This is a genomic window from Sphingomonas sp. P4_G3 (assembly GCF_056401105.1).
Window position 1 is genome coordinate 225,236 of sequence record NZ_JBFUJZ010000004.1, and the last position, 55,887, is coordinate 281,122.

The window sequence follows — 55,887 nt, forward strand, 5'->3', positions numbered from 1 at the left end:
AAGGCATGGGCAAGCTGCATGCCGTTGTCGAAGAATGCCTGCGCGCGCGTATTGGCGGTAGAAATCGGGAAACCGCCCTTGCCGTACCCGGGATAGAGTTGAGGGGTCGCGCCGACCGGCAACTCGTCTCCACAAATCGGGATGCTGGCGAGCAAGTCGGCGGCGCTCGGCCGCATCGTCGCTTCGCCAACGGATGCCGGGATCAGCGCGAGCAGCGGTAAGGCCAGGAGCGAGAGGCGCATCGTCCATTTCCCCAATCGGAACGCTTGCGCATGATATCGCTGTTCGCATCCGCGCACCATCGGCTTGAGTAGCGCTCGCCTGTCCCCTAAGTCGCGGCCATGACCTCGACCAACGACATCCGCCGCAGCTTTCTCGATTACTTCGCCGCCAACGGCCATACCGCCGTGCAATCGGCGCCGTTGGTACCACAGAACGACCCGACGCTGATGTTCGTCAATGCGGGCATGGTGCCGTTCAAGAATGTCTTCACCGGCCTCGAATCGCGGCCTTATTCGACCGCGACGTCGAGCCAGAAATGCGTCCGCGCCGGCGGCAAGCACAACGATCTCGACAATGTCGGCTACACCGCGCGCCACCACACCTTTTTCGAGATGCTCGGCAATTTCTCGTTCGGCGATTATTTCAAGGAGCGCGCGATCACGCTCGCCTGGGGGCTGCTGACCAAGGAATGGGGGATCGACCCCAACCGGCTGACCGTCACCGTCTATCATACCGACGATGAGGCGTTCGATCTGTGGAAGAAGATCGCCGGCCTGCCCGACGAACGAATCATCCGTATCGCGACCAAGGACAATTTCTGGGCGATGGGCGACAATGGCCCGTGCGGCCCGTGCTCGGAAATCTTCTTCGACCATGGCGACCATATTCCCGGCGGCCCGCCGGGATCGCCGGACGAGGATGGCGACCGCTTCGTCGAGATCTGGAATTTGGTGTTCATGCAGTTCGAGCAGGAAGCCAATGAGATCGTCGGCAACCTGCCCAAGCCGTCGATCGACACCGGCATGGGGCTCGAGCGCGTCGCCGCGGTGCTACAGGGCGTGCATGACAATTACGACACCGACACGTTCAAGGCACTAATCGCCGCGTCCGAGGCGCTGACCCACACCAAGGCGGTCGGTGAGCAGCAGGCGAGCCATCGCGTGATCGCAGATCATTTGCGCTCGTCGGGTTTCCTCGTCGCCGACGGCGTGCTGCCGGCCAATGAAGGCCGCGGCTATGTGCTCCGGCGCATCATGCGGCGCGCGATGCGGCATGCGCATCTGCTGGGAGCCAAGGATCCGCTGATGCACAGGCTGGTGCCGGCGCTCGTCGCCGAAATGGGCGCCGCTTACCCCGAACTGATCCGCGCGCAGCCGCTGATCGAGGCGACATTGCAGCAGGAAGAGAAGCAGTTCCGCCGCACGCTCGACAAGGGGCTCAAACTGCTTGACGAGGCCACCGCGGGCATGGCGCAGGGCTCGACCCTGGCCGGCGAGACCGCGTTCAAGCTCTACGACACGTTCGGCTTTCCCTATGACCTGACCGAGGATGCGTTGCGCGCCCAGGGCCTGCAGGTCGACCGCGAAGGCTTCGACGCCGCGATGGCCGAGCAGAAGCGCGCGGCGCGCGCCGCCTGGAAGGGATCGGGCGAGAAGGCGTCGGACGAGCTTTGGTACGATCTGGTCGAGGAAAAGGGCGGCACCGAATTCATCGGCTACACGTCGGAGGAAGGCGAGGGCGAAGTCGTCGCCTTGATCAAGGACGGCGCGCGCGTCGACAAGGCGGCTGCCGGCGACGAGGTCGACATTGTGCTTAACCAGACGCCGTTCTACGCCGAGAGTGGCGGGCAGGTGGGCGACGCCGGGCTCGCGACCAACGACAAGGGACTGAAGGGCCGCGTATTCGACACACAGAAGCACCTTGGCCGGCTCTGGGCGCATCGCACCAAGATTGAGGCGGGCGAAATCGCGATCGGCGATGCCATCCACCTTGTGGTCGACGGCGAGCGCCGCAACGCGATCCGCGCCAACCATTCGGCGACCCATTTGCTTCACGCGGCGTTGCGCGAGCGGCTCGGCACGCATGTCGCGCAAAAGGGATCGCTGGTCGCGCCCGAACGCCTGCGCTTCGATTTCTCGCAACCGACCGCGATCGATCCGGCGCGGCTGGCCGAGGTCGAGGCCGATGTGAATGCCTATATCCGCCAGAACGACGCCGTCTCGACGCGCTTGATGACTCCTGAAGAGGCGATCGAGGAGGGCGCGATGGCGCTGTTCGGTGAGAAATATGGCGACGAGGTCCGCGTCGTGTCGATGGGCCGCGACGGGCAGAAGATCTACAGCCTCGAATTGTGCGGCGGCACGCATGTCAATGCGACCGGCGATATCGGGCTGTTCAAGCTGGTGAGCGAGGGCGCGGTGTCGTCGGGCGTTCGCCGCGTCGAGGCGCTGACCGGCGAAGCGGCGCGCGCCTATCTCGCCAGCCGCGACGAAAAGCTGCGTGAGACGGCCGCCGTGCTCAAGGCCACACCCGATGAAGTGCCGGCACGTGTCGCGGCATTGGTCGAGGACCGCCGCCGGCTGGAGCGCGAACTGGCCGAAGCGAAGAAGGCGCTGGCGCTGGGCGGCGGAGGCGGTGCTGCCCCGGCTGGGCCCGAACAGGTCAACGGCATCAACTTCGTCGGCCAGGTGGTCGAAGGACTGGAGGCCAAGGGTCTGCGCGGTGCGGTCGACGAGACCAAGGCGCGGATCGGGTCGGGTGTCGCGGTGCTGGTCGCGGTCAATGACGGCCGCGCCTCGATCGCGGTCGGCGTGACCGACGATCTGACCGGCCGCTTCAACGCGGTCGATCTGCTGCGCAAGGCAGTCGAGGTGCTGGGCGGCCAGGGCGGCGGCGGCCGTCCCGACATGGCGCAAGGCGGTGGTCCCGATGGCAGCAAGGGTGATGAGGCTGTCGCGGCGATCCGGGCGGCGCTGGCTGGCTGATGCTGCGGATCGAGCCCGTTTCGGCGGAGACGCTGGCGGGCTGGGTTCCGTTGCGCGTCGCTTTATGGCCTGATGAGGAGGCCCTCGACAAGCAGGCAGCCGAATGGCTGGCGGCCGCCGATCCGGAGCAGTTCAACATCGTCGCGCGTAGCGATGACGGTGCTGTGATCGGGTTCGCCGAAGCGACGCTGCGCCATGATTATGTCAACGGCACCTCAACCTCGCCAGTGGTGTTCCTCGAAGGCATTTTCGTCGCGCCGGATCACCGCAAGCGGGGCGTCGCCGCGGCCCTGGTTGAGGCAGTGGCCGATTGGGGCCGCGCCAAAGGCTGCACCGAATTCGCCTCGGATGCGCTGATCGACAATCTCGACAGCCACGCCTTCCACCGCGCGATCGGTTTTGCCGAGCAGGAGCGGGTGGTGTGCTTCAGCAAGCCGTTATGAGGGGTCGGGCCTCCTGACGCGCCGCAGCCGCGGCTCGCGATCGAGCCCAGCTTCTTCCTTGATCGACTTGCGCAATTCGTCGCGCTTTTCGTGGATCGAGGCGATCACGGGGCCCATTGCGACGCCCAGTTCGACCAGCACCGCCTCTGACAATTGCAACGAGCTCTCGAGCGTTTCGGGCACGGCGTCGGTGACGCCCGCCCGATACAGCTCCGCGGCATGGGACGCATCGCGAGCGCGGGCGACGATCGTCAGGCTGGGAACCCATCCGCGCACGCGCTTGGTCAATCGCGCCGTCAGCACCGGATCGTCCATCGTCAGCACCAGCGCCTTGGCACGGCCGAGATTGAGGCGATCGACCAGCTCGCCGCGCGATACGTCGCCGAACAGCACGGTATAGCCTTCGTGCCGGGCCGCATTGACCGCATCGATGTCGGCCTCGACCGCGATATAGGGTTGGTTATGCTCGCGCAGCATGTCGGCGACCATCCGGCCGACGCGCCCGAAGCCGATCACCACCGTGCCTGGTCCTTCTTCGGCCAGCTGGAGGTCGGGCGCGAGGCGCTCGCGCGCTTCCAGACGGCGTGATACCAGGCGGCCGATCTCGGCAAGCGCCGGCGTGATCGTCAGCCCGAGCGCGGTAACCGTCTGCCAGAAGGCCGCATCCTGTGGTGCGATGAGCCCGGCACCGGCGGCCGTGCCGAGCACGATCAACGTCGTCTCGGATGGGCTCGACATCAGGAGGCTGGTTTCGGCGGCGACGCCGTTGCGCGCCTTGGACAGTTTGAGCAAAGCGAAGGTGACGATCGACTTGGCCGCGACCACGCCGAGCAAGGCCAGCACGAAATCGCCCCAATGATCGATCAGCGTGTCGAGGCTCAGGCTCATCCCGACAGTGATCAGGAACACGCCGAGGGCAAGCCCCTTGAACGGCGCGGTAATGACCTCGACTTCGTTATGATATTCGGTTTCGGCGATCAGCACGCCCGCCAGCAGCGCCCCGACGATCGGCGACAGGCCGGCGGCGGTGGTGGCGAGGCTCGCGACGATCACGACCAAGAGCGAGATCGCCAGGAAGAGCTCGGGGCTCTTGGTCCGTGCGGCCTGGGCGAACAGCCGCGGCAGCACGAACCGGCCAAACAGGAAAATCGCGGCGATCGCCACAGCACCCCAGGCCAGGACGCTGACAATGTCTCCGCCGCGCCCGCCCATCGCGCCCAGGCCGAAGATGATCGGCACCAGCGCCAGATCCTCGAACAACAACATCGCGAAGGCGATTCGACCCACCGGACTGGTCGTCCCTGCGATCGGCAGCACCAGCGCCGTCGACGACAGCGCCAACGCCAGGCCAAGGCCCAGACCCGCTCCCCAGGGATTTCCGGTGACCAGCAACGCCACGCCGATCACCGCGGCACAGCCCAGCAATTCGGCGGCGCCAATCCCGAACACCGCACCGCGCATCGCCCAGAGCCTTTTCAGCGAGAGCTCGAGCCCGATCGAGAACAGCAGCAACGTGATGCCGAACTCCGCGAACGGCTCGATGGCATGCGGGTCGGAGATGGTGATGTGGTAGAGCCACGGCTGCTGTCCGACCAACGCGCCCAGGCCAGCGGGACCGACCAGCATGCCGACCAGGATGAACCCGATCACCGGACTGACCTTGAACCGCGCGAACGCCGGGATCACGATGCCTGCGGCACCGAGAATCACCAGCGCATCGCTGAACCCTTTATTGTCGAGACCAATCGCCATGCCGGCATCAAAGCAGGCCGAAGGGAGTTTGTCAGGTCATGACTGAAACGGATATCTGCATCATCGGCGGCGGGCCGGCGGGAATGGTGGCCGGGTTGCTGTTCGCGCGCGCCGGGCTGAAGACGATCGTGCTCGAAAAGCACAAGGACTTCCTGCGCGATTTTCGCGGCGACACGGTCCATCCATCGACCCTGCGCATCTTCAGCGAACTCGGCCTGCTCGACGAGTTGCTCCAGCGCCCGCATCAGAAGATCGAGCGGCTGAGCGCACGGATCGCCGGTCGCGACATGCAGATCGTCGACCTGACGCATCTCCACGTCCCGGCACCCTATGTCGCGCTGATGCCGCAATGGGATTTCCTCGATTTCGTCGCCGATGCGGCACGGCGGTATCCAGCGTTCGACCTGCGGCAGAGCTGCGAAGGCGTCGACTTGATCGAGGAAGACGGGCGCGTCCGCGGGGTCAGGACAGGCGAAGGCGAAGAAATCCGCGCACGATTGACGATCGCTGCGGACGGCCGCGATTCGCGGCACCGCGACGGCTTGCCCACGACCGTGATCGGCGCGCCGATGGACGTCTTCTGGTTTCGCATCCCCAAGATCGCCAATCCCGACAACGACACGATGGGCGTGTTCGACACCGGCACCCTGTTCGTCCTGATCGACCGCGGCGATTATTATCAATGCGCCTTCGTCTTCCCCAAAGGTGGCGCCGAGAAGATCAGGGGCGAGGGTCTCGACGCCTTCCGCGCCCGTGTCCGTGCGATCGGACCGGAAACCGCGACGGTCGATCAAAGCGTGACGAGCTGGGACGACGTCAAGCTGCTCACCGTGACGGTCGACCGTCTGGACAAATGGGACCGCCCGGGCTTGCTCGTGATCGGCGATGCTGCGCACGCTATGTCGCCGATCGGCGGCGTCGGGATCAACCTGGCGGTGCAGGATGCGGTCGCCACCGCGAATGTCCTCGCGGCGCCGATGGCGGCGGGAGAGGACCCCGATCCCTTGCTGCACAAGGTCCACGACCGCCGCATCCGCGCGGTCAAGCTGACCCAGGGGATGCAGAAGATGGTCCAGGACACGATCATCGCGCCACTGCTCGCCAGCACAGAGCCGATGGACGCCCCGCCATTGGCAGCGAAGCTGCTCGATCGCATCCCGCTGTTGCGGCGCATTCCCGCGCAGATCATCGGCATGGGCTTCCGCCCCGAGCACGTTCGGTCGCCCGAGGCAAAGTAGCAGGGGACAACTCGCCCCGCCGGTCGCCCGCCTCAAAACAGCTGCGACGAATCCAGCACGTACTGCTCCTTGATCGCATTGGCGGAGCGCTTGCGGCCGCTTTCAGACATCGCGATCAGGCCATGTTTGGCGAGCGGGCCGTTGGGGTCCCACATCGACGCGTACGTGTCGAGGAAGGCCTGGAGCTCTGGTTTTGGCTTCAGATGCTTCTTCTTGACGTAGAGGTACAGTGTCCGGACGCCGGGATATTTGCCGCTGGAGATAGCGTCATAGTTGGGGGCGACGCCATCGATCGGCACGCCATGCAACCGGCTCGCATTCTGTTCGAGGTAGGAATAGCCGAACAGGCCAAGCGCGTTCGGATTGCTTTCCAGGCCCTTGACGATGAGACTGTCGTTCTCGCCTTGCACCACGTACGGGCCGTCGCCGCGGATCTGGCGGCACATGCGATCGAAGTCGGCCGGGTCGCCCGAGGTCTGCATCGCCTTAGCGGTCGGCACTGCCTCGAAACAGCCCGGTTGGAGAAGCAGTTCGACGAACGCGTCGCGCGTGCCGCTGGTCGTGGGTGGGCCCAGCACCTGGATCGGGATCGCCGGGAGCTTCGGATCGACGTCCTTCCAGGTCTTGGCGGTGTTCGGCTTGCCCATCGGATTTGCCGCCAGCGCGAGATAGATTTGTTTGCGGCTCAGCTGGATCTTGGGTCCCTGGTTCGATTCGGCGAGCGCCAGGCCATCGAGGCCGATCGCGACCTCGATGATGTCTCCCACGCCGTTCTTCTGGCAGCGCTCGAATTCGACGCGCTTCATCCGGCGCGAGGCGTCGGCGATATCGAAGGAAACGGGTCCCGCGCTTTCGCAGAAACGCATGATCCCGGCCTGGGTCCCGGTCGATTCAACGACGGGCGCCTTCCGTCCGCTCTTCGCCTGAACAAAGGCGTCCGACACGGCCTTGGTGAAGGGATAGACCGTCGAGGATCCCGCTGACCGGATTGGATCGGACTCGCTGCCGCAGGACGCCAGGCCGAGGGCTGGAAAGGCCGCGAAGGCCAATACACCAAGTCGACCACGCATCGTCATTCCCCCATCCAGCTACCTGTATGACAGGTAACGCGATCCCGTTGCCCGCGTTCTGCGCCTTGGGCGTGACCGCTGTGTGACAGGCTTTGTGGGGTGTGCGTCGCCAGGGGAGCCTCCCGGCGAGCGAAATAGTCGGGATATAAACCCTCTCCACCTTACGGGCGCATCAGGTCGGTCATGCCCCGGCATGACCTAAACAGCGCGGGGCGCTGTTTACCTGATGCGGGAGGGGCCCGCTCGGCGGAGCCGAGTGGGAGGATAAGGGGGCGAGCCAAAGGCTCGCGCGGCGCTGAAGCGCCGCTCCCCTCATCCAAGCTGCGCTAGGCGGCACGCCGCCAAGCTTCGCAATCCTTCTCCCACAAGGGGAGAAGGATTGGGCGTCACCTCACGCCCAGGTCGCCATCCGCGTTTCGAGGTTCTCGCGGACCGCTTCGAAGAACTGTTCGGTGGTCATCCACGCCTGATCGGGGCCGATCAGCAGCGCCAGGTCCTTGGTCATCTTGCCGCTCTCGACGGTCTCGATGCAGACCTTTTCCAGTTCCTCGGCGAAGCGCGTGACGTCCGGCGTGCCGTCGAACTTGCCACGATATTTCAGACCGCCGGTCCAGGCGAAGATCGACGCGATCGGGTTGGTCGAGGTCGCCTTACCCTGCTGGTGCTGGCGATAGTGGCGCGTGACGGTGCCGTGCGCCGCTTCGGCCTCCACCGTCTTGCCGTCGGGCGAGAGCAGGACCGAGGTCATCAAGCCGAGCGAGCCGAAGCCCTGCGCGACCTGGTCCGACTGGACGTCGCCGTCGTAATTCTTGCAGGCCCAGACGAACTCGCCCGACCATTTGAGCGCGCTGGCGACCATGTCGTCGATCAGGCGATGCTCGTAAGTGATGTTCGCTTCCTTGAACTTGTCGGCGAACTCGGCCTCGAACACTTCCTGGAACAGATCCTTGAAGCGGCCGTCATAGGCCTTGAGGATGGTGTTCTTGGTCGACAGATACACCGGCCATTTCAGGTTGAGGCCGTAATGCATCGAGGCGCGGGCGAAATCGCGGATCGAATCGTCGAGATTGTACATCCCCATCGCGACGCCCGACGAGGGGAATTGGAACACTTCCTCTTCGATCTTGTCGCCATTGTCGCCGACCCAGGTCATGGTCAGCTTGCCGGGGCCGGGAACGCGGAAGTCGGTCGCGCGATACTGGTCGCCGAAGGCGTGGCGGCCAACCACGATCGGCTTGGTCCAGCCGGGGATCAGGCGCGGAACGTTTGAGATCACAATCGGCTCGCGGAACACGACGCCGCCCAGGATGTTGCGGATCGTGCCGTTGGGCGACTTCCACATCTTCTTGAGGCTGAATTCCTCGACGCGCTGCTCGTCGGGAGTGATCGTCGCGCATTTCACGCCGACGCCGTATTTCTGGATCGCCTTGGCGCTGTCGACGGTGACCTTGTCGTCGGTCGCGTCGCGATGCTCGATGCCGAGATCGTAATAATCGAGGTCGATGTCGAGATAGGGCTTGATCAGGCGCTCGCGGATCCATTCCCAGATGATCCGCGTCATTTCGTCGCCGTCGATCTCCACGACGGGCGTCTTCACCTTGATCTTCGCCATATCCGCTTTCCTGATGGGGTTTGGTCGGGCCTCTAGGGTGAAGCGGGGAGGAGGGTCAAGCGCCGTACCCTTGTGCCGCCCAGGGAGCCTGACCTGCTTCCCGCGCATTGTACCGCACAAGCAACACGGTTAGACGGCGCGCATGCCTTCACTCGATCCGCCGGAAATCGGCACGACCACCGTCAAGTGGCGCTTTCCGGCAATGCACCCGGAAGGGCGCCGCTATGTCATCATCGCCGCCGTCGCGACATTGCTGTCGTTGGTCATCTGGAAAGTCCTGTTCTGGCCGCTGGCGTTCCTGACGCTGGGTGTCGCCGCCTTCTTCCGCGATCCGATCCGGGTCACGCCGCGCGACGACAGTCTGGTGATCGCGCCCGCCGACGGCCTGGTGACGATGATCCAGCCTGTGGTGCCGCCGGCGGAGCTCGACATCCTCGGCACGACGCCGCTGATCCGCGTCTCGATCTTCATGAGCGTGTTCGACGTCCATGTGAATCGCACGCCGATCCAGGGGATCATCCGCCGCGTCGTCTATATCTCGGGCAAGTTCCTCAATGCCGACCTCGACAAGGCGAGCGAAGAGAATGAGCGCCAGCACCTCGTCGTCGAGGGCAAGGACGGCCGGCTGATCGGCTTCACCCAGATCGCCGGCCTCGTCGCGCGCCGGATCGTCGCCTTCGTCAAGGAAGGCGATATGGTCGCGCCTGGCCAGCGCATCGGACTGATCCGTTTCGGCAGCCGGGTCGATGTGTTTCTGCCCGCCGACACTGCCTGCCAGGTGATCCTCGGTCAGCGCACCATCGCGGGCGAGACGATCATCGGCCGGATCGGTGGCGAGACGATGAGCGGCGTGACCCAGTGAAACCGCCGCGCCCGCGACGGCTGAGACGGCCGGCCACGGGCCTGCCGCTCAGGACGATCACGCCCAACGCGCTGACCGCGTTGGCGCTAAGTTCGGGGCTGACGGGCGTGCGCTTCGCGATTGCCGGCGACTGGCAGATGGCGGTGGTGATGATCCTCGCCGCCAGCGTGCTCGACGGTGTCGACGGGCAGGTCGCACGGATGCTGCGCGGGACGAGCCGGTTCGGCGCCGAGCTTGATTCGCTCAGCGACGCCATCTCGTTCGGGGTAGCGCCGGCGCTGATCCTCTATCTCTGGTCGCTAACCGACGCGCCGCGCTTCGGCTGGATCTGCGCCTTGCTGTTCGCGGTGTTCTGCGCGTTGCGGCTGGCGCGGTTCAACGCCCAGATCGATGCCACCGAACAGCCGCGCAAGGCTGCCGGCTATCTGACCGGTATTCCCGCGCCCGCGGGAGCGATCGGCGCGATGCTGCCGCTCTATTTGTGGTTCATCACTGGCGAGCAGTGGCTGCGCTCACCTTGGCTGGTGGCGCCGTGGATGGCCTTTATCGCGTTCCTGATGATCTCAAGCATCGCGACTTATGGCTGGTCTTCGCTCAGGCTGAGGCGCAACATCCGCTTTGAGGCGTTGGCCGTGATCGTCGCGATCGGGGCGGCGTTGATTTCTGCCCCATGGCCGACATTGGTTGGGCTCTGCCTGGTCTATCTCGGGCTGATCCCGTTTAGCGCGCGCAATTATGCCCGAATCAGGCGGCAGCGCGCCAATATCTCGGCTGCGCCGAAACCGAGCGCACCGTCACCCTGATCGTCGTCGCGGCATGACGCGGCGGCAGTGGCGGAACGATCGACCCGCGCCCCTTGCCAGCAAGCGCGGCCTGGATGCTGGGCAATGCCGGGACGACGGTCGAATAAATGGTCGCGCCCGCCGCGACCAGCGCACCGGCGAACATCAGGACAGCAACGAGCGTGAACATTGCGACTTCCCCTTTGGACGGAGCGCGATCCAGGTTGAACCAACCGTCCGGCGATTCAGATGTTCCGCGTCCTGTGGATGACCGCTGTATGTTCTGTTGATGTTCCGGTCGTCAAGCGAAAAATCGGAACATAGCGTGAATACAGCTGTGCGGGCCGACCCAAGTCCGGCGAGCGTGCGCCTGAGCCGCTTGCCTTTGTCCGGACTTTGGACTAGGGGCCGCGCCTCAAACCCGCATGGGAAGCATCATAACCCGGTGCCGGACCTGCCTCCGCCATGATTGGCGAGGGGACTTACAGGATTTTCGGTCCCCGCTTCCCAGAGGAACAACCGGAAGGAGTTATCCCTATGGCGGCACCTGTCGTCACCATGCAGCAATTGCTCGAAACGGGCGCACATTTCGGCCACCAGACCCACCGCTGGAACCCGAAGATGAAGCCGTATCTGTTCGGCGACCGCAACGGCGTTCACATCATCGATCTGTCGCAGACCGTGCCGCTGTTCGCGCGTGCGCTCGAATTCGTCAGCTCGTCGGTCGCGTCGGGCGGCAAGGTCCTGTTCGTCGGCACCAAGCGCCAGGCGCAAGAGCCGATCGCCGACGCCGCGCGCCGCGCCGGTCAGCATTTCGTCAACCACCGCTGGCTGGGCGGCATGCTCACCAACTGGAAGACGATTTCCAACTCGATCAAGCGCCTCAAGAGCCTCGAAGAGCAGCTTTCGGGCGACACGCACGGCCTGACCAAGAAGGAAGTGCTCCAGCTCACCCGCGAGAAGGACAAGCTCGAGCTCTCGCTCGGCGGCATCCGCGACATGGGCGGCGTTCCCGACGTGATGTTCGTGATCGACGCCAACAAGGAAGAGCTGGCGATCAAGGAAGCCAACACGCTGGGTATCCCGGTCGTGGCGATCCTCGATTCGAACGTTTCGCCCGACGGCATCGCGTTCCCGGTTCCGGCGAACGATGACGCCGCTCGCGCGATCCGCCTCTATTGCGAGGCGATCGCCATCGCCGCGACTCGTGGCGGCCAGCAGCGCCAGGCCAATGCCGGTGTCGATCTGGGTGCCCAGGTCGAAGCGCCGGTCGAGGAAGCGCTGACCGGCGAACCGGCCCCGGCCGAGGAAGCCCTCAACGCCGAGCCGGTCGTCGCCGACGCGGCGCAGCAAGCCGACTTGGCCGCCGAGGGCGAGCGTCAGATCGACGCCTGAGCCGTCGCCTAACCGTCATGCGGGCGGGGTAGGGCGACAACGCCCCGCCTCGCCCGCAACTACATTCTGACTAGAAGGATCGAAGACATGGCCGACATCACGGCAGCAATGGTCAAGGACCTGCGCGAGAAGAGCGGCGCGGGCATGATGGACTGCAAGAAGGCGCTTGGCGAAGCCGGCGGCGACATGGACGCCGCGCTGGACTGGCTGCGCACCAAAGGCCTCGCGGCCGCCGCCAAGAAATCGAGCCGCACCGCGGCCGAAGGTCTGGTCGGTGTCGAGGTTTCGGGCACCAAGGGTGCTGCGGTCGAAGTCAATTCGGAAACCGACTTCGTCGCCAAGAACGATCAGTTCCAGACCTTCGTCCGCGACGTGACCTCGGTCGCGCTCGAACTGGGCGATGACATCGCGACGATCAAGGCGGCATCTTTGGGCGGCAAGACCGTCGAGGAAGTGCTGACCAACAATATCGCGACGATCGGCGAGAATCAGACGCTGCGCCGCGCAAAGAAGCTCGAAGTGTCGAAGGGCGCGGTCGTGCCTTATGTCCACAACGCGCAGGCGCCGGGCCTGGGCAAGATCGGCGTGCTCGTCGCGCTCGAGAGCGAGGCTCCGGCCGACAAGCTCGAAGCGCTCGGCAAGCAGCTGGCGATGCACATCGCGGCGGCGTTCCCGCTGGCGCTCAACGAGGAAGACCTCGACCCGGCAGTGATCGAGCGCGAGCGCGCGATCGCCCAGGAAAAGGCGTCGGAAAGCGGCAAGCCCGCCGAGATCGTCGCCAAGATGGTCGACGGCGCGATCGCCAAGTATCGCAAGGAGAATGCCCTGGTCAGCCAGCTGTTCGTGATGGACGGCAAGACCAAGATCTCCGACGTGGTCGCCGCGGCCGCCAAGGAAGCCGGTTCGCCGATCGCGCTGAAGGACTATGTCCGTTTCCAGCTCGGCGAAGGCATCGAGAAGGAAGAATCGGACTTCGCGGCGGAAGTCGCGGCGGCGTCGGGCGTGCCCCAGCCGGCCTGATTCGACGTCTCGAAGGAAGAAGGGGCCGCGTCGTGAGGCGCGGCCCTTTTTCGTATCCGCTAACCGCTTGGCTTCGGAGCGCAGCGCTCCTAAGGTCCGCGCCACTTCACGACCCCGAAGGTGTAGATGTCCAGCCCCGCCTATAAACGCATCCTCCTGAAACTCTCGGGCGAGGTCCTGATGGGTGAGGGGGGCCTGGCGATCGATCCAGAGGTGACCGCGCGCGTCGCCGGCGAGATCAAGGACGCCAAGGACGCGGGGCACGAATTGTGTGTCGTGGTCGGCGGGGGCAATATCTTCCGCGGCCTGTCGGCCGCAGCGAAGGGCATCGAGCGGGCGACCGCCGATTATATGGGCATGCTGGCGACGGTGATGAACGCGCTGGCGGTGCAGAACGCGCTCGAGCAGGTCGGCGTCGATACGCGGGTGCAGTCGGCGATCCCGATGCAGTCGGTGTGCGAGCCGTTCATTCGACGCCGTGCGATGCGCCACCTGGAAAAGGGACGAGTGGTGATCTTCGCCGCCGGCGTCGGCTCGCCATTCTTCACGACCGACAGCGGTGCTGCGTTGCGCGCCGCCGAAATGAATTGCGACGCGCTGTTCAAGGGCACGTCGGTCGACGGCGTCTACAATGCCGATCCCAAGAAGGATCCGGCGGCAAAGCGTTACGAAACCGTGAGTTACGACACGGTGCTCGCGGACAATCTCAAAGTCATGGACGCAAGCGCGATCGCCTTGTGCCGCGACAACAACATTCCGATCGTGGTGTTCAACATCCGCGAGCCGGGCAATCTCGCCTCGGTGTTGCGCGGAGAGGGCGTCTCGACGGTGGTACAGAAGGAAGGATGACACATGGCCGCCTATGACAAGGCCGATATCGAACGCCGCATGGCGGGTGCGGTCGAAGCGCTGAAGCACGATCTCGGCGGGTTGCGCACCGGCCGGGCGTCGACCGCGTTGCTCGATCCGGTGACGGTCGAGGTGTACGGATCGAATATGCCGCTCAACCAGGTCGCAACCGTCTCGGCGCCCGAGCCGCGGATGCTGTCGGTCCAGGTGTGGGACAAATCGAACATCGGTCCGGTCGAAAAAGCGATCCGGTCGGCTGGTCTGGGGCTGAACCCGATCAACGACGGCAATACGCTGCGCCTGCCGATCCCCGATCTGACCGAGGAGCGCCGCAAGGAACTCGCCAAGCTGGCCGGTCAATATGCCGAAAAGGCGCGGATTGCGGCGCGCAACGTTCGTCGCGACGGAATGGATTCGCTCAAGACCGATGAGAAGAAGGGCGTCTATTCGGAAGACGAGCGCAAGCGGCATGAGAACGACGTGCAGAAGGTGACCGACAGCACGATCGCCGACATCGACGCGGTGGCCACGGCCAAGGAAAAGGAAATCCTGAGCCAGTGACGCCGGTGGCCGTCACCGATATGGCGCCGGCCGCTTCCAGCGCGGTGCTGCCGCGCCATGTCGCCATCATCATGGACGGCAATGGGCGCTGGGCGAAGAAGCGCCATTTGCCGCGTATCGCGGGGCATCGCCAGGGCGTCGAGGCGGTCCGCAAGGTCACCCGCGCCGCTCGCGCGATGGGGATCGAGGCGATGACGCTCTATGCCTTCTCGTCGGAGAACTGGCGCCGCCCCGAGGAAGAAGTCGGCGATCTGATGGGATTGCTGCGGCATTTCATCCGTAGCGATCTCGACGAGCTTGTCCGCGAGAATGTGCGGCTGAGGGTGATCGGCGATTATCGCCGCTTCTCCCCCGATCTGGTCGCGATGATCGACGACGCGACCGGACGTACTGCGGCGAACACCGGCCCGTTGCTGGCGATCGCGCTCAATTACGGATCGCAGGCCGAACTAGCCGGTGTTGCCCAGGAACTCGCGCGTCGTGTCCGCGACGGCGCCATGGCGATCGAGGAGATCGATACCCAGGCGATCGAAAGCCTGCTCGACACGCACGATCTGCCGCCGCTCGATTTGTTGATCCGCACCTCGGGCGAGCAGCGACTGTCGAACTTCCTGCTGTGGCAGGCGGCCTATGCCGAATTGCTGTTCGTCGACACGCTGTGGCCCGATTTCGATGCGGAAACGTTGAGCGAGGCGATTGCCGCTTTCGGGCGGCGCCAACGTCGTTTCGGAGGCCTGTGAGCGACCGTCGCACGCGCTCGTCGAAGCGCCCTCCCGAATTGCTGATCCGCGCGGCGGTGGGCCTGGGCCTGATGGCGCTGGCGCTGGCCGCGGTGGTGCTTGGCGGATGGATATTCTGGCTGGTCGTCGCGGCGATGGCGATGGTCATGATCGCCGAATGGGCGGATTTGGCCGGCGCCACGGCTCGCGACAAGCGCGGCGCGATGCTGACCCTGGTTGTCCCGCTGACCGTGATGTCGCCCGCCACCTGGGGGCCGGGCTGGTTCGCTTTAGGAATCGTCGGTGCGGCGACTGTGTTCGTCACCGCGGTGTTCAAGCCGCGCGCGCTTGGGCTCGGCATTATCTATGTCGGCGTGCCGGTCCTGGCCTTGCTGGTCATTCGCGAAAACCGTGAGTTCGGGCTGATCTACACTTTGTGGACGCTGGCTTTGGTCTGGATGTGCGACATCGGAGCCTATTTCGCGGGCAAACATATCGGCGGGCCGAAGCTCGCGCCGACGATCAGCCCTAACAAGACCTGGGCCGGCCTGATCGGCGGCATCGCACTGGCGACCGCATTCGGGTGGTTCCTCCATTGGCAATACGGCCTCGCGGTGCGGTTGACGCTGGCGACTCCCTTCCTGGCGTTGCTCGCCCAAGGCGGCGACCTGTTCGAAAGCTGGCTCAAACGCCGAGCCGGAAGGAAGGATAGCGGGGCGTTGTTCCCCGGCCATGGCGGCGTGCTCGACCGGCTCGACGGGCTGGTGCCGGTAGCGCCGGCCGCCGCGTTCCTGATCGTCATCGTTCCTCTGCTCTACGTCTGGCGCCCGTGAAGACCGTTACCATTCTAGGTGCGACCGGGTCGGTCGGCACATCGACGCTCGACCTGATCGAGCGTGAGCCCGATCGTTTCAGCGTGCGGGCGCTGACCGCCAATTGCGACGTCGAGCGCCTTGCAGCGGCAGCGCGGCGAACGCGCGCCGAATTGGCGGTGGTCGCGGACGAGAGCTGCCTACCGGCCCTGCGCGAGGCACTACGCGGCACCGACACCAACGTCGCGGGCGGCGTGCTAGCGGTGTGCGATGCTGCGCGGTCGGGGGCCGATCTCACCGTCGGGGCGATCGTCGGCTGCGCCGGGCTGCAGCCGGTGATGGCGGCGGTGGAGCAGGGCGGCACGGTGGTGATCGCCAACAAGGAACCGCTGGTTTCGGCAGGAGAATTGGTGGTCGACGCAGCGCGGCGTTTCGGTGCGACGCTGTTGCCTGCCGATTCCGAGCACAATGCGATCTTTCAATGTTTCGATCGGGCCCAGGCGAAACACGTCCGCCGCATCATCCTGACCGCCAGCGGAGGGCCGTTTCGCGATTGGAGCCTGGAGCGCATGCGAGACGTCACGCCGCAACAAGCGGTAGCGCATCCCAATTGGACGATGGGCGCCAAGATTTCGGTCGATTCGGCGACGATGATGAACAAGGGTCTCGAACTGATCGAGGCGGCACGGCTGTTTCCGGTCGATCCGGACCGTATCGAGATCATCGTGCATCGCCAGTCGCTGGTCCATTCGCTGGTCGAATATGCCGACGGATCGGTGCTCGCGCAGCTCGGGCCGGCCGATATGCGCACCCCGATCGCTTATTGCCTCGCCTGGCCCGAACGGATGGCGACGCCGATGGCGCCGCTCGACCTGGTCGCGGTCGGCAGGCTGGATTTCGAAGCGCCCGACGACCGGCGTTTTCCGGCGCTGGCGCTGGCGCGGCGCGCGCTGACCGCGGGCGGCGCACGCCCGGCGATCCTCAACGCCGCCAACGAGATCGCGGTGGCGGCTTTTCTGGCCGGGAAAATCGGGTTCCTCGAAATTGCCGCAATCGTCGCCGATACGCTCGACGGCTACGATCCGCCCGCGCCCGAGACACTGGACGACGTACTGGCTATAGATGATGAAGCGCGTACCATCGCGGGCGAGCGTGTAGAGGATTGCGTTACCTGATGCAGAGTCCCAGCCTGATCCTGTACATAGTCGGCTTCGCGCTGTTGCTGGGGCCGCTCGTCTTCTTTCACGAGCTTGGTCATTACCTCGCCGCTCGGCTGTTCGGCATCAAGTCGGAAGTCTTCTCGATCGGATTTGGCCCGGAGATCACCGGCTGGACCGACAGAAGCGGGACCCGCTGGAAGCTGAGCTGGATTCCGCTCGGGGGCTATGTTCGCTTCGCCGGCGACATGAACCCCGCAAGCCAACCGGACCCCGCCTGGCTGGCGCTACCGCCCGCGGAACGCGCCCGTACCTTCCAGGCCAAGCCCTTGTGGCAGCGCGCGGTCGTCGTGCTGGCCGGTCCGGTGACCAATTTCTTCCTCGCTTTGCTGATCCTGATGGGATTCGCGCTGGCCTATGGCGACAATCGCACGCCTTCGACCGTGGCCGGTGTGGAAGCGGGCAGTGCCGCCGCCGCCGCGGGCTTGAAGGCGGGGGACAAAATCACTGCGTTGGGTGGACGCGCGGTCGAGACTTTCGAGGACTTGGCCTATTACGTCCAGCTTCGCGCCGGCGAGCGGGTCAGAATCGATTTCGATCGCAACGGCGTCGCGATGGCGAGCGACACGGTGATCGGCAAGCGACACGTCAAGGACAAGTTCGGCAACGAAGGCGATATCGGGATGCTGGGGGTTCGCGCCGCCCAGCCTGTGTTCGTGCGAGTCGGCGCGCTGCAGGCACCGGGTGTCGCTGCCAGGGAGCTTTGGGCGCTGGTCAGGCAGACCGGCCAGGGCCTTGGCCAGCTGATCTCCGGCCGCCGTCCGATTAAGGACATGTCAGGCGTCGTCGGCATGGTGAAATTCTCCGGCGAGCAGCTCAGCATGGGCTGGCCGGACTTCATCTGGCTGGTCGCGATCATCTCCATTAATTTGGGGTTCATCAATCTCTTGCCAGTCCCCATGCTCGACGGAGGGCATTTGCTGTTCTACGCGATCGAGGCTGTGCGGCGGCGTCCGGTGACGCCGGCGATCCAGGAATGGGCTTTTCGCGGCGGGCTGGCGGCGATCCTGTGCTTGTTCCTGGTCGTGACGTTCAACGATCTGGGCAAGGTGGGCTTGTGGCAGCATCTCGCCGGGTTGATCGGCTGAAGCGGTTAGGGCAGGGCGGGCGCGCCCGTAAATCACGCGACGGCAATGTCTCCGGCTGGGGTGGAATGGTGAAAGTTATCAATACGTCGAAGTTCGGAACGCGCGCCGTGACGGTGTTGCTCGCGGGAACAATGCTCTCGGGGGTCCCGGTGGCAGCTGCCGCCCAGACCGCCGCTGCGCCCGCCGCTCCCACACCCGCCGCTGCGGCACCGCAGACTGCTCCTGCCACGCCGCAGACCGCGCCCGCTGCGCCGACGTCGCCGGCTGTGGCGCCGCAGCGCGTCATCCGCTCTCTCCGCGTCGAGGGCTCGCAACGGATCGAGCCGGAAACGGTGCTGTCCTACACCAAGCTGCGCGTCGGCCAGGCCTATACCAACGAAACGCTCGATCAGGCGCTGCGCGACCTGCTCGCCAGCGATCTGTTTGCCGACGTGTCGATCGCCGGTGTCGAAACCGGCGAGATCGCGATCCGCATTCGCGAGAATCCGATCATCAACCGCGTGATCCTGGAGGGTAACAAGACTCTCAAGTCGGACAAGATCACCAAGGAAATCAAGCTCGCCCCGCGCCAGATCTTCACCCGCACCGCGGTGCGTCAGGACGTCGCGCGGATCGTCGAGCTCTATCGTCGCCAGGGCCGCTTCGCCGCGCGGATCGAGCCCAAGATGGTCAGCCTGGACCAGAACCGCGTCGACGTCGTGTTCGAGATCGATGAGGGACCCAAGAGCAAGGTCCGCGCGATCAACATCATCGGCAACAACGTCTTCTCCGATGGCAAGCTGCGCGAGCAGATGGTCACCAAACAGGCGCGGCTGACCCGCTTCATGTCGTCCAACACCTCATACGACCAGGATCGCCTGGCCTATGACCAGCAGAAACTGCGCCAATTCTACCTGACCCAGGGTTACGCCGATTTCCGCGTGACCTCGGCGGTGGCCGAGCTGACCCCGGACAAGAAGAACTTCATCATCACTTATGTGGTGGAAGAAGGTCCGCGCTATAAGTTCGGCAACGTCACGGTCGACAGCGATATCCGCGATTTCGACGACAACAAGCTGGCCACAGGCCTGGGGATCAACAAGGGCGATTGGTACAATGCCAAGCGCGTCGAGGATTCGGTCGACCGGCTTAACGAGACCGCCGGGCTGTTCGGCTATGCGTTCACCGACGTGAACCCGGAGTTCAACCGCGACCCCGACAAGCTGACCATGTCGATCAACTTCCACATCGCGGAAGCCAAAAGATCGTACATCGAAAAGATCGACATTACCGGCAACCGCAATACCCAGGACAAGGTCGTTCGCCGCGAAATCCGCCTGGCGGAAGGCGATGCGTTCAACAGTTTCCAGGTCAAGCGCTCGCAGGATCGCATCAACAGCCTGGGCTTCTTCCAGGACAAGTTCGAGATCAAGCAGGAGCAGGGTTCTGCTCCCGACCGCGTCGTGCTCAACGCGAATGTCGAGGAAAAGGCGACCGGCGAATTGTCGCTGTCGGCGGGCTATTCGAGCCTCGAGCGGTTCATCATCCAGGCCGGAATCACGCAACGCAATTTCCGCGGCAAGGGCCAGGAACTGCGCGCCAATGTCGATTATTCGGTCTATTCGAAGTCGGTCTCGCTGGGCTTTACCGAGCCGTATCTGTTCAACAAGAACGTCGCCGTCGGCGTCGACCTCTTCCGCCGCGACTATAACTCGTTCAACTATCTCGGCGACCAGCGTCAGACGACCTATTCGCAGGTTTCGACCGGCTTCCAGGTGCGTACCGGCGTGCCGATCACCGAATATTGGTCGCTGTCGGCGCGCTACGGCCTGACCTATGATGAAGTCGGACTCGACAAGTCGACTTATTATTCGGACACGAACGCGGACGGTATTCCGGATACCTGCGATCCGCTCAAGGCGGGGCGTTATTTGTGCGACGCGATCGGCAACCGCTTGTCGTCCGTTCTCGGCTATTCATTGGTCTATGACAGTCTCAACAGCCGTCTGAGGCCGACCGCGGGCAAGCGCCTGGTGCTGAGCCAGGACTTCGCTGGGCTCGGCGGCGACGTGCGCTATGTCCGGTCGCGCATCGAAGCGTCGAAATACATGAACCTCGGCCATAACTGGATTTTCTCGATCAGCGGCGAGGCGGGCTACATCGCCAGCCTGGAAAAGAGTCGTGGCGCTGGTATCGACAAGGTGCGCATCACCGATCGTTTCTATCTCGGCGAGCCGCAGATCCGTGGGTTCGACATTCGCGGCGTCGGCCCGCGTGTCCGTCGTATCAATTACCTCAATACGACCGACGCGAACGGCGTCGTCACCGCCCAGACACTTGATCCCGACAAGAAGAATTATATCGACGACGCCTTGGGTGGTCGGGCCTATTATCTCGTGCGGTTCGAGCTTCAGCCTCCGCTTTCGGGCGGCGTGCGCGAGCTGGGGCTTCGTCCGTCGATCTTCCTCGACGTGGGCGCCGTCTGGGGTGTAACCAAGCCGCAGCTGACGACATTCCCGTCCCATGTCGATGCCAGTGGGAAAACGATCTACGACCCGATCGTTACACCGGTGCGCAACGGCTCGGGCCAGTTGCTCTATAGCTACACCGATTCCACCGGCACACCCGTGTCGACGACCTGCGCGACCGGTATTCCCGATGCGAGCGGCAATTGCGTCGGCGGCACCGCCAACAACGCACTGACCACCTCGGCCGGACCGTTCCTCGAGCAGTTCCTCGGCGACACGCCGCGGCCGCGCGTCTCGATCGGCTTCGGGGTCAATTGGAATTCGCCCTTCGGGCCACTTCGCATCGACATCGCCAAGGCGCTTCTGCACTCGCCTGGCGACGATACAAAACTCATCACATTCAACGTAGGGACCCAATTCTGATGAATAGCATGACCAAATATCTCGGCATCGGCGCAGTGGCGCTGACGACCGGCCTGGCGCTGGCGCCCGCCGCGTCGGCGCAGTCCGTCGCCGTCGCCGACCCGCAGACCGCGATCCTGAAGACGGCGGCGTTCACCAATGCGATCGGCCAGATCAAGACCACCTACAAGACCGGGCTCGATCAGGCCGAAGCGATCCGCAAGGAGCTCGCGCCGCTGGAGCAGGCGTTCGACGCCAACAAGGATGGCCAGCTCGACGAATCCGAGCTCGCCAAGCTGCGCGCGTCGCCCAATTTCGCCTCGATCCAGCAGAAGGAACAGCAGGCTTCGACGGCGGAAATGCCTGCCCTGCGCGCCCGCGCTTACGCGATCGAACAGATCTCGGCCAAGTTCCAGCAGGCCTATGCCACGGTCAAGACGACCAAGCGCGTCAGTCTGGTGATCCGTCCGGAAGCGGCGCTCGATTTCGACGCCAATGCCGACATCACCGACGACATCACCGCCGAGCTCAACAAACTGGTGACCACGGTCAGCATCACCCCGCCGGCCAATTGGCAGCCGGGCGGCAACCCTGCCGGTGCTCCGGCGGCGCCGCGCGGCAATCCGCCAGCGGGCGTCCCTGGTGGCGCGCTGCCGCCGGCACCGACGCCCGCACCGTCGACCGGCAAGAAGCCGTCCGGACGGTGAGCGAAGAGGCGACGGCAGCCGCTTCCATCGGTCCGCTCGATATCGGGCGGGTGATGGCGGCGCTGCCGCACCGTTACCCGATGCTATTGGTCGACCGTGTCGAGGAATTGATCCTCGACCGATCGATCGCGGCGATCAAGGCGGTGACGATCAACGAAAGCTTCTTCCAGGGTCATTTCCCTGGACGTCCGATCATGCCCGGCGTGCTGATCGTCGAGGCGCTGGCGCAAGCGGCCGGCGTGCTGGCGGTCGAGAGTCTGGGCCTCGCGGGCTCGGGCAAGCTGGTCTATTTCATGGCGATCGACGAAGCCAAGTTCCGCAAGCCGGTTGAACCCGGCGTGCTGCTTCGGCTGGAAGTCGATTTCGTTCAGAAGCGCTCGTCGGTGTGTAAATTTGCGGGCCGGGCGCTGATTGATGGGCAATTGGCCGCGCAGGCGAACTTCACCGCGATGATCGCCGATCCACCAGCGGCGGCCTGACGCACCGGCCCCATGCGCCGCATATTATTGAGGGCATTTTCCGAGATAGTTGCGTCGCGCGGCACCCTCTGCTAGGCGCCGCGGCTTCGCTGCCGGTCGGAAACCGGCGGCTTTCAAAAGGATTTCGCGACGTGAAGAAAGACGCTCATCCCGATTACCACATGATCAAGGTCCAGATGACCGACGGCACCGTGTACGAAACGCGCTCCACCTGGGGCAAGGAAGGCGACACGATGACGCTCGAAATCGATCCCTTGTCGCACCCGGCCTGGACCGGCGGCCGCGGCCAGATGCTCGATGCGGGCGGTCAGGTGGCGCGCTTCAACAAGCGTTTCGGCGGGCTCTCGCTCACGAAGAAGTAAGCCGCGCCGCTTCGGCGGCTGCGTGACGTTCGACGCCGCGTTCCCTGCTGGGAGCGCGGCGTTCGCGTGTCGGGAGGGGGGCGTCCTTAACGCTGTCTTAGGCATCGCGTGCCTAGACTTTCCGTCATGGAAGCCAGGCAGATCAATATTTCGGCGGAATTCGAACCTGCGGTGATGAACCGCCGGCGGTCGCCGCGCGCACCCGTGTCGCTGGACGCCAAGCTGGGCAGGAGTGGGCTGGACCGGACATTGTGCCGCGTAACCGATTTGTCGCCCGAAGGCGCGCGCATCTCGACCTATTCGGCGCTCAAGAAGGACAGCGTGATCTGGCTGACTCTGCCCGGTGCCGGACAGATCGCGGCGACGGTCCGCTGGGCCGACGATTTCCAGGCGGGTTGCCTGTTCCACCGCACATTGCCCGACCATCTGTACGAAGCGCTGGTAGAGGTGGGCGCCGCCTGATCCGAAGGGCTGGGCCATCAAAAAGTAACCACGATGCGTTCTTGGTTAATGGAAGACGCTGAGAAATCTGATAAGTCGCTGAGATAATATCATGCGTCGCAAACCAGGCACCTCGCTCTACCATCCTCCCGCCCGCAAGCCGACGGTGATGCGCCGCTATGGCGCATTCGCCGGAATCGGGCTGCTGGTCGGTGCGGTGGCGGGACTGGGCTTGACGCAGATGCCCGTCGGCCAGGTCGCCGCCGTCACCTCAACCGCCGACAAAGACTGTGACCAGTCGCGCCGAGCCGCTCGTGCGAAACGTTGCGATGCGCAGCAATCGGCCAGTCATTGCGCGCCCAAGCCGCGCTGCGATCGCGGGGTTGATGAGCCGCGTCAGCGCGTCGCTAATCGATAAACGCCGCCAACTCGTCGGGCGAGCCGCTGGGGAACGCCTTTTTCAGATACGCCAGGAACGCGGACACGCGCCCGCTCAGAAGCCGGGCCGACGGATATAGCGCCCACAAGCTGGTCTCGGGCTCATCGACATCGGCCCATGCCACCAGCCGGCCGGCCGCCAGGTCATGGCTCACCAGCGAAAGCGGGAGGCGGCCAGCACCGACGCCTTGTCGAACCGCGTCGCGGGCCATCACCATCGACGAGAGCGACAGGATGGGATCGATCGCGATCGTCGACTGTCCGCTCGTCGTGATTACGTTCCAACAGCCCGTTAGATCGGCCGATCCACGCACGACGGCGCGAACCGCAGAACCGTCAATCGGCCGAACGAGCGCGGGTGCTGCCACGACGACCAGCCGGTCATGCAGGAAAGCCCGGCCGATCAGGCTCTCATCGGGTCGTGGGTTGACCCGTATGACCAGATCATAGCCCTCCTCGATCATGTCGACTGCGCGGTCCTCGGGCGTGACTTCGAGCCGGACCTGCGGATATTCGAGCACGAAGCCGGCGGCGAGCCTGCCCATCGCGATTTGCGAAAAGAGCGAAGGAGCGCTGATCCGCAGCCGGCCGCGGGGCGTGTCGCCGCCCGCCGCTATCGCCGCCGCCGTCTCGTTGAGCTCGGTAAGCAGCCGCGCGGTGCGTTCATGCAGCGCCCGACCTTCCTCGGTGAGCTTGAGATCGCGCCCGCCGCGCTCGAACAACCGCACCCCCAGGCCGGCCTCCAATTCCGACACCCGTCGGGACAGGGTCGCCTTGGGGCGTAGCGCCGCCCGCGCGGCGCGTCCGAACCCGCCATGCCTGGCGACTAGGTTGAAATCGGCGAGCGCGAGAAGGTCCATGTGTTCCACCAACGAGACGGCGTGTCCAGATATAGCGTCTATTGGCTCAAGTGTGGATCACTAATTTCAGAGGCGTCAATCACGACACTTCAGGAGACACATCATGACCATTCTCGTTATCGGCGCGACCGGCCGCGTCGGGCGCCATGTCGTCGATCAACTCGTCAACCGTGGCATCGCCGTGCGCGTGCTCACCCGCGATCCGCCGAAGGCGGATGTCCCCGCCGGGGTGGAGGTCGTGCAGGGCGACCTGCTCGATATCGACGCGCTGCGCGAGGCCTTCACCGGCGTCGATGCATTTTTCCTGCTCAACGCGGTGACCGGCGATGAATTCACCCAGGCGCTCATCGCGCTCAACATTGCGCGAGAAATGGGCGTCGATCGCCTTGTCTATCTGTCGGTGATCCATGCCGATCGGTTCGTGAATGTGCCGCACTTCGCGGTGAAATTCGGTGCCGAGCGGATGATCGAACAAATGGGCTTCAGCGCCACGATCCTGCGCCCGTCCTACTTCATCGACAATGAGCATATGAGCAAGGACGTCATTGTCGGCCACGGCGTCTATCCCATGCCGATCGGCGGCAAGGGTCTCGCCATGGTCGATGCGCGCGACATCGCAGAAGTCGCGGCGATCGAGCTTATCCGCCGTGCGCAGGCGCCGGATAAGCTGCCGGTCGAGACGATCAACCTCGTGGGCCCCGACACGCTGACCGGTTCGGACGTGGCCGCCATCTGGTCGGACCTCCTAGGTCGCCCTATCGTCTATGGTGGCGATGACCCCAGCGCGTTCGAGCAGAACCTGGCGAGCTTCATGCCGAAATGGGCAGCCTATGAGATGCGCCTGATGGCCGAGCGCTTTGTCAGCGACGGCATGATCCCGGAAGCCGGCGACGTCGAGCGTCTTACCCGGTTGCTGGGTCGCCCGCTTCATTCCTATCGCGACTTCGCCGCGGCGCTCGCCGCCTCGAAAAAGGTAGCGATGGTCTGAGACGTCGTTGAAGACGATCGGCGGGGCTGCTCTTGGAGAGCGGCCCCGTTGCGATCGAAACCTGCGCGGCGCGCCACGCCCGATGAGGATGATGAGTACTACGAGATCGTTATAACCGACTGATGATTATATGGATATTCTGTGTTATGCGGCTATCGGCGGGTTTCGGCGGCCTTTGGGGCTTAACGACGGCCATTTCGGTTTTTGGTCGGCGCCCGCATATCCCCTCTATCCTCCGCGCGCCCATCTCATCAAAGGGCAAGGGCTTGTTTCCTGGGTTGGCCCTGGGCGGCATTCGAAGCATCTTCCCAGGATTCCCAGACGGCAAGACGCTCAGCATAGGCCGCGCGCGCCATGGGTAGCCCTTCGGTGCCAAGGAAGAAGCGCAGCGGCGGCTGTTCCGAATCCACCACCTTGAAAAGGGACGTCGAGGTCGCGGCAGGATCGCCGAAATTCGTGGTTGCGCCGCCGGCAAATACCTGTGCTCGCGTCTCGGAATAGGCATCAATGCCCGTGGCGAGCTTCAGTGAGGATTGGCTCGAAAAGTCTGTTGCGTACGGACCGGGCTCCAGGAGCGTTACTTTGATGCCGAACTGCGCGACTTCCTTCGAAAGGCTCTCGTGGAGCGCTTCGAACGCCCACTTAGACGCGTGGTAGAAGCCAGTGATCGGGCCAGCATAGACCCCCGCGACGCTCGAGACGCCGATGATATGGCCGCCCTGCTGCGCACGCAGAAGTGGAAGGGCTGCCTGGATGACAGTGAGAGGACCAAATAGGTTGGTATCGAACTCGGCGAGAACCTCGGCCTCGCTCGCTTCCTCGATCGCGCCGACGAGCGCATAGCCGGCATTGTTCAAGACGATATCCAAACGGCCGAAATGCGCGTGAGCATTTGCGATGACATCGGCAACCTGGTCGCGGTTAGTCACGTCCAGCGCCAGAGGCAGGACGGCGTCGCCGAACTCATCGGCGAGGGCGCGATGTCGGCCAGCGATCGCGCGGTAGCAACGACCTTGTCACCCCGCTTGAGAGCGTCTTCAGCCCAGATGCGGCCAAATCCGCGTGAGGCCCCCGTGATGAACCAGACTTTCTCCGACATATGATCACCGTTTCCGTTTGAAGAGTAAGACGCGCGGCGCAATCCCGCACCATGAGCAAAATCAGACCGCCGGGAGGCCGGGATCGATTCCTGTCATCATCATCGAGACCTCCCACAGCCGCTTCGCGAGCGCTGGATCTTCGGCATGCGGCGCGCGCTTTGCTTCGCCGGCGACACCGCGAATTCCGCCAAAGCCGGTGGGACCGTAATAGCCTCCGGGCTTCACCTTGCCGGTCGCGGCCAGAAGTGCCGGCCACGCGCCCTTGTCAGCGCTGTTGAGTAGCAGGCCGACGATCGGGCCTGCGATCTGGGCAAGTCCCATGTGACGACCAAGGCTCGTTGCGGCGATGCCCGGGTGGACGCCGATCGCAGTGACGGGCGTCTTCGCCGCGCGCAGGCGACGATCCAGTTCGAAGAAAAACAACGCACTCGCCAGCTTGCTGGCGCCGTAGCGCTCGGTCTTGATGTAGTTCTTGTCGGCGTTGAGGTCGTCCCAATCGATCCTGGCTTTCAAGTGCGAGATGCTCGACGTTACGACCACGCGCGATTCCGGCGTCTGCGCGAGCTTGGGCAGCAGCAGATTGGTCAGCGCGAAGACTCCGAGATGGTTGACGCCGAATTGCAATTCGAACCCCTGCTTGGTCCGCATCAACGGGGGATTCATGACGCCGGCATTGTTGATCAGGCCGTCGAGGCGCGGTTCTTTCCCAGCAATTTCGACTGCCGCTCGCACGGAGTCCAGATTGCTAAGATCGAGCGGCAACCATGCTAGGTCGCTGGCGGGCGCGACCTTTCGGATCCGGGCGATCGCGTCTTCCCCCTTTGCTTGATCGCGGCAGCCAAGCAGAACACGTGCGCGCCGGGCGGCGAGGACACGCGCGATCTCGAAACCGACGCCGGCATTGGCGCCCGTAACGATGAAGGTCTTGCCGGACTGGTCCGGAACATCGGCTTCGGTGAAGCCCTTAGTTTTCGGCATGGCGGTTTCTTTCAAATGAAGGTGCAGATGGCTGCTTGGGGGTTCGATGGGTCGACCGTCCCGCAAGCCAGCTCTTCGTCGTATGCCCACAGCCCACGGGATCGGTCACGAATGGAGCGCACCTGGCCGCTTGCGGTGATAGGTTTGCATGGAACGGTCGGTTCGATGGCCGGCCTCTGAACATCGGTCATTGTTTTGGCTGCACCCATGGATTAAGTGGAAAGCTGATCCGTTTATATATATTCGGAATAGCGTTCCGTTTATCAAGGCCTATGTCAGAAAAATTTTCACCCCGCGCACGAAAGCTGCGCACCGATGGTCTCCGCAATCGCGATCTGCTGCTTGAAGCGGCCAAGGCGGCGTTCGCGGAGATGGGCGTTGACGTACCGCCAGGCGATGTAGCGAAGCGCGCGGGTGTCGGCATCGGTACGCTCTATCGCCATTTCCCGACCCGAGATGCTCTCGTGGCAGGGGTTTATGCACGCGAAGTCGAACAACTGAGCGAGGCAGCCATTACGTTGCTCGAAAAGCATCCGGCCGATGAGGCTTTGGCGCTGTGGCTGGATCGGGTGATCGACTATGTGGCGGCAAAGCGAGTGATCGCCGACATATTGCGGGCCGATACACAAGGCGCACAACTCCACGGCAGTTCGGAGGCCACCTTGTCCGAAGCACTGCGTCGTCTGGTAGATGAGGCGCGGGCGGCGGGTACGATCCGCGCGGAAATCTGTTTTGAGGACGTTGCCCGTATGATGGCCGGCATCTGCAGCGGCATCGATCAGCCAGACTGGGAAGGCAGCGCGCGGCGTCTGCTTGGCGTGATGATGGCGGGGCTGCAGGCAACGCTTTAGCCCTAATGCGCTGACAACGTTGCGGATCACCGTTTTAGAAACGACCAGACAGTCATCGTCCTGGCAGCATTGACGTTATATTCGACAGGAAAGCGGGAGTCGGCGTGCGCGTCGCCGTCCAGCCCTCCACATTCCTGCTGTTGAACAGAGGCGAACCGGCCTTTGGCGGATATTGGCCTCGCGAGCGAGGCGGCGGCGAAGCCTAGCGGAAGGAGCGCCGAGAATTCACCATGAGCAATCAGGCCCGGGCAGCGGCAAAGCGTCGGCGCCGCAACCATGCCATCGCCCAACGCGGATCCGGTGACCGGAGCGCCGCGAAGGAACCGTCGCCCGCTACCGCCTGAATGCCAAGAAGCGCCAGCCAGACGAGCGGCAGTTCGGCTCCAGCCTTGGTGAAAAAGAAGCCATTGCGTGTCATCCAAAAGTGAGCCGCGCCGAGCATCATCGGCATGGCATAGCCGGCGACATATCTGGTCAGGACGCCCGGGATCAGCAGCAGGGCGCCGGCAAGCTCTGCCGAAAGGACATAGGCAGGAACGAAGGACGGATATCCCGCCTTGAGCAGATTTCCCCACCAGGCATCGAGCCCGCCGGGCAAAATCGCGAACTTCCAATAGAGATGCGCAATAAAGAGTGACCCCAGGAGCAGTCGGAGCAGTAATGCCGCTCTGCCGGAGGCCGACGCGCCTCGCGCTGGTGCATTCCCCATGTTCCGCTCCCCGGCCGCGCATCCCCGCAGTCGCCAGATAGCGCTGTTGGACGACTATCCGCAACGCGTGGTGCGAGGCCAGATTGGCTAACTCGTTCGCAAGTTGGGTGGGCGCCTTCGCCATAAGGGCTCAGCCGCCTCGTATGCCGCGCCGAACTGTAACGACGTCATTTCCTGGTGGTTCGGAGCGATGATCTGGAGGCCGATCGGCAGGCCGGTGCGGCTGAACCCTGCCGGAACCGCCAGCGACGGCGTCCCCGCGAGCGTGACGAGACAGACGCCTTTCATCCATTCGTGATAGGTGCGCATCTGCTTGCCGGCGATTTCGGTCGGCCATGGCTGGGCGATGTCGAACGGAAAAAGCTGCGCGGTCGGCGCCACCAGCACGTCGAACTGCTCGAACAAGCGGCCGAACGCCGCGCTCCAGCCGGCGCGCACCGCCGAGGCTGCCTGGATATCGCTCGGGCTCAACCGGCTGGCGAGGTCGAGCTCGAACAGGGCCTGCGTATTGAGCTGCGCGCGTTTCGCCGGGTCGCGCGCAATATCGGCCAAGGGCGCTGCCGACTGCCAGGCCCTGAGCGTCACGAACGCCTGCCATGCCCTTTCGATGTCGAAGGCGGGCAGGGCTTCGCCAATGGTGCAGCCGATTGCCGCGAATCGACCCAGCGATGCGCGGCAAACCGCCAGAACTTCGGGTTCGGACGTGATGGCGCCGCCGAAATCGCCGAGCCAGCCGACGCGTTTCCCGCGGAGGTCGGCCTGCAGCGAGCCTGCGAACCGGGCGCCGCTGCTCTCCATCGACAGCGGCGCGCGCGGGTCATAGCCGGCCTGGACCGAGAGCAGCATCGCCAGATCGGATACCGTCCGCGCCATCGGCCCGGCGACGCCCATGGACGGCAGCCATGCGTCGGGGCCGTCCAGCGGCACCCGACCAAAGCTCGTCCGGAACCCGCACACATTGTTCCAGCCAGCGGGATTGCGCAGGCTGCCGCCATAATCGGATCCGTCGGCCAGCGGCAGCATCCGCAGAGCGAGCGCCACGGCGGCGCCACCGCTGCTGCCACCCGCGGAACGCGAAGGGTCGTAGGCGTTGTGCGTCGGGCCGAACACGCGGTTATAGGTATGCGAGCCCAAGCCGAATTCGGGCGCGTTGGTCTTGCCGATGAAGATGACCCCGGCAGCGCGAAGTCGCTCGGTCGGCAAATTGTCCCGTGTCGCGATCCGATCTCGGAACAGCGGCGAACCGCCGGCCGTGAACCGAAAACCCTTTAAGGACGCGAGGTCTTTGACGGCGTGGGGCAAACCGCATAGCAGCCCGACCGTCGCCCCGCTCGCCAGTTCGGCGTCCCTGACCCGCGCTGCGCGCAGCAGTTCTTCGGGCTCGCCCATCGACACGACGGCGTTGAACCTGCCGTTCGACAGGTCGATCTGGCGGAGGCAGGCTTGCATGACCTCGACACACGATACTTGCCTGGTTCGGATAAGCTTCAGGAGTGCCCGCGCCTCGAGCCCCATCAGTTCGGATGTTTGCGTGGCAGCTGCGGAACCGCCCGCGGCGGCCAAGGCGAACCCGCTTGCCGCCCAGCCGAGAACGGTCCGGCGGTCCGGAGTCGTGATCGATGATGACATTTCAGCCCCCGCCGGTTCCCATCCAGAATACAGCAGACCATGAAAATGGCAGCTTGCGCCATCTCTAAGTTCGACGTTCTTCGCGCCCGGTTGTCCGCGCGCCACTCGGTCAACGTAAAACGGCTTCTATCCGAATAGCTTCCGGCCATTCATCCGCCCTTCGCATCGGGCGTTGAAACGGGCTTATGGTGGAGGCTCGCCGGCGAGGGCGGTTACTGCCTGTCGAATACCAGCAGCTGCGCGAAAGCCTGACCCTTTCTGTTGGTGCCCTTGTCGGTGATGGTTAGCACCTTTCCGTCCCGCGAGACCGTCCGCACGGCAACGCCAACCGTTTTGCCGCCCCGTTTTTCCTCTGACCTGACGGTCCAGGCGTCGATGCGCACGGCGGTCAGCGTGTCGTAGCTTGCCGAGCCGAGCATCGGATAATCGTTCCCGTCATAGGCGTAGGCGTAGCTGACCTGCATCTTCTCGCCTTTGGCATCGACGCCCGTCCAGGTGACGGCAACCCCTTCCGGCGTGGCCTGATATGTCCGGACCTGGCTCTGCCATCCCGGACCGGGGGTGAATTGTGACTTCGCCACGTTCAGCCGCCACGTCCCCAGGACCGGATCGTCGGCGGACGCCGCGTGCGCCGACGACAGCGATAGCCCGACAATGAATCCGACGATGATCGCTAGAAGACGTTTGCTCACGGTGTTTCTCCTCCAAGCCAGCGACTGATTGCAGGGGGGGGCGGATGCCCTATCGGGCTATTGTGGGTATTCTTTCCAAGAGCCAAAGTGCCGTGAAGTTCGCACCGTTCACCGGCTCGCATCCAGCACCGGAGGCGGCCCAAAGAAACCCGTAACGCGACGGATAAGGCCGTCTGGTGCGAGCTCGTAGAAATCCATCCCCTGCGTCGGCCTCTTGCCGTTGGGTTCGAGCAGCAACCAGGTTACGCGCATGGTGCGGTGATGGATTTGCGGAGCGCTGCACCGAAACCTCGCGCCTGGATACTGCCGCTGAAACCTCCCGATTTCGTCGCTCAAGGCGGCGCGGCCGGTGACATAGGTCGGCGTAGGATCGCTATAAACGCCGTCGCGGGCAAATACTCGCCTCAGCAGGATGTCTCGTTTCGTGCGGTCTGTTGTGTTCCACGCCGCACAATGGCCCGCAACCGCCGCGGCTGGCGTCAGACGCGATGCGGAACCGGTATCCTTTATTGCTGCCGCCATCGTTACTGGGGCCATGGCGGCCAGCAAGATTGTGCGCGGAATGGCCCTTGGCCCTATCGACATCGCTGGCGCTCCCCAAAACCAGGCGGGATGCTACCAGAGATTGCGGGAAGCCGCATCCAAACATGGGTACAGTGGGCGCGGGCGCCTAGGCACGGCTTCTGGACATCAAACTGTGGCGCTGGCGGAGAGGGTGGGATTCGAACCCACGGTGGGCGTTAACCCACGGCGGTTTTCAAGACCGCTGCCTTAAACCACTCGGCCACCTCTCCGCGCGCGAGCAGCGCTTTGCGCAAGGGCGGCGATTTGTGCAAGTCGTGCGACGATGGGATTTCACCTTTGCGGCGCGCTGTGGCACGGTCTGCCGATGCGCGGACGGGGTATGATGGGGCGAATGGCGGCGGCGATCACGCTGGCCGCCGGGTTGTGGCTGGCGACAGGGTCGGCGAACGCACAGGACGATGCGGCGTTTCAGGCCTATCTGCAAAGCGTGCGCGGCCACGCGATTGCCCAGGGAGTGAAGCCGTCGAGCGTCGATTCGGTGCTGGCCGGGCTCACTTTCAATCAACGCGTGATCGATCTCGACCATGCCCAGCCGGGAGGCAATCCGGCCAACCCGACCAATAGCGCGTCGCCGCCTTTCGCGCCTTATTTGCGCAGCCATGTCGATGCCGCCCGAATCGGGCAGGGCAGGGCGAAGTACCTCGCCGAACGTGCGCATCTGCGCAGCATCGAGACCCAAACTGGGGTTCCCGAATCGATCATGGTCGCGATCTGGGGGCATGAGACCAATTACGGTCGGATCATGGGCAATTTCGACCTGCCGCGCGCCTTGGCGACCCTGGCCTATGACGGCCGTCGCCGCTCGCTGTTCGAAGGCGAATTGATCGCCTCGATGAAGATGGTCGATCGCGGTGTCGCGCGCAGCCAACTTATCGGCAGCTGGGCGGGCGCGATGGGCGGGCCGCAATTCCTGCCGTCGGTCTATCTGCGCATGGCGCGCGATGGCGACGGCGATGGCCGCGCCGACATCTGGAACAGCGACGCCGATACGCTCGCCTCGATCGGCAATTATTTCTACAATGCCGGCTGGCGACGCGGGCAGCCTTGGGGCCTTGCCGTCTCGGTACCGGCGACCTTCGATCGCTCGGGTGTCACCAACAAGCTGATCTCGCCGCGCTGCCCCAAAGTGTTCGCTCGACAAAGCGGCTGGCGATCGATCGCCGAATGGCGCGCGCTGGGAATCGTGCCGCAATCCAAGGCATGGCCGGCGGCCAACGTGCAGGCGACGCTGATCGAGCCGGACGGGCCGGGCAAAACGGCCTATCTGCTGACCGGCAATTACCGGGTCATCCTCGATTACAATTGTTCGAATTTTTATGCGTTGAGCGTGGGGCTGCTGGCGGATGCGGTTGAATAAAGGGGCGTTCGGGACCGGACTTGGGGCATGCCTGGTCCGGATGGGGTGCGTGGGGAGCGGTGGGTCTGGCGACGGACCGCGCCTGCCCGATCCGGCCTATGGCAATGTGCCGCAGGGCGGTTATCCACAGACCTATCCACCATCTGTTCCACAAGCGGCGGCGCAGCCGACACCGCTCTCCGCCGACGAAGCCGATGCCGGGCCGCCATCATCGGATGGCCCCCGTGCCACGTCGGGACGCGGCGAGTCGCGCTACGATGAAGTCGGCTATGCCACCTGGTACGGCGACGAGCTGGCCGGCGGGCGCACAGCATCGGGCGTTCCGTTCGATCCCAAGGGCTTCACCGCGGCGCATCGCACGTTGCCGCTCGGTTCCTATGCCGAAGTGACCGCGCTCGACACGGGGCGCACGATCCTGGTCCAGATCAACGATCGCGGGCCGCGCCAGAGCAATTTGCTGATCGATCTCTCACAAGGTGCGGCGCGGACGCTGGGCATTACCGGACGTGAGGCTGTACGCATCCGCGCGGTCACTGCCAGCCCGTCCGACCTCGCAGCGCTGCGCGCGGGCGAGCCCGGGGTGCCGCGGCTGGATACGCCGCCGTCGTTGCTCTCCGGGCTCCGCCAGCGGCTGACTGGCCCTCCGGCTCCCGTCGCTGGGCCACCGAAGATCCAGCCGCGCCCACCGCTTGTCCGTATCCCACCCGAACCCCAAGCGGCCAAGCCGCCGGTCAGGAAGCCGATTCCGGCCGCCCCGATCGCCGGTGGATTCTACGTTCAGGTGGCAGCCTTTTCGAGCCAACCGCGCGCCGCCGCGCTCGCCAGGAGCCTGGGCGGACAGATCATGCCCGCCGGCCAGCTATGGCGCGTGCGGATGGGCCCCTATGCGACGAAAAATCAGGCCAGCGAGGCACGTGACGCGGCAGCGGCGCGGGGCTATGGCGATGCTCGTGTGGTCCGCCAGGACTGATCTTACCCCTGCTTTAGCGTACGGACTGTTGTCACCATGACCTTTATGCCCAAGATGATCCACCTGAGCGCTGCCTCCGCTCTGGTCCTGGCCGCCATGCCGGCCACTGCCGCCGCGCCGACCTTCGATACCCCGGCGCCCGTCGCCTATATGGTCGACCTGTCGTCCGACGCGGTGCTCTACGCCAAGGACATCGATCACCGCATGCCGCCGGCGTCGCTGGCGAAGATGATGACGGTCTATGTCGTGTTCGACATGCTCAAAAAGGGGCAGCTCAAGGCCGACCAGCAATTCACGATGAGCCCGGAAACCTGGAAGAAGTGGCACAGCCAGGGATCGACCATGTTCCTGAAAGCCGATGAGAGCGTCAGCGTCGACAATCTGCTCAAGGGCATCGTCACCTTGTCGGGCAACGACGCCTGCGTCGTGCTGGCGGAAGGTGTCTCCGGCACCGAACCGGCGTTTACCGACCGGATGAACGAAGCGGCGAAGAAGCTCGGCCTGACCAACAGCCATTTCGGCACGTCGAACGGCTGGCCGGACAATGGCGTGACCTATGTGACGGCGCGCGACCTCGCCAAGCTGGCCGAGGCGACGATCCGCGACTTCCCGGATCTCTACAAACGCTATTACGCATTGCCGAATTTCACCTGGGGCACCCAGATGAACGGCTCGGCGATCGATCAGGCCAATCGCGATCCGTTGCTCGGCATCGTTGCCGGCGCCGACGGGCTGAAGACCGGGCATACCGAGGAAGCCGGCTACAGCTTCGTCGGGTCGGCGATCCAGAACGGCCGTCGCCTGGTGATGGTGGTCGCCGGGTTCACCGGCTTCAACCAGCGCAAGGAAGAATCGGTCAAGTTCATGAACTGGGGCTTCCGCGCCTGGCAATCGCATCCGATCGTCGCCAAGGGCAAGCAGATCGCCACTGCCGAGGTCCAATTGGGATCGTCGAGCAGCGTCGGGCTGGTCGCGGCGGACAATCTGGCGATGACGGTGCCGTCGGGCACCACGCCCAACACCAATGCCAAGGTCGTCTATGACGGTCCGCTCAAGGCGCCGATCAAGGCGGGCGACCATGTCGCCGACCTGGTCGTGACCTCGCCTGGCATGCCCGATCAGCGCTTCCCGCTGGTCGCCGACAAGGATGTCGGCCAGGCCGGGTTCTTCGGCCGCGCCTGGACCGGGTTGATGCAGTTGTTCGGCGGCTGACGCACACATGGCGCGCGGCAAGTTCCTCTCGATCGAGGGCGGCGAGGGCGCGGGCAAGTCGACCCAGGTCCGCCGCCTCGCCGACGAACTGCGCGCGCGAGGCCTCGACGTCATCGTCACGCGCGAGCCGGGCGGCAGCGAAGGCGGGGAAGCGATCCGCGAGTTGCTGATGCAGGGCGAGGTCAAGCGCTGGAGCTCACATACCGAGGCGTTGCTGTTCGCAGCGGCGCGCGCCGACCATGTCGAAAAGGTAATCCAGCCGGCGCTCGGTATCGGCACCTGGGTGATCAGCGATCGCTTCATCGATTCGTCGCGCGCTTATCAGGGCGTGGCAGGCGGCATCGACGATGCGGCGGTGCTCGCGCTCCATGCCTTCGGATCGCGCGGACTATTGCCCGATCGCACGCTGGTGCTCGAGGTTCCGCCGGAGATCGGTGCGGAGCGCGCCGCGGCGCGCGACGGGGCGGCAGCCGATCGCTTCGCCGCGCGCGAACGGGCTTTCCACGACGATGTCGCGGCGGCGTTCCGGCGCTTCGCGGCGGCAGAACCAGATCGCGTGCGCTTGATCGACGCGGGGGGCGACGTGGACACGGTAGCGGCCGACGTGATCGAGGCGATCGCCGACCTGCTGCCATGACGCCACTCTATGGTAACCTTGCGGCGCGGCAGGCTTTTTCCGCCGCGATCGATGGCGGATCGCTGCATCACGGCTGGATCTTCGCCGGCCCCGAAGGCGTCGGCAAAGCAAGGTTCGCGATGCTCGCCGCGCGCCGGCTTCTGGCCGGACCTGGGCAGCCAGACGATTTCGAGATTCCGCCCGGCGATCGCACGCAGCAACTGATCGATGCCGGATCGCATCCCGATCTCAAGCTGCTGCAACGATTGCCACGCGACGAGAAGAAGCCGGAACAGGGATTGGCGCGGTCGATCCGCGTCGACCAGGTCCGCGAACTCGACCATTTTCTCGGCGTGAAGGCGACCTATTCGGATCGTCGCGTGGTGGTGATCGATACCGCCGACGATCTCGAACGGCCCGGCGCATCGAACGCCTTGCTCAAGAATCTCGAGGAACCGCCCGCCGGTACGGTGTTCCTGCTGGTAAGCCACGCGCCGGGTCGCTTGCTGCCGACGATCCGCTCGCGCTGCCGAATGCTTCGGTTTGAGGCGCTAGACGATGCGGAAATGCGTGCCGCGCTGGTCGATGCCGGTGTCGCGTCGAACGAGATCGACGAGCTGATTCGGGTGGGGCAGGGGTCGCCGGCACGCGCTTTGGCGATGGCCGGCCTCGACATTTCCGGGCTGGACAAGGCGCTGGAGGAGCTGGCGCAGGGGGACGCCAGTAATGCCGTCCGCGCCGAACTTGCTCGCGCGCTGTCGCTCAAGGCGGCGCAGGAACGTTATGAAGCGTTTCTCGAGCGGGCTCCGAGCTTCATCGCAGCGGCGGCCCGTACGCGCTCGGGTGAAGCGCTGCGGACCGCGCTCGATGCGCACGATGCGGCACGCAATCTTTCGGCAAGTGCGCTTGGTCTCTCACTGGACGCGCAAGGGACGGTGTTCGAGATGGCCGGACTCGTCGCTCGGCTGGCGACGCGCTGAGGCTCTCAAACCTTCTTCTTGGGGGAGAAGGTTTAGGGGAGGGAGGTTCCATCCGTGCGGGACCTGCACTAGAGGGCAGGGCATGGCCGAACCCTATTATATCACGACCGCAATCAGCTATCCCAATGGCCGCCCGCATATCGGCCATGCTTATGAAGCGATCGCCGCCGATGCGATCGCGCGCTATCATCGCCAGGCAGGGCGAGACGTCCGCTTTCAGACCGGTACCGACGAGCACGGCCTCAAGATGGTCCAGACCGCGCGCGACCGCGGCGTCGAAACGCGGGCGCTTGCCGACGAGATGTCCGGATATTTCAAGGCGATGGATGATCGTCTTAACATTTCTTATGATCGCTTCATTCGGACCGTCGAAGCCGATCATCACGCCGCCAGCCGGGCGATCTGGGAAGCCATGGCGGCCGCCGGCGATCTGTATCTCGATCGCTATGAGGGCTGGTATTCGGTCCGCGACGAGGCGTTTTACGACGAGAAGGAACTGGTCGAGGGGAAAGGGGGCGAAAAGCTCTCACCACAGGGGACGCCGGTCGAATGGACCGCGGAGGAGACGTGGTTCTTCCGGCTGAGCAAATATCAGCAACCGTTGCTCGACCTCTACACGGCCAATCCGAACTTCATTCAGCCCGACGCTCGGCGCAACGAGATGATCGCCTTCGTGTCGGGCGGACTGTCCGATTTGTCGGTTTCGCGCACCAGCTTCGACTGGGGCGTCAAAGTGCCGGGCAGCGACGGTCATGTCATGTATGTCTGGGTCGACGCGCTGACCAATTATCTGACCGGCATCGGCTACCCGGATCTCGACGGCCCGTTGGGTAAATACTGGCCCGCCGATCTGCATCTGATCGGCAAGGATATCGTGCGATTCCATACCATTTACTGGCCGGCTTTCCTGATGAGCGCGAACATCGCTTTGCCCAAACAGGTATTCGGCCACGGCTTCCTGCTCAATCGCGGGGAGAAGATGTCGAAGAGCGTCGGCAACGTCACCGACCCTATTGAGCTCGCCGACCGGTTCGGGGTCGATCCGCTACGCTATTTCCTGTTGCGCGAAGTCAGCTTCGGCCAGGACGGCAGCTATTCGGAAGAAGCGATCGTCACGCGCTGCAACGCCGACCTCGCCAATAATCTCGGCAATCTCGCGCAACGCGGCCTGTCGATCATCGCCAAGAATTGCGACGGACGCGTGCCCGAACCGGGCAATGCGACAGCGGCCGAGGAAGCGCTGGTCGAGAGCGTGAAAGCGGCCGAGGCCGGCATGCACGCCGCGATGGGCGAGTTGGCGATCCATACCGCGCTGGAGGCGATCTGGTCGGCCGCGCGTGATGCCAACCAATATTTCGCGGATCAGGCGCCATGGAGCGTGCGCAAGACCGATCCCGCGCGCGCCGACACGATCCTTTATTACGCCGCTGAAGCGGTGCGGCGGATCGCGATCATGGCGCGCTGGGCGATCCCGGAAAGCGCTGACAAATTGCTCGATCTGCTGGGGCAGGGCGCGGACCTCCGCAATTTCGACGCGCTCAATCGGCCGATCGAGGCGGGGACCGCCCTGCCGGCACCGAGCGGCGTGTTCCCGCGGCTCGAAATGGCGGTGGACGCGGCATGAGACTCGCCGACAGCCATTGCCACCTCAATTACAAGGGCCTGGCCGAGCACCAGGGCGACGTCCTGCAGCGTGCGCGCGACAGCGGCGTCGTGGCGATGCTCAACATCTCGACGCGCGAGCGCGAATGGGATGACGTCATCGCCGTCGCCGAGCGCGAGCCTGACGTCTGGGCAACGATCGGCGTCCACCCGCATGAGGCCGACCAGCACCCCGATGTCGACACCGCCAAGCTGATCGAGCGGGCGGCGCATCCGCGCGTCGTCGGGATCGGCGAGAGCGGCCTCGATTATTATTATGACCATTCGGATCGCGAGCGCCAGCGCGCCAGTTTTCGCGCGCACATCGCCGCGTGCCGCGAAACCCAATTGCCGCTGGTCGTCCATACCCGCGACGCCGAGGACGATACCGCGCGGATCCTGGCCGAGGAAATGGAGCAGGGGGCCTATCCCGGCGTCATCCATTGCTTTACCGCGAGCGGCGATTTCGCCGACAAGGCCTTGGAACTTGGCTTTTATATCTCCATTTCCGGAATCGTGACGTTCAAGAACGCCAAGGACCTGCAGGAGACGGCAGCGCGGCTGCCGCGCGAGCGCTTGCTGATCGAAACCGACGCGCCGTTCCTCGCCCCCGTGCCGCATCGCGGCAAGACTGGCGAGCCCGCTTTTGTCGCCGATACCTGCCGCTTCCTGGCGCAATTGCGCGGCGAGGACGCCGACGAGCTGGCCGACGTGACGCGCGCCAATTTCCACCGTCTGTTTGCCAAGACGCTGGCGTGAAGGTCCGGGTCCTCGGTTCGGGAACGTCGTCGGGGGTGCCGCGGATCGGCAATGATTGGGGCGCGTGCGATCCCGCCGAGCCCAAAAACCGCCGTCGCCGCGTATCTATTTTGGTCGAAACCGCGACGACGTGCATCCTGGTCGATACCGGGCCCGATTTGCGCGAACAATTGCTGTCGGCGAACGTCGATCGCGTCGATGCGGTCATCTGGACGCACGATCATGCCGATCACACGCACGGCATCGACGATCTGCGCCAGTTGTTCCACGCCGCCGGGCGGCCGGTGCGCGGCCTCGCGCGGCCATCGACGGGCGCGGTCCTGACCGAGCGCTTCGGCTATGTCTTTGCCGGGCGCGACGGCTATCCGTCGACAGTGACGCTCGAAGCGCTGCCCGACCAGCTGACGATCGGCGATGTGTCGATTGCGATCACCGATCAGCCGCACGGCACGATCAGTTCGGCCGGCCTGCGCTTCGAGGCCGACGGTGGCGCGATCGGATATGCTACCGATTTCAATGTCATGACCGACAGCATGCGCAGCCTGTATCAAGATCTCGACCTGTGGATCGTCGACGCATTGCGACGTCATCCGCACCCGAGCCATCCGCATCTGGCCGAAGCGCTCGCCTGGATCGAGGAGCTTTGCCCGAAACGGGCCGCGCTGACACATCTCGATCAATCGATGGACTATGCGACCTTGCTCGCCGAACTCCCGAACGGCGTCGAACCAGCGTATGATGGGCTCGAAGTCGAGGTGGCGCGATGAGCGATATGACCGGAAACGTGATTTTCTACGTGCTGCTGCTCGTGCTGCCGCTATCGGCGCTGTTCGCGCGCCGCATGCCCCTGAGCCGCGTTGCCGTCATGACGCTGGCCTGGATCGGAATCTTCGCCACCGGCCTGGTCGTGGTCGCGATCGTCAATCAGAACCAATGGCTGATCTCCGGCACGCGGACGCTATTCTACGGGCCCGATCAGTCGGTGGTTGGCAGCGAGGTCCGCATTCCGATGGCCGATGACGGTCATTTCTGGGCACGCGCGACGATCAACGGTGTCGAGCGCGTCATGCTGGTCGATAGCGGCGCGACGGTGACCGCGCTGTCCACGACGACCGCCGCGAATGCCAAGATCGATCTCGACGGCATGGCACCGCCAGCGGTCGTGTCGACCGCCAACGGAACGGTGACCGGCAAATCGGCGACGATCGCGACGCTCAAGGTCGGCGGCATCACCGCGACTGACTTGCCGACGATCGTCGCGCCCGAATTCGGCGATCAGGACGTGCTTGGGATGAATTTCCTGTCGCGGCTCAAATCCTGGCGGGTTGAGGGGAAGACGCTGATCCTCACCCCAAACCCCAAGTGAGTTTTACATAATGTATATTATCAATCTTGAAGATGGCCGAGCGGGGGGCTCCCCCCTCGCATGAGCAGCGTCGATATCGAGCGTCTGGTGGCGATCATGGCGCGGCTGCGCGACCCGGTGAGCGGCTGCGAATGGGATAATGTCCAGACCTTCGCGACGATCGCGCCGTACACGATCGAGGAAGCTTATGAAGTCGCCGACGCGATCGAGCGCGCCGACATGGCCGATCTCAAGGACGAACTCGGCGATCTGCTGCTCCAGGTCGTGTTCCACGCGCGCATGGCCGAGGAAGCCGGCGATTTCGCGCTGAACGACGTGGTCGCGGCGATCTGCGACAAGATGGAGCGCCGGCACCCGCATATCTTTGGCGACGCGGCCGAGGGTGGCCACTACCTCTGGGAACAAATCAAGGCCGCGGAGCGGGGGGCCAAGGGCGCCGAAAGCGCGCTCGACGGCGTCGCGATCGGCCTCCCCGCCCTTCTGCGTGCAGAAAAGCTCCAGAAGCGCGCCGCGCGCACCGGTTTCGACTGGCCGGATGCGAGTGGCCCGCGGGCGAAGATCGCCGAGGAACTCGCCGAAGTCGAAACCGCCACCAGCGACGCAGAGCGCGAGGAAGAGGTCGGCGACCTGCTGTTCGCGGTGGTCAATTGGGCGCGCAAGCTCAACATCGATCCGGAAGCAGCGTTGCGGGCCGCCAACGCCAAATTCGAACGCCGTTTCAAAGCGATGGAAGCCGCCGACGAGAGTTTCGCTTCGCTCGATTTGGACAGCAAAGAACGCCTCTGGATCAGCGTTAAAAGCGCGGAATTCAGCTGACACCCCCGAAGATGTCGCGGTGCCGGGCCACATATTCTTGGCTCGGATGAAGCGATCGATCCGAAGGGAGTCGGATCGACTCGCCCGCCGGGGGAAAAAGTTGCTTCAGCTCGGAGGGCACTTTGTTGTCCGAAACCAGGAGCCGATAGTTTTCATCGAGGCTGATCAAATGGCGATCGAATAGCCAATGAGCAGTGGCCGACAGCGCTATGCCATTTTGGACGGTGTCCGGTCCGCCGTGCGCAACTGGCCAGATATGAGCAGCCTGCGCTTCCGCACGCCCTCCCCCATTTACAATTCTCAGACGCGTGACCGCGCACCTGTTGTCGTAGGCATCGAGCACCTGCCGACGAAAACTCGCATCGCGAATTTTCCGATTGATCAGCATTGCTTCGATGCGCCGTTCGGTCGGCGGCTCGCTTAGCTGCCGGGCGGTCTCGTAATCGATTTCCGTGGCATCGAGACCAAGCTTGATGCGGTTTGCAAGACTGAGCGTGTCAGACAGCCCCTGATCCACGATCTCCACAAAGTCCCTTGCCTGCAACTCCCGAACCGACCCGCCCCTTAATGTACGGCCGGCATCCGAGGGCCGATCCAAGTCACGCAAGAATTGCTCGGCAAATCTGCCAGTTGGGTTGCGGTAGGGAATTGGGCGATCGAACTTTAGATATTGTGATATCCGTGCGTAGAAGTGCTTAGGGTCCGAGGGGTCGGGATCAATTCGATCTACAAACCCAACGCCGGTATAGCTCATGCTACCGCCTGCCGCGCGCGTTTCTCGATATACGATCCAATCGCCGACCAATTGCTCCGCGATCTCCTTATACCGGCCACGGTTGGGAAAATGATAGCGACTCGATATTTCGTCGTCGTAGCGCGAATTACCGCTGACCTCGAAGACGCCCTTCACCGATCTATCTCTGGCCGAACCGCTCAAAATCGCGCGGCGCCATTCGCACGTCGTAGGTCGCGCGATCGCCTTCGAGCTCCTGTCCCAACACTTCGCCATGTTGATGCAGCCAGGCAGCGCTCGATCCATCGGCGGCATCGAGCGTGATCGAGTATCGGCGATGCCCGGCGGTCAGCCGAGCGGCGACCTTGAGCTTCAGTTCCTCGACCCCTTCCCCGCTCATTGCCGAGATCGCGACCACGTCATCGCGCCGGCTGGCCTCGAGCAGCGCGTCCTCGCGTTGATCGCCGTCGAGCAGGTCGATCTTGTTCCATGCCTCGAACCGCGGCGTCGTGTCGGCGACGCCGATCTCGCGCAGCACGTCCTCGACATCGGCGCGCTGCGCTTCGGTATCGGGATGCGCGATATCGCGGACATGGATCAGCAGATCGGCCGAGACCACTTCCTCCAACGTCGCCTTGAACGCGGCGACGAGCTGGGTCGGCAGTTCGGAGACGAATCCCACCGTGTCCGACAGGATCGCCTTGTCGATTCCCGGTAACTGGATCTGGCGCAGCGTCGGGTCGAGCGTCGCGAACAGCAGGTTTTCCGCCATGACGTCAGCACCGGTCAATCGATTGAAAAGCGTCGATTTTCCAGCATTGGTATAGCCGACTAGGGCGATCACCGGCCAGGGCGCGCGCTGGCGCCGGTCGCGATGCAGCCCGCGCGTGCGGCTGACCTGGTCGAGTTCCTTGCGCAGCCGCGCCATGCGGTCGCGGATCAAGCGGCGGTCGGCTTCGATCTGGGTTTCGCCTGGGCCGCCGAGAAAGCCGAAGCCGCCGCGCTGACGTTCAAGGTGAGTCCAACTGCGCACCAGCCGGCCCGCCTGATAATCGAGATGCGCTAGCTCGACCTGCAATCGCCCCTCGGCGGTCGCCGCACGTTCGCCGAATATCTCGAGGATTAGCCCGGTGCGGTCGATCACCTTGCACTCGAGCGCGGTTTCCAGGTTACGCTGCTGCACCGGCGTCAGGCCGGCGTCGAACACGACGAGCTGCGCGTCTTCCATCCGGACCTGTGCGGCGAGTTGCTCGACCTGGCCTGAGCCGATCAGCGTCGCGGGCTTGGGCTGGCGGACGCGATAGGCGATCTTTTCCGCCACCTCGACACCAATGGCTGCGGCAAGCCCCGCCGTCTCCGCGAGCCGGGCATCGGCATCGCGGCTGGCATTGCCCTGGTCGGGCAACACGACGATCGCCCGCGCACCGCGGGCGAACTCGTCGCGATCGCGTTCAAATCCTGTGGTCAATCCTCGTCAGAACCGTTTGATTCTTCGGCAAGATTCAGCGGACGCGCCGGCTGAATCGTCGACACGGCATGTTTGTAGACCAATTGTGCCATGCCTTCGCGCTCGAGCAGCATGCAGAACAGGTCGAACGCCGCGATATGTCCCTGAAGCATGACGCCATTGACCAGGAACATGGTCACGCTGTCTTCCGACTTGCGCACCGCGTTGAGGAAGATTTCCTGCAGCAGCGGCGATTTCTTCGAATCCGAGCTGATGGCGTCGGTGATCGCCGCGATGTCGATCGGGTTGGACGGCATGATCGTCGAGATGGCGTGCTTGTAGATCAGCTGCGATTGGCCGTCGCGGCGTAGCAGGACGGAGAAATTGTCGAACCAGGTGACGATGCCCTGGAGCTTCACGCCCTTGACCAGGAACATGGTCACCGGCGTCTTCGATTTGCGAAGAGCGTTCAGGAACAGGTCCTGGAGCGAGGTCTGTTTGTCGGCCATATGGCGATCCTTGGTCTTGGCGGGCCTTGACCCGCATGGCGCCGTTCTCTGGCGTCTGAAGCGCATGCCCACGCGGCACACGCGATCCGTTATATAGGTGAGGCCCTGCCCCTGCGTCCAGCGCGCTTGCGATGCTCACACGGGACACATCACGGGCGTCCGGTTTTGTTTCAGCTGAGCTGAAACAATTGCGGTGCCGGCCCGCTCCCCCACCCGGCCTCCCATATCATACCCTGTTGGGGGGCCGGCACCGTCACATCGAAGCTGAAAACGACTCACCCTATTCGTCGCGGCTGTCGGTGATTCCCAGCAGCTTGAGCTTGCGGTGCAGCGCCGACCGCTCCATCCCGATGAAGGTCGCGGTGCGCGAAATATTGCCCGAAAAACGCCGGATCTGGACCTTGAGATATTCGCGTTCGAACGTCTCGCGCGCTTCGCGCAACGGCGCCCCCATCATCGCCGAGGCACCGGCCCCCTCGCCCGCGCCGCCCAGCACATCGGCCGGCAACAAATCGACGTCGATCCGCCCGATGCGATCTCCCGGAGCCAGGATGATCGTCCGTTCGACCACGTTCCGAAGCTGGCGGACATTGCCCGGCCATTCGTAGCTTTGCAGCGCTACCATGGCGTCATCGGCGACTTCTGGCGTTGGCACGCGGCGTTCGGCGGCATAATGCGCGACGAAATGGTCGACCAGCGCAGGAATGTCCTCTCGGCGATCGGCCAAAGGCGGGATCGTGACCGGCACGACATTGAGCCGGTAATAGAGGTCCTCGCGAAACCGGCCTTCGGCGATTTCGCCCTGGAGGTCGCGTGCGGTCGCCGAGACGACGCGGACGTCGACCTTGACCGTGCGCGTGCCGCCGACCCGGGTGAAGCTCTGATCGGTCAGCACGCGCAGGATCCGGCCCTGCGTCGCGATCGGCATGTCGGCGATCTCGTCGAGGAACAAGGTCCCGCCATGGGCCTGTTCGAGCAGGCCGGTGCGTACCAGGTCGCCCGCTTCCTCGACGCCGAACAATTCCTCTTCGACCCGCTCAGGGATCATCCGCGCCGCGCTGACGACGATGAACGGCCCCTGGGTACGCTGGCTCCAGCTGTGCAGCAGGCGCGCGGCGACTTCCTTGCCGACTCCGGCCGATCCCATGATCAGTACGCGGCTGCCGGTGCCCGCGACACGCTTGAGCGTCGCGCGAACCGCGTTGATCGCGGTCGAGGTGCCGGTAAGATCGGTGTCGCGCCCGGTCGCCGCGCGCAAGGACGCGACTTCCTGGCGCAATTGCTCGGTTTCGGTGGCGCGGCCGACCATCAGCAGCAAGCGATCGGCGTTGAACGGCTTTTCGATGAAATCGACCGCGCCGCGCCGGATCGCGGCGACCGCAGTGTCGATATTGCCATGGCCGGAAATGACGAGCACCGGGATCGAGGCGTCCCGCCGCTTGATTTCCTCGAGCAATTCGAGTCCGTCGAGCCGCGATCCCTGCAGCCAGACGTCGAGCAATACCAGACTCGGCCGGCGCGTGGCGATCGCTTCCAGCGCGGCGTCGCTGTCGGCGGCGGCGCGCGTCTCATAGCCTTCGTCCTGCAGGACGCCGGCTACGAGTTCGCGAATGTCTTGCTCGTCGTCGACGACGAGGATGTCCAGGCTCATGATTTTTGTCCGGTACGGGTAAGCATCGCCAGCGCGCCTTCGCCCTTGCTGGTTTCCGCGGGGTCACGATTGTCTTCGAGCAGGGCGTCGAGTTGGAGGGTGTCGAACACGATCGTCACGACCGTCCCGCCGCCAGGGCGGTCGGCAAAGGCGATCGTGCCGCAATGTTCCTCGATGATCTTCTTGACGATCGCCAGGCCCAGGCCGGTGCCGCGCGCGCGCGTCGTCATATAGGGTTCGACGATGCGATCGCGCTCGAGCGGCAGTCCGATGCCGTTATCGCTGATCGTCGCGGTCATCAGACGCTCGCCATGATCGAGCGTGACGTTGATCTCGCCGGGCGGCGCATCCTCGCCGCGCGCCTCGATCGCCTCGACCGCATTCTTGATGATGTTGGTCAGCGCCTGGCCGATCTGGCGGCGATCGCAGACCAAAGGTGCGGCCTCCGGCGTATCGAGCCGGAAAGTGATATCGGAATGCGCGACTTCGTGCAGGAACACCGCCTGCCGCGTGAGGTCGATCAGCGATTCGGGGTGGAAGACCGGCTTGGGCATGCGCGCGAAGGACGAGAATTCGTCGACCATCCGACGCAGATCGCCGACCTGGCGCACGATCGTGTCGGTCAGCTGGGCGAACACGCCGTCCTTCTCGTCGATCGTCTTGCCATAGCGACGTTGCAGGCGCTCGGCGGCGAGCTGGATCGGGGTCAGCGGGTTCTTGATCTCATGCGCGATACGCCGCGCGACGTCGGACCATGCGGCGCGGCGCTGATCGAGCAATTGCTGCGTGATGTCGTCGAACGTCAGGACGCGGCCGTCCTCATCGGCGGTGATGCGCACCGCCAGCGTCCGCGGCTCGCCGCCCGTGGTCAATTGCACGATCGACTCGCGCGGGCCGCCCTCCAGCAACTCGGCGAGCTCGGGCGCGACGGCGACCAGTTGCGCGCCGACCGCCTCAGCTTCGTCGAGTTTCAGCTGGGCGACCGCGGAGGCGTTGAGCAGCCGGATCGTTCCGCCGCCATCGACCGAGATCACGCCGGCCGAGACGCCCGACATCACCGCCTCGATCAACGCGCGCCGGCTTTCAAGCGCCCCCGTCTGTTCCTGCAGTCTGAAGGTCATGCGGTTGAACGCATTGGCCAATGTGGCGACCTCGTCATCGGTGCGTGGATCGGGAACACGCGCAGTAAGGTCGCCATCGGCGACCCGCCGCGCGGCCGCCACCATTTCGCCAACCGGGCGGACCAGACGATCGGCGACGACCAACGCGATCCACACCGCGATCCCGACGATCAACAGTGCGACGATGAACAAGGCCGCGTTGAATTGCAGCTGTAGCGCACGGGCGCGCGCCTGAAGCGCCCGGAAATCGGCGACAACATCGTCGAACCGCTGCAATTGCCGGTTGGCCCCGCCCCCTTCGGTCACTCGGCCAGCGTAGAGCAATAGGCCGTCGACGCCCGGCACTGGCGCAACGACGCGGATACGATCGCCCTGGACGGTGACGACGCTGCGTTTGTCGCGCTGGACTGACGCTACCGCTACCGGGTCGATCTGCTTTTCGACACTGCCATATTCATCGACTCTGGTTAGGAACTGAATCTGGTTGTTGGCCTCGACCCGGAATAGCGCACCTTCGGACAATTGTCGGTTATAGAGTTGTAATGTTAGATAGTTGGTTAGTGTGTAACCATAAGGATCACGCTTACTGACGACGTTCTGCGGCGTTGCGGTGCGCAGCCATTCGGGGGTCCAATGCGCGGCGATATCATCGGCCGCCTGCAGCGCGTTGGCGTTCCAGTTGGAGAGTGATTGCTCGTAAGATTCCTGCGCCAATGTGGTGGCGTTCTTGAGCACGTTGCTGACGCGGTCGGACAGCCAGAACTCGACGCCATATTGGAACATCACCGAGGCGAAGATAACCGCGAGCACCGTCGGCACGGTGGCGATGGTTGAGAACAATGCGACCAGCCGGACGTGGAGCCGCCCTTCCCCGCCCGTGCCGGATTTCGCCACGCGGCTCTTCGCGATGCGGCGGCCGAGCAGCATGATCAATGCGACGCAGGGGCCGAGATTGACCACCAGCAACAAGGCAACGAGCGGCGGTGTCAGCAAGCGTTGCGGTGCGGCGCCGGCGCGCACGACGAAATAGGTGGCGACGGCGACGGCGATCGCCAGCACGAGCACGGTCAGCTCGAAAGCTGGGGTAATTCGGGGACGCCCGTCCCAGAAACGCCGGGGCGCGGCCGTCATGCTCTCGCCACTCATCGTTGCAGGAATACAACGGTTGCGTGGCAAGGAAAACACATATTTGACGTCAAACCGTCGTGGATCAGCCCCCGTCCGCCGTGCCGCCCGGATCTATGCCGAGCGTGTCGAGGCGTTTGCGCAGCGTATTGCGGTTGATCCCCATCGCGCGCGCCGCCCGCAATTGGTTGCCGCCATGGCGCGCCAGCATCGCCTCGATCAGCGGCCGTTCGACTTCGGCGATAATACGCTCATAGATCGTGCCGTCGTCGAGTTCGCGCGGATCTTCGCGCGCTATACGATCGAGGCGCGCTCGCACCGCTGAATCGAGATCTAGGGCGCCGACCGGCACCGCCGCCGACGGCATACCGATGACGCTACCCAGTTCGCCGGCGCCGATTACCTCGTCGCGACTCAGCACCGCCAGCCGCCGCATGATGTTTTCGAGCTCGCGGACATTGCCGGGCCAGTCATGTGCCTCGAGTGCGACGATCGCCGCCTCGTCGAGGCGCTTGCGCGGAAGGCCGTTCTCGGCGGCGCGGTCGAGGAAGTGACGCGCGAGCAGCGCAATGTCCTGACGCCGTTCGCGCAAGGCAGGAAGAGTAACCGGTACGACATTGAGACGATAGAATAAATCTTCGCGAAATTGCCCCGACTGGACCAGCGCGTTGAGGTCGCGGTTGGTCGCGGCGACAATCCGCACGTCGGCCCTGATCGTCCGCGCACCACCCACCGTGGTGAACTCGCCCGATTGCAGCACCCGCAACAGCCGCGTTTGCGCCTCGAGCGGCATGTCGCCGATCTCGTCGAGGAACAATGTGCCCCCGGCGGCCTGCTCGAACCGACCGGCCGATCGCGCCTGCGCTCCGGTAAAGGCACCGCGTTCGTGGCCGAACAATTCCGCCTCGATCAGCTCGCGCGGGATTGCCGCCATGTTGATCGCCAAGAACGGCGCATGCGCGCGCGGACCGAGATCATGGATGGCGCGCGCGACCAGCTCCTTGCCGGTCCCCGACTCGCCCGAGATCAACACGGTGAGGTCGTTCGAGATCACCCGCGCGATGACGCGATAGACGTCCTGCATCGCCGGCGATCGCCCGATCAACGGCAGCGCGCGATCGGCGTCTTCCAGCGCTTCGGCGGTGCCGCCACCCTGGCGAGCGAGGGCACCATCCACCGCGCGGGTCAGATCGTCCAGATCGAACGGCTTGGGCAGATAGTCATAAGCGCCGACCTCGGTCGCGCGCACCGCGGTCGTCAGCGTATTCTGCGCCGACAGCACGATCACGGGCAGCTGCGGATAGGCCTGGACTAACCCCGCCACCATATCGAGGCCATTGCCGTCGGGCAGGACGACGTCGCTCACCACGACATCGGGCATCGCGGCGCGCAATTCGCGGTTGAACTCGGCCAGGCTCGCAGTCGTGGTGACGCGGTGTCCGGCACGGCGCAGCGCGTGCGCGACCACGGTGCGGATCGCCGAATCGTCGTCGAGCACCAGGATATTGCCCGATCGGCTCCCCGGTCGACTCATTGAGCGCGCGCCAGCAGGATACGGAAGATGGTCATTTCAGGCGCCCCTTCGCGCGAATATTGCACGACGCCGCCCATATCGCGCACCAATTTGTCGACCAACGCGAGGCCGAGCCCTTGCCCTTCGGGCTTGCTCGACACGAACGGACTGAACAAATGGTCGGCGATGTCGGCGGGTGCGCCGGGGCCATTGTCGATCACGCATAATTCGATCGGCAGACCGCGGCGCGGCCGGCCGGGACCGGCATCGACCGCCAGGCCGTGGCGATAAGCGGTTGAGATCAGGATGCGCGGCTTCTTGACGTCATCGAGCGCTTCTGCCGCGTTTTTCAACAGGTTGATGACAATCTGCAGCAGCGCGTCATTATCGGCGAGGACTGGCGGTAGCGACGGATCAAAGCTCTCCTCGATGGTGATCTCGCGCGCGAAACCGGTCTGGGCGACGCGCCGAGCATGATCGAGCAGTGGGTAGATGTTGGTCGGCTGCGGATTGACCTGGCGCCCGGTGAAATCCTGCATCTTGTCGATCAGCGCGGCGATGCGGTCTACCTCGGTGGTGATCAACGTGGTGAGTTCGGCGCCGGCGCCTTCCGCCGCAAGCAATTGCGCCGCGCCGCGAATGCCCGAGAGCGGGTTCTTGATCTCGTGGCCAAGCATCGCCGCCGCGCCGATTACCGCGCGCGCACCGCCGCGTTCGGCCGACTGGCCTACCTTGCGCGTTCCGCTGATGGCGTGGAGCGCGATCGCCCGCCATCCGTCATGGTCGGCGACCGGCGTCTCATAATAATCGACGCGCAACCGGCCGGTGCGGTCGGTACCGATATCGAAGTCGAACGCCGACACCGCGCGCCCGTCTCCCGCGCCGGGCGGTGGCGTCAAGACATCGCCAAGCGGCAGGCCGCGCATGGCGCGTTCGGACTGGTTGAGCAGCAACTCGCATTCGCCATTGGCATTACGCACCAGTCCGTCGGGATCGACCACGAGGATGGCGATCGGCAGTCCGGCGAAAAGCTCGGCGAAATTGGGCGAGTCAGGCAGCGGCGCGGGCTCGCCAGGGCGCATAGAAATCAGCCAGCATCGCCTTGACGCGATTGGCGTCAGGTTCCTGGTTCACCTTGTTGCGGAACTCGGCCGAGCCGGGCAGGCCCTTGGTGTACCAACCGATATGCTTGCGCATCATGTTGACGCCGGTTTCGGTGCCATAATGGTCGAGCATATCGTCATAGTGCCCTGCAATGACGTTATATTGTTCGTCGATCGAGGGCTCTGCGACTGCCCGGCCCTGTTGCAGGTACGCCATCACCTGTGCCAGCAGCCATGGTTTGCCGTACGACCCGCGGCCGATCATCACGCCGTCGGCGCCCGACAGCTCCAGCGCCTTCACCGCGTCTTCCGACGAGCAGATGTCACCGTTGACGATCACCGGCACTTTGATCGCTTGCTTGACCGAGCGGACGAAGCTCCAATCAGCCTCGCCCTTGTACATCTGGTTGCGCGTGCGGCCGTGAACGGTGACCATCTGCACGCCGAGATCCTCCGCAATCCGTGCGAGTTCGGGGGCATTGAGGCTGGCATGATCCCAGCCCATCCGCATCTTGAGCGTAACGGGGACCTTCACCGCCTTGACACACGCCGCGACGATTGCGCTGGCAAGCTTGAGGTCGCGCATCAGCGCCGACCCGGCATCGCCATTGGTCACCTTGCGGACCGGGCAGCCCATATTGATGTCGACGATCGCCGCGCCCTTGTCTTCGGCGAGCTTGGCCGCCTCGCCCATCTCGAACGGCGTGCAGCCGACCAACTGCATCGAGACCGGCTCCTCGATCGCGTCCCACATCGCCTTCTGGATCGACTGGCGGGTTTCGCGGATCGCAGCCTGGCTGGCGATCATCTCGGTAACGTTGAGCCCCGAGCCGAAGCGCCGCACGAGCCGACGGAACGGCAGATCGCTCACGCCCGTCATGGGTGCGAGGATCACCGGGGTCTCGATCCGGACGGGACCGACCTGGATGGGCGCGAGCTTGGTCATGTGCTTAAAAATCGGGCAGCGCATAGCTCGGCGCGATGGCGCTGGCAAGGTCGCGCGGGCTGCGCTAGGCGCGCGGCCATGTCTGCCGAAACCATTGCCCTGATCGTTGCCGCCGGAAAAGGCGAGCGGATCGGTGGCGATACACCCAAGCAATTCCTGCCGTTCGCGGGCCTGCCATTGGTCGAGCACAGCCGGCGCGCACTTGCCGCGCATCCGGGGATCGATCGCGTCGTGACGGTAGTTGCGGCAGGCAATGAGACGTTGGTCGAGGGGCAGACCGCAATTGGCGGCGCGACCCGGCGCGAGTCGGTACTGAACGGCCTCGAGGCAATCGGCGCGGCGCGACGAGTGCTGATCCATGACGCCGCGCGTCCGATCGTGCCCGCGGCGGTGGTCGACCGGCTGCTGCTCGCGCTCGACAATGCCAAGGGCGCGGTCCCAACTCTTCCCGTCGCTGACACGATCGCGGGCAAAGGCGATTGTCTCGGCAACATCGTCAATCGTTCGGCGCTGGTGCGCGTGCAGACTCCGCAGGCGTTCGATTATGCCACCATCCTGGCCGCACACCACGCCTGGCCCGTCGGCGAGGAAGCGACCGACGATGCGCAGATATTGCGCCGAGCGGGTCATAACGTCGCGATGGTCGCTGGCGACCCCCTGCTCGACAAGATCACCTATCCCGGCGACATCGCGCTCGCCGAGGCCCGGTTGGGAGCCACTATGCGCGTCAGGACCGCGACCGGATACGACGTCCACCGCCTCGTCGCCGGCGAGCGTTTGTGGCTGGGCGGCGTGCTGATCCCGCACGACAAGGGTCTGTCGGGGCATAGCGACGCCGATGTCGCGCTCCACGCGATCACCGATGCCGTGCTGGGCACGATCGCCGCGGGCGATATCGGCCAGCATTTCCCGCCGAGCGATCCGCAGTGGAAAGGCGCCGAATCGGGGCAATTCCTCGAACACGCCGCGTCGCTGGTGGCGGCCAAGGGTGGCATGATCGATTTCGTCGATCTGACGATCATTTGCGAGGCCCCGAAGATCGGCCCATATCGTGACGCGATCCGCGATCGCGTCGCGGCGCTGTTGCGGGTGTCGCGCGAGCAGATTAGCGTCAAGGCGACGACGACCGAGCGGCTGGGGTTCACCGGCCGTGGCGAGGGGATTGCCGCACAGGCGGTGGTGACCATCAGGATCTAAGGGACAGGCAATGAAGATGTTGACGGGCGCGGCTATCGCGCTGTGGATGGGCATGACGGCGACGACCGCGCAGGCGACGGCCGAGGCGGCGCAACCCTGCCTGACCGAGACGGAGGCGCAATCACTGATCACTGCGGTGCTGCCGGACGTGTTCCAGCAGCTCGGCCGGACCTGCAGCACTGTACTGCCCGAGAACGCGACGCTGCGTGGCGGTCTGCCGCCGCTTGTCGCGCGCTACCAGGCGCCGGCGGATCTCGCCTGGCCGCAAGCGATGGCCGCGTTTGGCAAGATCGGGGGCAAGGATATGGCAGGGATCGATCCCAAATTGCTTCGTCCGATGATGGGGCCGATGATCGGAGGCGCGATTGCCCAGGACATCAAACCGCGGGATTGCCCGACGATCGACCGCGCGATTAACCTGATGTCGCCGCTGCCGCCCGCCAATACTGCCGGTCTGATCGTGCTGTTGGCCTCGGTCGCCGGCGGCAAGGATAAGAAGGACAGCCCGTTCTCGATCTGCCCGGCTGCTGCGGCGCCGGCAGCGATCCGCCCGTGAGCATCGACACCGTCCTGCCCGTCGAGCTCGTTACCCTGGCGCGCAAGGTCGTCGAGGCCAACAAGGCGCTCGGCCGCAAATTCGCGCTCGCGGAGAGCTGCACCGGGGGGTTGGTTGCCGCCGCGATCACCGAGATTCCCGGGTCGTCGGAAGTTCTGCTCGGCGGGTTCGTGACCTATTCGAACGAGTCGAAGGTGGATATGCTCCGAGTCAGCCATGACGTGCTCGACACGTTCGGCGCGGTGTCGATCGCGACCGCCTGGTCGATGGCGCAGGGCGCGCTGGAAGCGACCGACGCCGATCTCGCGGTAGCGATTACGGGTATCGCCGGTCCCGGTGGCGGCAGCGAGAAGAAACCGGTCGGCACCGTCGTATTCGCGCGTGCCGAGCGCGACGCGGATCCCTCGGATGTCGTTGCCGACCGCAAGGATTTCGGCGATCTCGGCCGCGGCGGTGTCAGGCTTCAGGCGGCGCTGGTCGCGCTCGAATTGCTGATGCCGCGCGGATCGGACGTGCCCGCACCGTAGAGCTGGGCGGCGCGCATCTCGAACGCGCTGGTCATCCGGGTTAGCGCCGATGAGAAGACCTGGCCGGCGAGCATCTCGAACACCCGGTTCCGGAACGCGAAGTCGACCGAGAAATCGACCTCACAGCCACCCGGCGCGGCACGGAAATGCCAGTCGTTGCTGAGGTATTTGAGCGGCCCGTCGATATAATCGACATGGATCGTGGTCGGCCGCTCCTTCTTGACCTTCGACGTGAAGGTTTCGCGCAGCCCTTTGAACCCGACGATCAGGTCGGCGACCATCTCCGTCCGCGTATCGCTGCGCAGCCGGACCGCGCTGACCCAGGGCAGGAATTCCGCATAACGACCGACATCGGCCACCAGGTCGAACATCTGTTCGGGTGTATAGGGAAGGAAGCGGGTCTCGGTATGACGAGGCATCAGGCCCTCTGAGCGAGCCTCGCGTCGCGGTTCGCCTTCATCTTCGCGAAATCGTCGCCGGCGTGATAGCTGGACCGCGTCAGCGGCGACGAGGCGACCAGCAGGAAGCCCTTGGCGCGCGCGATCGCGGCATAAGCGTCGAACGCCTGGGGTGTGACGAAATCCATCACCTTGGTGTGGCGCGGAGTCGGTTGGAGATACTGGCCCATGGTCAGAAAATCGACATCGGCGGAACGCATGTCGTCCATCACCTGGTGAACCTCGAGCCGTTCCTCGCCCAGGCCGAGCATGACGCCTGACTTGGTGAAGATCGACGGGTCGAGCTTCTTGACCGATTCGAGCAGGCGCAGCGACGCATAATAACGCGCGCCAGGGCGGATCGTCGGGTAGAGCCGCGGCACGGTTTCGAGATTATGATTGTAGACGTCCGGGCGCGCCGCCACGATCGCCTCGACCGCCGCTTCGTGCTTGTTGCGGAAATCGGGCGTCAGGATCTCGATCGTGGTGGTCGGATTGGCCTTGCGGATCGCCTCGATCACCCGGACGAACTGTTTCGCGCCGCCATCGGGAAGGTCGTCGCGGTCGACCGAGGTCACCACGATATGCTGCAGCCCCATCTGCGCCGCCGCATCGGCGACATTCTGCGGCTCCATCGGGTCGACCGCGCGCGGCATGCCGGTCTTGACGTTGCAAAAGGCGCAGGCACGCGTGCAGGTGTCGCCCAGGATCATCACCGTGGCGTGCTTCTTCGACCAGCACTCGCCGATATTGGGACAGGCCGCTTCCTCGCACACCGTCGTCAGGCTTTTCGCGCGCATCAGCGCACGCGTCTCGGCGAAACCGGCCGAGGTCGGCGCCTTCACCCGGATCCAGTCGGGCTTGCGCTGGCGCGGCTCGCGCGCGACGGGAGTGATCTCGTTCATAACCGCGCAGATAGCGATGCCGGCGCGCGCTTGCCACCCCCTCGTCATCTTGGCAAAGGCCGCGCATGGCCGACTTCGCAGACCTCATCACCGGATATCGTCGTTTTCGCCAGAATGGCTGGTCCCGCCAGCACGAGCGCTGGGCCCAATTGCGTGAGGCACAGAGCCCGCGCGTGATGGTCATTGCCTGTTCGGATAGCCGAGTCGATCCGGCGCAGATTTTCGATGCCTCGCCCGGGGAAATCTTTTCGGTCCGCAACATCGCCAACCTCGTCCCGCCGTTCGAGCTCGGCGGCGGGCGCCACGGCGTGTCGGCCGCGCTCGA

57 protein-coding genes and 1 tRNA gene (2 of these 58 only partly in view) are annotated in these 55,887 nt (G+C 64.4%); 35 read left to right on the top strand and 23 right to left on the bottom strand.

The features are described from left to right. On the bottom strand, positions 1-242 hold the 5' end (the start) of the coding sequence (locus AC1DQQ_RS12895) for a hypothetical protein (protein WP_478040884.1). Its footprint begins 1,435 nt before the window's first position; only the first 242 of its 1,677 coding nucleotides appear in the window; its start codon is at positions 240-242; the stop codon falls past the left edge of the window. Between the two features lie 99 nt (positions 243-341). Between AC1DQQ_RS12895 and alaS the strand changes: the two genes are divergently transcribed. Beyond that, entirely contained in the window at positions 342-2,987 is a 2,646-nt protein-coding gene (gene alaS, locus AC1DQQ_RS12900; protein ID WP_478045411.1) for an alanine--tRNA ligase, read from the top strand. Then, the gene (gene aac(6'), locus AC1DQQ_RS12905) at positions 2,987-3,430 is read left to right on the top strand and encodes an aminoglycoside 6'-N-acetyltransferase (RefSeq protein ID WP_478045412.1); all 444 of its coding nucleotides are present in this window, start codon (positions 2,987-2,989) and stop codon (positions 3,428-3,430) included. Before alaS ends, aac(6') begins: the two co-directional genes overlap by 1 nt. Here the strand turns inward: aac(6') and AC1DQQ_RS12910 are convergent. After that, positions 3,425-5,182 carry a cation:proton antiporter domain-containing protein gene (locus AC1DQQ_RS12910; RefSeq protein ID WP_478045413.1) on the bottom strand — a complete coding sequence of 586 codons (1,758 nt, stop codon included), beginning with the start codon at positions 5,180-5,182 and terminating at the stop codon, positions 3,425-3,427. The genes aac(6') and AC1DQQ_RS12910 overlap by 6 nt on opposite strands. A 38-nt stretch (positions 5,183-5,220) precedes the next feature. On the opposite strand from AC1DQQ_RS12910, the gene AC1DQQ_RS12915 reads away from it, so the two are divergent. Then, positions 5,221-6,420: an FAD-dependent oxidoreductase gene (locus AC1DQQ_RS12915; protein ID WP_478045414.1), complete on the top strand. Its 1,200-nt coding sequence runs from the start codon at positions 5,221-5,223 to the stop codon at positions 6,418-6,420. A 32-nt stretch (positions 6,421-6,452) separates the two neighbouring features. On the opposite strand, the gene AC1DQQ_RS12920 is transcribed toward AC1DQQ_RS12915, so the two are convergent. Next, positions 6,453-7,496 carry a substrate-binding domain-containing protein gene (locus AC1DQQ_RS12920; RefSeq protein ID WP_478045415.1) on the bottom strand — a complete coding sequence of 348 codons (1,044 nt, stop codon included), beginning with the start codon at positions 7,494-7,496 and terminating at the stop codon, positions 6,453-6,455. 385 nt (positions 7,497-7,881) lie between these two features. Beyond that, complete coding sequence (locus AC1DQQ_RS12925; RefSeq protein WP_478030098.1) at positions 7,882-9,102, bottom strand: NADP-dependent isocitrate dehydrogenase; 1,221 nt, start codon at positions 9,100-9,102, stop codon at positions 7,882-7,884. 142 nt (positions 9,103-9,244) lie between these two features. On the opposite strand from AC1DQQ_RS12925, the gene AC1DQQ_RS12930 reads away from it, so the two are divergent. Beyond that, complete coding sequence (locus AC1DQQ_RS12930; protein ID WP_478045416.1) at positions 9,245-9,964, top strand: phosphatidylserine decarboxylase; 720 nt, start codon at positions 9,245-9,247, stop codon at positions 9,962-9,964. Continuing rightward, a complete protein-coding gene (gene pssA / locus AC1DQQ_RS12935; RefSeq protein ID WP_478045417.1) occupies positions 9,961-10,767 on the top strand; it encodes a CDP-diacylglycerol--serine O-phosphatidyltransferase in 807 nt (268 codons plus the stop codon). The genes AC1DQQ_RS12930 and pssA overlap by 4 nt, the downstream gene beginning before the upstream one ends. Here pssA and AC1DQQ_RS12940 read toward each other — a convergent pair. After that, on the bottom strand, positions 10,709-10,936 hold the full coding sequence (locus tag AC1DQQ_RS12940) for a hypothetical protein (RefSeq protein WP_478045418.1): 228 nt from the start codon (positions 10,934-10,936) through the stop codon (positions 10,709-10,711). The genes pssA and AC1DQQ_RS12940 overlap by 59 nt on opposite strands. 347 nt (positions 10,937-11,283) lie before the next feature. Between AC1DQQ_RS12940 and rpsB the strand changes: the two genes are divergently transcribed. From rpsB to AC1DQQ_RS13010, 14 genes are all read left to right on the top strand, one after another. Beyond that, entirely contained in the window at positions 11,284-12,141 is an 858-nt protein-coding gene (rpsB, locus tag AC1DQQ_RS12945; protein WP_478045419.1) for a 30S ribosomal protein S2, read from the top strand. Between the two features lie 87 nt (positions 12,142-12,228). Continuing rightward, on the top strand, positions 12,229-13,161 hold the full coding sequence (gene tsf, locus AC1DQQ_RS12950) for a translation elongation factor Ts (protein ID WP_066819764.1): 933 nt from the start codon (positions 12,229-12,231) through the stop codon (positions 13,159-13,161). 126 nt (positions 13,162-13,287) lie between these two features. Then, the gene (gene pyrH, locus AC1DQQ_RS12955; RefSeq protein ID WP_478030104.1) at positions 13,288-14,010 is read left to right on the top strand and encodes a UMP kinase; all 723 of its coding nucleotides are present in this window, start codon (positions 13,288-13,290) and stop codon (positions 14,008-14,010) included. A gap of 3 nt (positions 14,011-14,013) precedes the next feature. Further along, positions 14,014-14,571, top strand: a complete 558-nt coding sequence (gene frr, locus AC1DQQ_RS12960) for a ribosome recycling factor (protein ID WP_478030105.1) — start codon at positions 14,014-14,016, stop codon at positions 14,569-14,571. A gap of 20 nt (positions 14,572-14,591) precedes the next feature. Next, positions 14,592-15,311, top strand: a complete 720-nt coding sequence (locus AC1DQQ_RS12965; RefSeq protein WP_478030465.1) for an isoprenyl transferase — start codon at positions 14,592-14,594, stop codon at positions 15,309-15,311. Then, on the top strand, positions 15,308-16,123 hold the full coding sequence (locus tag AC1DQQ_RS12970; RefSeq protein WP_478045420.1) for a phosphatidate cytidylyltransferase: 816 nt from the start codon (positions 15,308-15,310) through the stop codon (positions 16,121-16,123). Before AC1DQQ_RS12965 ends, AC1DQQ_RS12970 begins: the two co-directional genes overlap by 4 nt. Continuing rightward, positions 16,120-17,277, top strand: coding sequence for a 1-deoxy-D-xylulose-5-phosphate reductoisomerase (locus AC1DQQ_RS12975; protein ID WP_478045421.1), 1,158 nt, complete (start codon positions 16,120-16,122; stop codon positions 17,275-17,277). The genes AC1DQQ_RS12970 and AC1DQQ_RS12975 overlap by 4 nt, the downstream gene beginning before the upstream one ends. Continuing rightward, entirely contained in the window at positions 17,274-18,407 is a 1,134-nt protein-coding gene (locus AC1DQQ_RS12980; protein ID WP_478045540.1) for a M50 family metallopeptidase, read from the top strand. Before AC1DQQ_RS12975 ends, AC1DQQ_RS12980 begins: the two co-directional genes overlap by 4 nt. A 65-nt stretch (positions 18,408-18,472) precedes the next feature. Then, on the top strand, positions 18,473-21,277 hold the full coding sequence (gene bamA / locus AC1DQQ_RS12985; RefSeq protein WP_478030108.1) for an outer membrane protein assembly factor BamA: 2,805 nt from the start codon (positions 18,473-18,475) through the stop codon (positions 21,275-21,277). Next, the gene (locus AC1DQQ_RS12990; RefSeq protein ID WP_478030109.1) at positions 21,277-21,963 is read left to right on the top strand and encodes an OmpH family outer membrane protein; all 687 of its coding nucleotides are present in this window, start codon (positions 21,277-21,279) and stop codon (positions 21,961-21,963) included. The genes bamA and AC1DQQ_RS12990 overlap by 1 nt, the downstream gene beginning before the upstream one ends. Next, positions 21,960-22,442, top strand: coding sequence for a 3-hydroxyacyl-ACP dehydratase FabZ (gene fabZ, locus AC1DQQ_RS12995; RefSeq protein ID WP_478030110.1), 483 nt, complete (start codon positions 21,960-21,962; stop codon positions 22,440-22,442). Before AC1DQQ_RS12990 ends, fabZ begins: the two co-directional genes overlap by 4 nt. A 131-nt stretch (positions 22,443-22,573) precedes the next feature. After that, the gene (gene rpmE / locus AC1DQQ_RS13000; RefSeq protein ID WP_066806082.1) at positions 22,574-22,804 is read left to right on the top strand and encodes a 50S ribosomal protein L31; all 231 of its coding nucleotides are present in this window, start codon (positions 22,574-22,576) and stop codon (positions 22,802-22,804) included. A 126-nt stretch (positions 22,805-22,930) separates the two neighbouring features. Continuing rightward, entirely contained in the window at positions 22,931-23,266 is a 336-nt protein-coding gene (locus AC1DQQ_RS13005; protein WP_478030111.1) for a PilZ domain-containing protein, read from the top strand. Between the two features lie 91 nt (positions 23,267-23,357). Then, positions 23,358-23,663: a hypothetical protein gene (locus AC1DQQ_RS13010; RefSeq protein WP_478030112.1), complete on the top strand. Its 306-nt coding sequence runs from the start codon at positions 23,358-23,360 to the stop codon at positions 23,661-23,663. Here the strand turns inward: AC1DQQ_RS13010 and AC1DQQ_RS13015 are convergent. Further along, positions 23,653-24,543, bottom strand: a complete 891-nt coding sequence (locus tag AC1DQQ_RS13015; RefSeq protein ID WP_478030113.1) for a LysR family transcriptional regulator — start codon at positions 24,541-24,543, stop codon at positions 23,653-23,655. The genes AC1DQQ_RS13010 and AC1DQQ_RS13015 overlap by 11 nt on opposite strands. A 103-nt stretch (positions 24,544-24,646) precedes the next feature. On the opposite strand from AC1DQQ_RS13015, the gene AC1DQQ_RS13020 reads away from it, so the two are divergent. Then, positions 24,647-25,531: an SDR family oxidoreductase gene (locus tag AC1DQQ_RS13020; RefSeq protein WP_478045422.1), complete on the top strand. Its 885-nt coding sequence runs from the start codon at positions 24,647-24,649 to the stop codon at positions 25,529-25,531. 251 nt (positions 25,532-25,782) lie between these two features. On the opposite strand, the gene AC1DQQ_RS13025 is transcribed toward AC1DQQ_RS13020, so the two are convergent. Continuing rightward, positions 25,783-26,526 carry an SDR family NAD(P)-dependent oxidoreductase gene (locus AC1DQQ_RS13025; protein WP_478030467.1) on the bottom strand — a complete coding sequence of 248 codons (744 nt, stop codon included), beginning with the start codon at positions 26,524-26,526 and terminating at the stop codon, positions 25,783-25,785. Between the two features lie 165 nt (positions 26,527-26,691). Further along, positions 26,692-27,675, bottom strand: a complete 984-nt coding sequence (locus tag AC1DQQ_RS13030) for an oxidoreductase (protein ID WP_478045423.1) — start codon at positions 27,673-27,675, stop codon at positions 26,692-26,694. 206 nt (positions 27,676-27,881) lie between these two features. Here AC1DQQ_RS13030 and AC1DQQ_RS13035 point away from each other — a divergent pair, with 206 nt between their 5' ends. Then, positions 27,882-28,460: a TetR/AcrR family transcriptional regulator gene (locus AC1DQQ_RS13035; RefSeq protein WP_478045424.1), complete on the top strand. Its 579-nt coding sequence runs from the start codon at positions 27,882-27,884 to the stop codon at positions 28,458-28,460. A gap of 238 nt (positions 28,461-28,698) precedes the next feature. Here the strand turns inward: AC1DQQ_RS13035 and AC1DQQ_RS13040 are convergent, their stop codons facing one another. The 5 genes from AC1DQQ_RS13040 to AC1DQQ_RS13060 all read right to left on the bottom strand — a co-directional run bounded on the left by AC1DQQ_RS13040 (position 28,699) and on the right by AC1DQQ_RS13060 (position 32,284). Then, a complete protein-coding gene (locus tag AC1DQQ_RS13040; protein ID WP_478040900.1) occupies positions 28,699-29,169 on the bottom strand; it encodes a DoxX family protein in 471 nt (156 codons plus the stop codon). An 87-nt stretch (positions 29,170-29,256) separates the two neighbouring features. Next, the gene (locus tag AC1DQQ_RS13045) at positions 29,257-30,798 is read right to left on the bottom strand and encodes an amidase (protein WP_478040901.1); all 1,542 of its coding nucleotides are present in this window, start codon (positions 30,796-30,798) and stop codon (positions 29,257-29,259) included. 212 nt (positions 30,799-31,010) lie between these two features. Continuing rightward, positions 31,011-31,490, bottom strand: a complete 480-nt coding sequence (locus AC1DQQ_RS13050) for a hypothetical protein (RefSeq protein ID WP_478040902.1) — start codon at positions 31,488-31,490, stop codon at positions 31,011-31,013. Positions 31,491-31,598: 108 nt separating this feature from the next. Beyond that, a complete protein-coding gene (locus tag AC1DQQ_RS13055; protein ID WP_478040903.1) occupies positions 31,599-32,075 on the bottom strand; it encodes a nuclear transport factor 2 family protein in 477 nt (158 codons plus the stop codon). A gap of 119 nt (positions 32,076-32,194) precedes the next feature. Further along, a tRNA-Ser gene (locus AC1DQQ_RS13060) sits at positions 32,195-32,284 on the bottom strand. A gap of 95 nt (positions 32,285-32,379) precedes the next feature. Between AC1DQQ_RS13060 and AC1DQQ_RS13065 the strand changes: the two genes are divergently transcribed. The 10 genes from AC1DQQ_RS13065 to mazG all read left to right on the top strand — a co-directional run bounded on the left by AC1DQQ_RS13065 (position 32,380) and on the right by mazG (position 41,792). Continuing rightward, entirely contained in the window at positions 32,380-33,432 is a 1,053-nt protein-coding gene (locus AC1DQQ_RS13065) for a lytic murein transglycosylase (RefSeq protein ID WP_478030470.1), read from the top strand. Positions 33,433-33,481: 49 nt separating this feature from the next. Beyond that, positions 33,482-34,402, top strand: coding sequence for a septal ring lytic transglycosylase RlpA family protein (locus AC1DQQ_RS13070; protein WP_478045425.1), 921 nt, complete (start codon positions 33,482-33,484; stop codon positions 34,400-34,402). Between the two features lie 54 nt (positions 34,403-34,456). Then, entirely contained in the window at positions 34,457-35,614 is a 1,158-nt protein-coding gene (locus tag AC1DQQ_RS13075) for a D-alanyl-D-alanine carboxypeptidase family protein (RefSeq protein ID WP_478045541.1), read from the top strand. Between the two features lie 7 nt (positions 35,615-35,621). Then, positions 35,622-36,251 carry a dTMP kinase gene (gene tmk, locus AC1DQQ_RS13080; protein WP_478040905.1) on the top strand — a complete coding sequence of 210 codons (630 nt, stop codon included), beginning with the start codon at positions 35,622-35,624 and terminating at the stop codon, positions 36,249-36,251. Continuing rightward, positions 36,248-37,210 carry a DNA polymerase III subunit delta' gene (locus AC1DQQ_RS13085; protein WP_478045426.1) on the top strand — a complete coding sequence of 321 codons (963 nt, stop codon included), beginning with the start codon at positions 36,248-36,250 and terminating at the stop codon, positions 37,208-37,210. Before tmk ends, AC1DQQ_RS13085 begins: the two co-directional genes overlap by 4 nt. Positions 37,211-37,292: 82 nt before the next feature. Further along, positions 37,293-38,834 (top strand): methionine--tRNA ligase, encoded by a 1,542-nt coding sequence (metG, locus tag AC1DQQ_RS13090; protein ID WP_478045427.1) that lies wholly within the window; start codon positions 37,293-37,295, stop codon positions 38,832-38,834. Further along, positions 38,831-39,610: a TatD family hydrolase gene (locus AC1DQQ_RS13095; protein WP_478045428.1), complete on the top strand. Its 780-nt coding sequence runs from the start codon at positions 38,831-38,833 to the stop codon at positions 39,608-39,610. Before metG ends, AC1DQQ_RS13095 begins: the two co-directional genes overlap by 4 nt. Then, positions 39,607-40,377: an MBL fold metallo-hydrolase gene (locus tag AC1DQQ_RS13100; protein ID WP_478045429.1), complete on the top strand. Its 771-nt coding sequence runs from the start codon at positions 39,607-39,609 to the stop codon at positions 40,375-40,377. The genes AC1DQQ_RS13095 and AC1DQQ_RS13100 overlap by 4 nt, the downstream gene beginning before the upstream one ends. Continuing rightward, positions 40,374-40,976 (top strand): retropepsin-like aspartic protease family protein, encoded by a 603-nt coding sequence (locus AC1DQQ_RS13105; RefSeq protein WP_478045430.1) that lies wholly within the window; start codon positions 40,374-40,376, stop codon positions 40,974-40,976. The genes AC1DQQ_RS13100 and AC1DQQ_RS13105 overlap by 4 nt, the downstream gene beginning before the upstream one ends. A gap of 60 nt (positions 40,977-41,036) precedes the next feature. Further along, on the top strand, positions 41,037-41,792 hold the full coding sequence (mazG, locus tag AC1DQQ_RS13110) for a nucleoside triphosphate pyrophosphohydrolase (protein ID WP_478030131.1): 756 nt from the start codon (positions 41,037-41,039) through the stop codon (positions 41,790-41,792). Here the strand turns inward: mazG and AC1DQQ_RS13115 are convergent. The 8 genes from AC1DQQ_RS13115 to dusB form a co-directional block, all read right to left on the bottom strand. After that, entirely contained in the window at positions 41,785-42,702 is a 918-nt protein-coding gene (locus AC1DQQ_RS13115; protein WP_478040912.1) for an HNH endonuclease, read from the bottom strand. The two genes, mazG and AC1DQQ_RS13115, sit on opposite strands and share 8 nt — an antisense overlap. Positions 42,703-42,706: 4 nt before the next feature. Beyond that, positions 42,707-43,993: a GTPase HflX gene (gene hflX / locus AC1DQQ_RS13120; protein WP_478030133.1), complete on the bottom strand. Its 1,287-nt coding sequence runs from the start codon at positions 43,991-43,993 to the stop codon at positions 42,707-42,709. Continuing rightward, positions 43,990-44,547 (bottom strand): RNA chaperone Hfq, encoded by a 558-nt coding sequence (hfq, locus tag AC1DQQ_RS13125; RefSeq protein ID WP_478030134.1) that lies wholly within the window; start codon positions 44,545-44,547, stop codon positions 43,990-43,992. The genes hflX and hfq overlap by 4 nt, the downstream gene beginning before the upstream one ends. A gap of 214 nt (positions 44,548-44,761) precedes the next feature. Then, positions 44,762-46,132 carry a nitrogen assimilation response regulator NtrX gene (gene ntrX / locus AC1DQQ_RS13130; protein WP_478040913.1) on the bottom strand — a complete coding sequence of 457 codons (1,371 nt, stop codon included), beginning with the start codon at positions 46,130-46,132 and terminating at the stop codon, positions 44,762-44,764. Next, positions 46,129-48,384: a sensor histidine kinase NtrY-like gene (locus tag AC1DQQ_RS13135; RefSeq protein WP_478040914.1), complete on the bottom strand. Its 2,256-nt coding sequence runs from the start codon at positions 48,382-48,384 to the stop codon at positions 46,129-46,131. Before AC1DQQ_RS13135 ends, ntrX begins: the two co-directional genes overlap by 4 nt. Before the next feature lie 79 nt (positions 48,385-48,463). Then, entirely contained in the window at positions 48,464-49,912 is a 1,449-nt protein-coding gene (ntrC, locus tag AC1DQQ_RS13140; protein ID WP_478045431.1) for a nitrogen regulation protein NR(I), read from the bottom strand. Next, a complete protein-coding gene (locus tag AC1DQQ_RS13145) occupies positions 49,909-50,973 on the bottom strand; it encodes a two-component system sensor histidine kinase NtrB (RefSeq protein WP_478045432.1) in 1,065 nt (354 codons plus the stop codon). Before AC1DQQ_RS13145 ends, ntrC begins: the two co-directional genes overlap by 4 nt. Further along, positions 50,942-51,940 (bottom strand): tRNA dihydrouridine synthase DusB, encoded by a 999-nt coding sequence (gene dusB / locus AC1DQQ_RS13150; RefSeq protein WP_478030139.1) that lies wholly within the window; start codon positions 51,938-51,940, stop codon positions 50,942-50,944. Before dusB ends, AC1DQQ_RS13145 begins: the two co-directional genes overlap by 32 nt. Before the next feature lie 78 nt (positions 51,941-52,018). Here dusB and AC1DQQ_RS13155 point away from each other — a divergent pair, with 78 nt between their 5' ends. Genes AC1DQQ_RS13155 through AC1DQQ_RS13165 form a run of 3 tightly spaced genes read left to right on the top strand, consistent with a single transcriptional unit; the run spans position 52,019 to position 54,220 of the window. Then, complete coding sequence (locus AC1DQQ_RS13155; RefSeq protein ID WP_478045433.1) at positions 52,019-53,137, top strand: bifunctional 2-C-methyl-D-erythritol 4-phosphate cytidylyltransferase/2-C-methyl-D-erythritol 2,4-cyclodiphosphate synthase; 1,119 nt, start codon at positions 52,019-52,021, stop codon at positions 53,135-53,137. A gap of 10 nt (positions 53,138-53,147) precedes the next feature. Then, complete coding sequence (locus AC1DQQ_RS13160; protein WP_478045434.1) at positions 53,148-53,693, top strand: hypothetical protein; 546 nt, start codon at positions 53,148-53,150, stop codon at positions 53,691-53,693. Next, on the top strand, positions 53,690-54,220 hold the full coding sequence (locus AC1DQQ_RS13165; RefSeq protein WP_478030142.1) for a CinA family protein: 531 nt from the start codon (positions 53,690-53,692) through the stop codon (positions 54,218-54,220). The genes AC1DQQ_RS13160 and AC1DQQ_RS13165 overlap by 4 nt, the downstream gene beginning before the upstream one ends. On the opposite strand, the gene AC1DQQ_RS13170 is transcribed toward AC1DQQ_RS13165, so the two are convergent. Both AC1DQQ_RS13170 and lipA read right to left on the bottom strand, forming a co-directional pair. Beyond that, positions 54,157-54,639: a type II toxin-antitoxin system RatA family toxin gene (locus AC1DQQ_RS13170; protein ID WP_478045435.1), complete on the bottom strand. Its 483-nt coding sequence runs from the start codon at positions 54,637-54,639 to the stop codon at positions 54,157-54,159. The genes AC1DQQ_RS13165 and AC1DQQ_RS13170 overlap by 64 nt on opposite strands. Next, complete coding sequence (gene lipA / locus AC1DQQ_RS13175; protein WP_478045436.1) at positions 54,639-55,562, bottom strand: lipoyl synthase; 924 nt, start codon at positions 55,560-55,562, stop codon at positions 54,639-54,641. The genes AC1DQQ_RS13170 and lipA overlap by 1 nt, the downstream gene beginning before the upstream one ends. Positions 55,563-55,627: 65 nt before the next feature. Here lipA and AC1DQQ_RS13180 point away from each other — a divergent pair, with 65 nt between their 5' ends. Continuing rightward, positions 55,628-55,887: the beginning of a carbonic anhydrase gene (locus AC1DQQ_RS13180; RefSeq protein WP_478045437.1), read on the top strand. The gene runs 370 nt beyond the window's last position; 260 of the gene's 630 nt are visible here — the first part of the coding sequence; it begins with the start codon at positions 55,628-55,630; its stop codon lies off the right edge, out of view.

Excerpts from the sequence above, each read along its gene's own strand:
- alaS (WP_478045411.1), top strand. The coding sequence starts at position 342 with ATGACCTCGACCAACGACATCCGCCGCAGCTTTCTCGATTACTTCGCC.
- AC1DQQ_RS12910 (WP_478045413.1), bottom strand. The coding sequence starts at position 5,182 with ATGGCGATTGGTCTCGACAATAAAGGGTTCAGCGATGCGCTGGTGATT.
- AC1DQQ_RS12915 (WP_478045414.1), top strand. The coding sequence starts at position 5,221 with ATGACTGAAACGGATATCTGCATCATCGGCGGCGGGCCGGCGGGAATG.
- AC1DQQ_RS12920 (WP_478045415.1), bottom strand. The coding sequence starts at position 7,496 with ATGACGATGCGTGGTCGACTTGGTGTATTGGCCTTCGCGGCCTTTCCA.
- AC1DQQ_RS12925 (WP_478030098.1), bottom strand. The coding sequence starts at position 9,102 with ATGGCGAAGATCAAGGTGAAGACGCCCGTCGTGGAGATCGACGGCGAC.
- AC1DQQ_RS12930 (WP_478045416.1), top strand. The coding sequence starts at position 9,245 with ATGCCTTCACTCGATCCGCCGGAAATCGGCACGACCACCGTCAAGTGG.
- AC1DQQ_RS12940 (WP_478045418.1), bottom strand. The coding sequence starts at position 10,936 with ATGTTCACGCTCGTTGCTGTCCTGATGTTCGCCGGTGCGCTGGTCGCG.
- rpsB (WP_478045419.1), top strand. The coding sequence starts at position 11,284 with ATGGCGGCACCTGTCGTCACCATGCAGCAATTGCTCGAAACGGGCGCA.
- tsf (WP_066819764.1), top strand. The coding sequence starts at position 12,229 with ATGGCCGACATCACGGCAGCAATGGTCAAGGACCTGCGCGAGAAGAGC.
- pyrH (WP_478030104.1), top strand. The coding sequence starts at position 13,288 with ATGTCCAGCCCCGCCTATAAACGCATCCTCCTGAAACTCTCGGGCGAG.
- frr (WP_478030105.1), top strand. The coding sequence starts at position 14,014 with ATGGCCGCCTATGACAAGGCCGATATCGAACGCCGCATGGCGGGTGCG.
- AC1DQQ_RS12965 (WP_478030465.1), top strand. The coding sequence starts at position 14,592 with ATGGCGCCGGCCGCTTCCAGCGCGGTGCTGCCGCGCCATGTCGCCATC.
- bamA (WP_478030108.1), top strand. The coding sequence starts at position 18,473 with ATGGTGAAAGTTATCAATACGTCGAAGTTCGGAACGCGCGCCGTGACG.
- AC1DQQ_RS12990 (WP_478030109.1), top strand. The coding sequence starts at position 21,277 with ATGAATAGCATGACCAAATATCTCGGCATCGGCGCAGTGGCGCTGACG.
- AC1DQQ_RS13005 (WP_478030111.1), top strand. The coding sequence starts at position 22,931 with ATGGAAGCCAGGCAGATCAATATTTCGGCGGAATTCGAACCTGCGGTG.
- AC1DQQ_RS13010 (WP_478030112.1), top strand. The coding sequence starts at position 23,358 with ATGCGTCGCAAACCAGGCACCTCGCTCTACCATCCTCCCGCCCGCAAG.
- AC1DQQ_RS13015 (WP_478030113.1), bottom strand. The coding sequence starts at position 24,543 with ATGGACCTTCTCGCGCTCGCCGATTTCAACCTAGTCGCCAGGCATGGC.
- AC1DQQ_RS13020 (WP_478045422.1), top strand. The coding sequence starts at position 24,647 with ATGACCATTCTCGTTATCGGCGCGACCGGCCGCGTCGGGCGCCATGTC.
- AC1DQQ_RS13035 (WP_478045424.1), top strand. The coding sequence starts at position 27,882 with ATGTCAGAAAAATTTTCACCCCGCGCACGAAAGCTGCGCACCGATGGT.
- AC1DQQ_RS13040 (WP_478040900.1), bottom strand. The coding sequence starts at position 29,169 with ATGGGGAATGCACCAGCGCGAGGCGCGTCGGCCTCCGGCAGAGCGGCA.
- AC1DQQ_RS13045 (WP_478040901.1), bottom strand. The coding sequence starts at position 30,798 with ATGTCATCATCGATCACGACTCCGGACCGCCGGACCGTTCTCGGCTGG.
- AC1DQQ_RS13055 (WP_478040903.1), bottom strand. The coding sequence starts at position 32,075 with ATGTCGATAGGGCCAAGGGCCATTCCGCGCACAATCTTGCTGGCCGCC.
- AC1DQQ_RS13065 (WP_478030470.1), top strand. The coding sequence starts at position 32,380 with ATGCGCGGACGGGGTATGATGGGGCGAATGGCGGCGGCGATCACGCTG.
- AC1DQQ_RS13075 (WP_478045541.1), top strand. The coding sequence starts at position 34,457 with ATGATCCACCTGAGCGCTGCCTCCGCTCTGGTCCTGGCCGCCATGCCG.
- tmk (WP_478040905.1), top strand. The coding sequence starts at position 35,622 with ATGGCGCGCGGCAAGTTCCTCTCGATCGAGGGCGGCGAGGGCGCGGGC.
- AC1DQQ_RS13085 (WP_478045426.1), top strand. The coding sequence starts at position 36,248 with ATGACGCCACTCTATGGTAACCTTGCGGCGCGGCAGGCTTTTTCCGCC.
- metG (WP_478045427.1), top strand. The coding sequence starts at position 37,293 with ATGGCCGAACCCTATTATATCACGACCGCAATCAGCTATCCCAATGGC.
- AC1DQQ_RS13095 (WP_478045428.1), top strand. The coding sequence starts at position 38,831 with ATGAGACTCGCCGACAGCCATTGCCACCTCAATTACAAGGGCCTGGCC.
- AC1DQQ_RS13105 (WP_478045430.1), top strand. The coding sequence starts at position 40,374 with ATGAGCGATATGACCGGAAACGTGATTTTCTACGTGCTGCTGCTCGTG.
- mazG (WP_478030131.1), top strand. The coding sequence starts at position 41,037 with ATGAGCAGCGTCGATATCGAGCGTCTGGTGGCGATCATGGCGCGGCTG.
- hfq (WP_478030134.1), bottom strand. The coding sequence starts at position 44,547 with ATGCGCTTCAGACGCCAGAGAACGGCGCCATGCGGGTCAAGGCCCGCC.
- ntrX (WP_478040913.1), bottom strand. The coding sequence starts at position 46,132 with ATGAGCCTGGACATCCTCGTCGTCGACGACGAGCAAGACATTCGCGAA.
- AC1DQQ_RS13135 (WP_478040914.1), bottom strand. The coding sequence starts at position 48,384 with ATGACGGCCGCGCCCCGGCGTTTCTGGGACGGGCGTCCCCGAATTACC.
- ntrC (WP_478045431.1), bottom strand. The coding sequence starts at position 49,912 with ATGAGTCGACCGGGGAGCCGATCGGGCAATATCCTGGTGCTCGACGAC.
- AC1DQQ_RS13145 (WP_478045432.1), bottom strand. The coding sequence starts at position 50,973 with ATGCGCCCTGGCGAGCCCGCGCCGCTGCCTGACTCGCCCAATTTCGCC.
- dusB (WP_478030139.1), bottom strand. The coding sequence starts at position 51,940 with ATGACCAAGCTCGCGCCCATCCAGGTCGGTCCCGTCCGGATCGAGACC.
- AC1DQQ_RS13155 (WP_478045433.1), top strand. The coding sequence starts at position 52,019 with ATGTCTGCCGAAACCATTGCCCTGATCGTTGCCGCCGGAAAAGGCGAG.
- AC1DQQ_RS13160 (WP_478045434.1), top strand. The coding sequence starts at position 53,148 with ATGAAGATGTTGACGGGCGCGGCTATCGCGCTGTGGATGGGCATGACG.
- AC1DQQ_RS13170 (WP_478045435.1), bottom strand. The coding sequence starts at position 54,639 with ATGCCTCGTCATACCGAGACCCGCTTCCTTCCCTATACACCCGAACAG.
- lipA (WP_478045436.1), bottom strand. The coding sequence starts at position 55,562 with ATGAACGAGATCACTCCCGTCGCGCGCGAGCCGCGCCAGCGCAAGCCC.